Source organism: Prevotella sp. P4-98 (assembly GCF_002251405.1).
Taxonomy (GTDB): domain Bacteria; phylum Bacteroidota; class Bacteroidia; order Bacteroidales; family Bacteroidaceae; genus Prevotella.
This window is the reverse complement of sequence record NZ_NPJC01000062.1, coordinates 1-54,793: the sequence shown is the minus strand read 5'-3', so window position 1 is coordinate 54,793 and position 54,793 is coordinate 1. Positions and strand designations below refer to the sequence as shown.

40 protein-coding genes, 1 tRNA gene, 1 pseudogene and 1 riboswitch are annotated in these 54,793 nt (G+C 47.3%); of the genes and pseudogenes, 25 read left to right on the top strand and 17 right to left on the bottom strand.

Annotated features, from left to right (window positions below; translation table 11 throughout):
• A pseudogene (locus CIK96_RS13635) lies at positions 1–125 on the bottom strand (IS982 family transposase); the annotation flags it as partial.
• A gap of 670 nt (positions 126–795) precedes the next feature.
• On the opposite strand from CIK96_RS13635, the gene CIK96_RS10605 reads away from it, so the two are divergent.
• The 5 genes from CIK96_RS10605 (at position 796) to CIK96_RS10585 (ending at position 10,515) form a co-directional block, all read left to right on the top strand.
• A complete protein-coding gene (locus CIK96_RS10605; RefSeq protein ID WP_094391569.1) occupies positions 796–2,856 on the top strand; it encodes a M13 family metallopeptidase in 2,061 nt (686 codons plus the stop codon).
• 666 nt (positions 2,857–3,522) lie between these two features.
• Positions 3,523–4,848, top strand: a complete 1,326-nt coding sequence (gene miaB / locus CIK96_RS10600; protein ID WP_094391570.1) for a tRNA (N6-isopentenyl adenosine(37)-C2)-methylthiotransferase MiaB — start codon at positions 3,523–3,525, stop codon at positions 4,846–4,848.
• A complete protein-coding gene (locus tag CIK96_RS10595) occupies positions 4,845–6,677 on the top strand; it encodes an ABC transporter ATP-binding protein (protein ID WP_094391571.1) in 1,833 nt (610 codons plus the stop codon). Before miaB ends, CIK96_RS10595 begins: the two co-directional genes overlap by 4 nt.
• A 64-nt stretch (positions 6,678–6,741) precedes the next feature.
• Positions 6,742–8,559 carry an LTA synthase family protein gene (locus CIK96_RS10590; protein WP_094391572.1) on the top strand — a complete coding sequence of 606 codons (1,818 nt, stop codon included), beginning with the start codon at positions 6,742–6,744 and terminating at the stop codon, positions 8,557–8,559.
• Positions 8,560–8,574: 15 nt separating this feature from the next.
• Positions 8,575–10,515, top strand: a complete 1,941-nt coding sequence (locus CIK96_RS10585; protein ID WP_094391573.1) for an LTA synthase family protein — start codon at positions 8,575–8,577, stop codon at positions 10,513–10,515.
• 56 nt (positions 10,516–10,571) lie between these two features.
• On the opposite strand, the gene CIK96_RS10580 is transcribed toward CIK96_RS10585, so the two are convergent.
• The 3 genes from CIK96_RS10580 to CIK96_RS10570 form a co-directional block, all read right to left on the bottom strand.
• Positions 10,572–11,504 carry a lysophospholipid acyltransferase family protein gene (locus CIK96_RS10580; protein ID WP_094391574.1) on the bottom strand — a complete coding sequence of 311 codons (933 nt, stop codon included), beginning with the start codon at positions 11,502–11,504 and terminating at the stop codon, positions 10,572–10,574.
• Entirely contained in the window at positions 11,501–13,270 is a 1,770-nt protein-coding gene (locus CIK96_RS10575; protein WP_094440558.1) for a phosphoethanolamine transferase, read from the bottom strand. The genes CIK96_RS10580 and CIK96_RS10575 overlap by 4 nt, the downstream gene beginning before the upstream one ends.
• 122 nt (positions 13,271–13,392) lie before the next feature.
• A complete protein-coding gene (locus CIK96_RS10570; protein WP_094440557.1) occupies positions 13,393–14,124 on the bottom strand; it encodes a glycosyltransferase family 2 protein in 732 nt (243 codons plus the stop codon).
• Between the two features lie 336 nt (positions 14,125–14,460).
• On the opposite strand from CIK96_RS10570, the gene CIK96_RS10565 reads away from it, so the two are divergent.
• Complete coding sequence (locus tag CIK96_RS10565) at positions 14,461–15,606, top strand: glycosyltransferase family 1 protein (protein WP_094440556.1); 1,146 nt, start codon at positions 14,461–14,463, stop codon at positions 15,604–15,606.
• Between the two features lie 81 nt (positions 15,607–15,687).
• On the opposite strand, the gene CIK96_RS10560 is transcribed toward CIK96_RS10565, so the two are convergent.
• Positions 15,688–16,917, bottom strand: coding sequence for an FtsX-like permease family protein (locus CIK96_RS10560; protein ID WP_094440555.1), 1,230 nt, complete (start codon positions 16,915–16,917; stop codon positions 15,688–15,690).
• A gap of 8 nt (positions 16,918–16,925) precedes the next feature.
• Positions 16,926–17,261, bottom strand: a complete 336-nt coding sequence (rbfA, locus tag CIK96_RS10555; RefSeq protein ID WP_094389873.1) for a 30S ribosome-binding factor RbfA — start codon at positions 17,259–17,261, stop codon at positions 16,926–16,928.
• Positions 17,262–17,613: 352 nt separating this feature from the next.
• Between rbfA and CIK96_RS13270 the strand changes: the two genes are divergently transcribed.
• Entirely contained in the window at positions 17,614–17,856 is a 243-nt protein-coding gene (locus tag CIK96_RS13270) for a hypothetical protein (protein ID WP_094440554.1), read from the top strand.
• A 101-nt stretch (positions 17,857–17,957) separates the two neighbouring features.
• On the opposite strand, the gene murI is transcribed toward CIK96_RS13270, so the two are convergent.
• The 9 genes from murI to pckA all read right to left on the bottom strand — a co-directional run bounded on the left by murI (position 17,958) and on the right by pckA (position 28,174).
• Entirely contained in the window at positions 17,958–18,791 is an 834-nt protein-coding gene (gene murI / locus CIK96_RS10545) for a glutamate racemase (protein WP_094440553.1), read from the bottom strand.
• Positions 18,792–18,803: 12 nt separating this feature from the next.
• Positions 18,804–19,367: an OmpH family outer membrane protein gene (locus CIK96_RS10540; protein WP_254047128.1), complete on the bottom strand. Its 564-nt coding sequence runs from the start codon at positions 19,365–19,367 to the stop codon at positions 18,804–18,806.
• A gap of 55 nt (positions 19,368–19,422) precedes the next feature.
• Positions 19,423–19,920, bottom strand: a complete 498-nt coding sequence (locus CIK96_RS10535; RefSeq protein WP_094389870.1) for an OmpH family outer membrane protein — start codon at positions 19,918–19,920, stop codon at positions 19,423–19,425.
• 51 nt (positions 19,921–19,971) lie between these two features.
• Positions 19,972–20,496, bottom strand: coding sequence for an OmpH family outer membrane protein (locus tag CIK96_RS10530; protein WP_254046600.1), 525 nt, complete (start codon positions 20,494–20,496; stop codon positions 19,972–19,974).
• Between the two features lie 72 nt (positions 20,497–20,568).
• Positions 20,569–23,232 (bottom strand): outer membrane protein assembly factor, encoded by a 2,664-nt coding sequence (locus tag CIK96_RS10525; RefSeq protein WP_371592652.1) that lies wholly within the window; start codon positions 23,230–23,232, stop codon positions 20,569–20,571.
• A 47-nt stretch (positions 23,233–23,279) separates the two neighbouring features.
• Positions 23,280–24,020: an isoprenyl transferase gene (locus CIK96_RS10520; protein WP_094389882.1), complete on the bottom strand. Its 741-nt coding sequence runs from the start codon at positions 24,018–24,020 to the stop codon at positions 23,280–23,282.
• 6 nt (positions 24,021–24,026) lie between these two features.
• Positions 24,027–24,698: a DUF6089 family protein gene (locus CIK96_RS10515; protein WP_094440552.1), complete on the bottom strand. Its 672-nt coding sequence runs from the start codon at positions 24,696–24,698 to the stop codon at positions 24,027–24,029.
• Positions 24,699–24,714: 16 nt separating this feature from the next.
• A complete protein-coding gene (locus tag CIK96_RS10510) occupies positions 24,715–26,073 on the bottom strand; it encodes a DUF6242 domain-containing protein (RefSeq protein WP_094440551.1) in 1,359 nt (452 codons plus the stop codon).
• A 487-nt stretch (positions 26,074–26,560) separates the two neighbouring features.
• On the bottom strand, positions 26,561–28,174 hold the full coding sequence (pckA, locus tag CIK96_RS10505; protein ID WP_094440550.1) for a phosphoenolpyruvate carboxykinase (ATP): 1,614 nt from the start codon (positions 28,172–28,174) through the stop codon (positions 26,561–26,563).
• A gap of 226 nt (positions 28,175–28,400) precedes the next feature.
• On the opposite strand from pckA, the gene upp reads away from it, so the two are divergent.
• The 11 genes from upp to CIK96_RS10450 all read left to right on the top strand — a co-directional run bounded on the left by upp (position 28,401) and on the right by CIK96_RS10450 (position 42,259).
• Entirely contained in the window at positions 28,401–29,057 is a 657-nt protein-coding gene (upp, locus tag CIK96_RS10500) for a uracil phosphoribosyltransferase (RefSeq protein WP_094440549.1), read from the top strand.
• 540 nt (positions 29,058–29,597) lie between these two features.
• A riboswitch (TPP riboswitch) is annotated at positions 29,598–29,704 on the top strand.
• 43 nt (positions 29,705–29,747) lie between these two features.
• The gene (locus tag CIK96_RS10495; RefSeq protein ID WP_094440548.1) at positions 29,748–32,108 is read left to right on the top strand and encodes a TonB-dependent receptor; all 2,361 of its coding nucleotides are present in this window, start codon (positions 29,748–29,750) and stop codon (positions 32,106–32,108) included.
• Positions 32,109–32,110: 2 nt separating this feature from the next.
• A complete protein-coding gene (gene pnuC / locus CIK96_RS10490; protein WP_094440547.1) occupies positions 32,111–32,728 on the top strand; it encodes a nicotinamide riboside transporter PnuC in 618 nt (205 codons plus the stop codon).
• Positions 32,725–33,366, top strand: coding sequence for a thiamine diphosphokinase (locus CIK96_RS10485; RefSeq protein ID WP_094434028.1), 642 nt, complete (start codon positions 32,725–32,727; stop codon positions 33,364–33,366). Before pnuC ends, CIK96_RS10485 begins: the two co-directional genes overlap by 4 nt.
• Before the next feature lie 120 nt (positions 33,367–33,486).
• On the top strand, positions 33,487–35,169 hold the full coding sequence (locus CIK96_RS10480) for a lipopolysaccharide assembly protein LapB (RefSeq protein WP_094440546.1): 1,683 nt from the start codon (positions 33,487–33,489) through the stop codon (positions 35,167–35,169).
• A gap of 3 nt (positions 35,170–35,172) precedes the next feature.
• Positions 35,173–36,174, top strand: a complete 1,002-nt coding sequence (locus CIK96_RS10475) for a TlpA disulfide reductase family protein (RefSeq protein WP_094440545.1) — start codon at positions 35,173–35,175, stop codon at positions 36,172–36,174.
• A 974-nt stretch (positions 36,175–37,148) separates the two neighbouring features.
• A complete protein-coding gene (locus tag CIK96_RS10470) occupies positions 37,149–39,047 on the top strand; it encodes a HAMP domain-containing sensor histidine kinase (protein ID WP_144007518.1) in 1,899 nt (632 codons plus the stop codon).
• 120 nt (positions 39,048–39,167) lie between these two features.
• A complete protein-coding gene (gene aroQ / locus CIK96_RS10465; protein ID WP_094389881.1) occupies positions 39,168–39,584 on the top strand; it encodes a type II 3-dehydroquinate dehydratase in 417 nt (138 codons plus the stop codon).
• Positions 39,581–40,207 carry an O-methyltransferase gene (locus tag CIK96_RS10460; protein WP_094389857.1) on the top strand — a complete coding sequence of 209 codons (627 nt, stop codon included), beginning with the start codon at positions 39,581–39,583 and terminating at the stop codon, positions 40,205–40,207. The genes aroQ and CIK96_RS10460 overlap by 4 nt, the downstream gene beginning before the upstream one ends.
• 403 nt (positions 40,208–40,610) lie before the next feature.
• Complete coding sequence (gene kduI / locus CIK96_RS10455) at positions 40,611–41,453, top strand: 5-dehydro-4-deoxy-D-glucuronate isomerase (RefSeq protein WP_094434024.1); 843 nt, start codon at positions 40,611–40,613, stop codon at positions 41,451–41,453.
• Between the two features lie 11 nt (positions 41,454–41,464).
• The gene (locus tag CIK96_RS10450) at positions 41,465–42,259 is read left to right on the top strand and encodes a gluconate 5-dehydrogenase (protein WP_094440543.1); all 795 of its coding nucleotides are present in this window, start codon (positions 41,465–41,467) and stop codon (positions 42,257–42,259) included.
• Between the two features lie 103 nt (positions 42,260–42,362).
• Here the strand turns inward: CIK96_RS10450 and CIK96_RS10445 are convergent, their stop codons facing one another.
• A complete protein-coding gene (locus CIK96_RS10445) occupies positions 42,363–42,638 on the bottom strand; it encodes an HU family DNA-binding protein (RefSeq protein ID WP_094440542.1) in 276 nt (91 codons plus the stop codon).
• A gap of 235 nt (positions 42,639–42,873) precedes the next feature.
• Between CIK96_RS10445 and CIK96_RS10440 the strand changes: the two genes are divergently transcribed.
• The 3 genes from CIK96_RS10440 to secDF all read left to right on the top strand — a co-directional run bounded on the left by CIK96_RS10440 (position 42,874) and on the right by secDF (position 48,014).
• Positions 42,874–43,788, top strand: a complete 915-nt coding sequence (locus CIK96_RS10440) for a rhomboid family intramembrane serine protease (RefSeq protein WP_094434022.1) — start codon at positions 42,874–42,876, stop codon at positions 43,786–43,788.
• Complete coding sequence (locus CIK96_RS10435; protein ID WP_094434021.1) at positions 43,785–44,879, top strand: endonuclease/exonuclease/phosphatase family protein; 1,095 nt, start codon at positions 43,785–43,787, stop codon at positions 44,877–44,879. Before CIK96_RS10440 ends, CIK96_RS10435 begins: the two co-directional genes overlap by 4 nt.
• Positions 44,880–44,984: 105 nt before the next feature.
• A complete protein-coding gene (gene secDF / locus CIK96_RS10430; RefSeq protein WP_094389851.1) occupies positions 44,985–48,014 on the top strand; it encodes a protein translocase subunit SecDF in 3,030 nt (1,009 codons plus the stop codon).
• Between the two features lie 218 nt (positions 48,015–48,232).
• On the opposite strand, the gene CIK96_RS10425 is transcribed toward secDF, so the two are convergent.
• Positions 48,233–48,697, bottom strand: coding sequence for a MaoC family dehydratase (locus CIK96_RS10425; RefSeq protein WP_094389850.1), 465 nt, complete (start codon positions 48,695–48,697; stop codon positions 48,233–48,235).
• Positions 48,698–48,791: 94 nt separating this feature from the next.
• Here CIK96_RS10425 and CIK96_RS10420 point away from each other — a divergent pair.
• The 4 genes from CIK96_RS10420 (at position 48,792) to nrdG (ending at position 53,060) form a co-directional block, all read left to right on the top strand.
• A tRNA-Arg gene (locus tag CIK96_RS10420) sits at positions 48,792–48,863 on the top strand.
• Positions 48,864–48,892: 29 nt separating this feature from the next.
• A complete protein-coding gene (locus tag CIK96_RS10415; RefSeq protein WP_094389849.1) occupies positions 48,893–50,047 on the top strand; it encodes an N-acetyltransferase in 1,155 nt (384 codons plus the stop codon).
• A 212-nt stretch (positions 50,048–50,259) separates the two neighbouring features.
• Positions 50,260–52,503, top strand: a complete 2,244-nt coding sequence (locus CIK96_RS10410; protein WP_094440541.1) for an anaerobic ribonucleoside triphosphate reductase — start codon at positions 50,260–50,262, stop codon at positions 52,501–52,503.
• Positions 52,504–52,559: 56 nt separating this feature from the next.
• The gene (nrdG, locus tag CIK96_RS10405; protein ID WP_094440540.1) at positions 52,560–53,060 is read left to right on the top strand and encodes an anaerobic ribonucleoside-triphosphate reductase activating protein; all 501 of its coding nucleotides are present in this window, start codon (positions 52,560–52,562) and stop codon (positions 53,058–53,060) included.
• Positions 53,061–54,793: the final 1,733 nt, after the last annotated feature.

Sequence of the window (54,793 nt, the reverse complement as noted above, 5' to 3'; positions counted from 1 at the left end):
TTTAGCCGTCTACGCTTCACTCCGCTATTGTCTTCCAGCAAATTTCCTGCATTTTCTGCATCAAAATGTTTGCAAAACTCGTCTATAATACAAAATAATTCTGTAACTTTGCAATCGGTAGTCATATTAAATATTTTTGTAACTATTTGATTTTCACCTATAAAGGTACAAAATATTTATGAGACTACCAGCTTTTTTATAAACTATTTCTTATCCCGAACTGGGGTAAAACATAAATAGCCATTCACCCATGTGGAGGGATGATGAATCATGTCTTGTCGCATAATTGACTTTATGACATAATCTTATCCCGAATTCAGGTTTAGAGTAATTTGAAATTCCAAAAAGCATTCAAGGATGGTGTAGTGTTGGGCAATGAGACATCGGGGTGGCATGCTAAGTATGGCAGGTGGGGTGTGTATGCTTCTCGCGTACGCACATGTGTATATGCGCACATGCGCAAGTTGCGTATTTTTCGACCACTCGACCACCATTCTTTGTAACATGTTGTGCGATAACGGTTTGCTGGTGCTTGATAGGTATATCTATCGACCACCCATCGACCACCGACCGACCACCGAATGTGGTGGTCACGCATTTGTCACGTCAAATGGTTTGGTAATTCGATAACTTAATTGTACCTTTGCAGCTGCGCTGTCTAAGGTAGGCTGCACCTCGGAAAATCAAAAGAAAAGGTGTTTTCTTTTGTTTTTCTCTCGGTTTGCACTACCTTTGCACCACCAACCGATATAGAATCGGAATATCGACGCTAACAATTCATAAAAACAAAAGTATATGAAGTCAACAACAATTCTTAGTGCCTGTTGCACAGTAATGATGCTGGCAGGCAACATGGGCGCTGAAAAGGCATTTGCTCAACAGCCAACCAAGGTGCATGGCTATGCCAAAGAGAACATGAACACGGCAGTGAAGCCCGGTGACAACTTTGTGGAATATGCCACTGGTGCCTGGCTGAAAAACCATCCGTTGCGCGACGACCAAGTGACCAACGGTGCCTTCATGGACCTCTACGAGCAGAACCAGAAGCAGATTCAGGAGCTCATCTTGCAGTTTTCTACCACACCACAGCAGAAAGGTTCGTTGGGTCAGAAGATAGGAACGCTCTACAATCAGATGATGGATTCGGTGCGCCGCAATAAGGAAGGCTTCCAACCCATCGTGAAAAACCTGGAGAGAATCCGTGCCATCAAGGACCGTAAGGAATATCAGCGCGTGACAGCCGAACTGGATCGTCGTGGCGAATCGACCATGATGTATGGCATCGGTGTGTCAGCCGACCAGCGTCAAGCCGACCGCAATATCGTGGGCATAGGTCAGGGAGGACTCGGTTTGGGCACTCGCGACTACTATCTGAACGATGATGCTCAGACGCAAGCTGTGCGCAAAGCCTATATGGACTATAATACTAAATTGTTCACACTCGTGGGCTATGACGAGGCAACAGCCAAGCAGAAAGCCGATGCGGTATATGCCATAGAGAAGCGTATTGCCGAGAAGAGCTATTCCAGAGTGCAGCTGCGCGACATCAATGCCAACTATCACAAGATGTCGTTTGACGAACTCTGCGAGCAGTTCCCCGGTATCGACTGGACCACCGTATTCTGGGTATCAGGATTCCCAGCCTTCGACAGCGTGGATATGGGTCAGCCCGAACCCCTTCACGAGGTGGAGAAAGTATTGGCAGAGACATCGATCGACGATCTGAAGAGCTATGCCGAACTGCGCATCATCAGCGGTTCAGCCTCTTATATGAGCGATGACTTCCGAAAGGCTGCCTTTGCATTCTCAAGTGTGTTGAGCGGTCAGCAGCAGGACGATCCCCTTTGGAAGCGTGCCACCAATCTGGTGAATGGAGTGATGGGCAACGCCATTGGTAAGATGTACTGCGAGAAATACTTCCCCGAATCCAGCAAGAAGCGCGTGCTCGAACTGGTGCGCAATCTGCAAGTGGCACTCGGTCAGCGCATCAACGAAGCCACATGGATGAGTGCTGAGACCAAGGCCCAGGCTCAGGACAAACTGTCTAACTTCATTGTGAAGATAGGTTATCCCGACAAATGGAAAGACTATAGCAAGTTGGACATCAGCGATTCGCTCTCACTCTGCGAGAACCTTGCCAACATCTCTGAGTTCTTCACGATAGACGAACTGCAGCGTAAAGTGAACAAACCCGTTGACAAGACCGAGTGGCTGATGACCCCACAGACCATCAATGCCTACTACAATCCTACCACCAACGAGATCTGTTTCCCTGCCGGTATCCTTCAGGCTCCCTTCTTTGATCCTACAGCCGACGATGCCATCAACTACGGTGCCATCGGTGTGGTGATCGGTCATGAGATGAGTCACGGTTTCGACGATCAGGGATGCCAGTTTGACAAGACCGGCAACCAGCGCAACTGGTGGACTGCTGCCGATAAGGCTAACTTCGATAAGCGTACCGCAGTGCTCGTAGATCACTTCTCTACCATCGAGGTGGTGAACGGCAAGAAGGTGAACGGCAAGATGACTCTTGGTGAGAACATCGGCGACAACGGTGGTTTGAACATCGCGCTGCGTGCCTACCACAACGCTCAGAAGGAGGGCCATGTGATTTCGTCAGACCAGAAAGACTTCACTGCCGATCAGCTCTTCTTCCTCGGTTATGCTCGCATCTGGGCAAGCAACAACCGTGAGCAGTATATGGATATGCTCCTGACACAGGATGTTCACTCGCCCAATATGGCTCGCGTGAACGGTGCGCTGCCCCATATCGATGCTTGGTATCAGGCTTTCGGTGTGAAGAAGGGCAATCGCCTCTTCCTTCCTAAGAAGAAGCGTGCACAGGTGTGGTAACATCGCTGTTGCCCCTGTGGAGCGTCAGCTATCATGGGTGTAAACCTTGCATAGCGCTGTTGTGCATGCTGGGTTTACACCCTTTCTGTATCGTGTAGCGGTGGTGTGAACGGCAGATGGCTGAGCAAATTCATTGAGATTGGTTTGCAAATTCATTGAATTTGGTTTGCAATTTCAATGAATTTGGTTCGCAATTTCATTGAATTTGGTTTTGTATGGATGGGTTTTGTAATGCTTATGTCATGCGCATTGCATTGGTTTTTATGATCATCGGAATATAAAAGGTCACATGGAAATCAATCATCGGAATTTAGACGGAATTTAGACGGAATTTAAACGGATGTTTTGGGGGTAGCCTACGGCTAGAAATCTTTGGAGGAAATCTTTGATAAGATATGGCCTATGGCCAGAAATAATAATCTTCAACGAAAATCCCAACTGAAAATGCGCTCGAATACCTCGCTTTTGGGGAGAATTTTATTGGGGATTGCCTACGTTCGGAAAATCAAAAGAAAAGGTATTTCCTTTTGCATTCCGCTCACTTAATCGTAACTTTGAAGCTACGCTTCCAAGTTAGGCTGCACCTCGGGAATACAAAAGAAAAACGAGTTTTCCTTTTGTATTCCGCTCGGTTTGCACTAACTTTGTACCCTAAATACGAAAAAGATGAAGAAACTTTATATTGAAACCTACGGATGTCAGATGAATGTAGCTGATTCGGAGGTAGTGGCCAGCGTGATGCAAATGGCCGGATACGAACACACTGAAAACCTCGATGAGGCTGATGCAGTGTTTCTGAACACCTGTTCGATACGCGATAACGCCGAACAGAAAATATATCACCGACTCGATGCACTCGATGCCATCAAGCGCAAACGACCACTGATCATCGGCGTGATAGGGTGTATGGCAGAACGCGTGAAGGACGATCTGATAGAAAACCACCATTGCGATCTCGTGGCAGGACCAGACGCTTACCTCACACTGCCCGACCTCATAGCACAAGCGGAAAACGGACATAAAGCCATCAACATAGAACTATCTACCACAGAGACCTATCGCGACATCGTGCCACAACGACTGCATGGCGCACATATCGGAGGATTTGTCAGCATCATGAGAGGATGCAACAACTTCTGCCACTATTGCATCGTGCCCTATACACGCGGACGCGAACGGTCACGCGACGTGGAAAGCATACTCCGCGAAGTGAGAGACCTGCACGACAGAGGCTTCAAAGAGGTGACTCTGCTGGGACAAAACGTCAATAGCTACGGACTGTCGCCATCGGGAAAACGCGAGCCAGGCAGCACATCGTTCGCACAGTTGCTCCATCTCGTAGCGCAGGAGGTGCCCGATATGCGCGTGCGCTTCACCACATCCAATCCGGAAGATATGACAGAGGATATCCTACATGCCATTGCCGAAGAGCCCAATCTCTGTAAACACATCCACTTCCCGGCACAAAGCGGTAGCAACAAGATACTGAAACTGATGAACCGCAAATACACCCGCGAGCAGTATTTAGAGCGCGTGGAAGCCATACGCCGCATCATTCCCGGTTGCGGACTGACCACAGACATCTTCGTGGGCTACCACGACGAGACTCCCGAAGACCATGAGGAAACGCTCTCGCTCGTGCGTGAATGTCAGTTTGACTCTGCCTTCATGTTCAAATACAGTGAACGCCCAGGCACCTATGCTGCCAAACACCTGCCCGACAATGTGCCGGAAGAGGTGAAAATAGAACGACTGAACGAACTGATTCGCCTGCAAACAGAGGTCAGTGCCGCACAAAACCGCAAAGACGAGGGCAAGGAGTTTGACGTGTTGATAGAGTCGTTCAGTAAGCGTTCGCGCGAACAACTCATGGGACGCACCGAACAAAACAAGGCGGTGGTGATGGATAAGAAAGGACATCACATCGGCGAAACCGTACGCGTGCGTATCACAGGAAGTACCAGTGCAACATTATTCGGCGAGATACTATGAGAGAATTTATCAATGTGTTGAGGCGCTTCGTGCCTCCCTATAAGAAGTATCTGGTGTTGTCGGTGGTGTTCAACATCCTCTCGGCAGTACTCAACATCTTCTCGTTTGCCGCACTCATACCTATCCTGCAAATCATATTCAAAACCGGCGACGGTAAGGCTGCCACCGGTTGGATGGCATGGGACTGGGGCAATGCGCAAGAAGTATTGATGAACAATCTCAACTACTACGTCAACACCCTGTTGGCAGAACATGGACAGACCACCACACTGCTCTTCATCGGACTGTTTCTGGCTTTTACCACCATGCTCAAAACGGGGGCCTACTTCCTCTCATCGGCTACCATCGTGCCCATCCGCACGGGGGTGGTGCGCGATATTCGCAACCAGCTCTATCGGAAAATCACGGCGTTGCCCCTCGGATTCTTCAGCGAGGAACGCAAAGGCGATATCATTGCCCGCATGAGTGGCGACGTGCAAGAGATAGAATCGAGCATCATGTCGAGTCTTGACATGCTTTTCAAAAACCCCGTACTCATTGTGGCATACTTCACCACACTCGTCTTTATATCATGGCAACTCACCGTGTTTACCCTCGTCATCGTGCCCGTTATGGGATGGTTCATGGGATTTGTGGGCCGTAAGCTCAAAGCCAAATCGATCAAGGCACAATCGCTATGGAGCGACACGATGAGCGTGGTAGAGGAAACCCTCGGCGGTCTGCGCATCATCAAAGCATTCTGTGCCGAGGAAAAGATGCGACAGAAGTTTGACCGCATCAATACAGGCTACCGCAATGATATCATGCATGTGAACATTCGCCAACAGCTGGCACACCCCATGAGCGAGTTTCTGGGCACTGTGATGATCGTCATCGTGTTGTGGTTTGGCGGTGTATTGGTGCTCAACTACCATGCCCTGTCGGGTCCGACATTCATCTACTACATGGTTATCCTCTATTCCATCATCAATCCGCTGAAGGAGTTTTCAAAGGCTGGCTATAACATTCCGAAGGGATTGGCATCGATGGAACGTGTGGATAAGATACTCATGGCTGACGACAGCATCAAGGAGTCAGACCATCCGCAGCATATCCAGCAGTTTGAACATCAGATTGAACTGCGCAATGTGTCGTTCCGTTATGGCGACCAGTGGGTGTTGCGACATATCAACCTCACCATTCCAAAGGGAAAAACCATTGCCTTGGTAGGACAGAGCGGTAGCGGCAAATCGACACTGGTCGATCTCATTCCCCGCTATTACGATGTGCAAGAGGGCGAAGTGCTTATCGATGGCATCAATGTGAAAGACCTCGGCATACAGGATTTGCGACAGTTGATCGGTAATGTGAACCAAGAGGCGATACTCTTCAACGACTCGTTCCGCAACAATATCGCCTTCGGTGTGGAGACTGCCACCGATGAACAGGTGGCGGAAGCCGCACGCATAGCCAATGCCTACGACTTCATCATGCAGAGCGAACAACAGTTTGATACCAATATCGGCGACCGCGGCGGACGCCTGTCGGGCGGTCAGCGTCAGCGTGTCAGCATTGCACGTGCGATATTGAAAAATCCTCCAATACTCATACTCGACGAAGCTACATCGGCACTCGATACCGAGAGTGAGCGCTTGGTACAGGATGCACTGGAGCGACTGATGAAGCAGCGCACCACCATAGCCATTGCCCACCGACTCAGCACCATACGCAATGCCGACGAGATATGTGTGCTCCATGAGGGACATATCGTAGAGCGTGGCACCCACGAGTCACTCCTGGCGATGGATGGATTCTATAAACGACTCAACGATATGCAGAACTTAGGATAAGCCACTGTGGTGGCATCCGACAGGAAAACAACATCAACACGATCAACAAACAAGGGTAACAACGATGAAAGGTATCATAGGAAGATTCCAACTCATGCTGGGCGACTATATCAAGATGATAGGCATCTTTATAGCCGCGAAGCTCTGTTTCATGCTCGCACTGCGCAGCAACCATCCGTTTGAAGGGGCTGACGTCTGGCAAGTGGTGAAGCACGGACTGTCGCTCGACCTCTCTACGGCACTCTATCTGACGATTGTGCCCTTCTTGGTGATGGCGGTATCGGTGTGGTGGAAGCGCACGGAGGTGTTGCGCAAAGTTCTCAACGGCTATTATGCCGTAGTGGCTTTCATCCTCGCCTTGGCATTTGTGGCTGATACGAGCCTTTATCCGTTCTGGGGATTCAAGCTCGATGCCTCCTGTTTACAGTTTCTTTCCACTCCAGGTGACGCTTTTGCCAGCGTCAGCATAGGTTATATCGTGTGGAGAGTGGTGATCATAGCAGTGGTGACAACGGTGATTGCCGTGCTGATGATGCGTTGCAGATGGCATTTCAAAGTGACCTGCCGCCGCTGGATAGCCATGCTGCTGATGGTGGCAACGGTGCCGTTGATGGTCATCGGTATTCGTGGCGGATTGGATGAATCGACCACCAATATCGGACAGGTGTATTTCTCGCAGAACCAATTCCTCAATCACGCAGCGGTCAACCCGGTGTTTAGTTTTCTGGCATCGATGGAAAGAACTGCCAGCGACCAGACAGACTACCACTATATGGACGATGAAACATGTGAGAAACTGACTGCACAACTCTTTCCCACAACGAGTACAGACACTGATTCGCTACTCACCACGCAGCGTCCTGACATCATCGTCATCTTGCTGGAAAGTGCGGGAGGCGAGTTTACTGATATCGGTGGACGTACCGACATCATGCCGAATCTATGCCGACTGACGCGCGAAGGCATCTATTTCGACAACTGTTACGCCAATTCGTGGCGCACCGACAGAGGAACGCTATGCACTTGGAGCGGCTATCCATCGTTTCCTACCACCTCTGTGATGAAGATGCCGGCTAAGTCGAGAAGTCTCCCCAACATGGCAGCAACGCTTGCCCGACAGGGTTACAATACCCACTATCTATACGGTGGCGACATCAATTTCACGAATATGAGAAGTTATCTCGTGGGCGGAGGTTTCAGTCAACTGACGTGGAAAGCTGACTATAGCCAGGAAGAACAACAGTCGGCGGAGTGGGGCGTACGCGATGATATCACGTTTGAAACGTTGAGGCAACTGACAGATACCATGGCGAGACCCTATCTCATCGGGTATAGCACCCTCAGCAGTCATGAGCCATGGGATGTGCCTGTGCATCGTTTCGATGACAAAGTGCTCAATGCGTTCTATTATCTCGACCAGTGTATCGGTCAGTTCATTGCCCAGTTGAAGCAATCGCCACAGTGGAAGAACACCTTGGTGGTGATGCTGCCCGACCATGGTATCAACTATAAAGACATTGACGAAACGCATCAGGTGAGAAACCACATACCCATGCTATGGGTGGGAGGCGCAGTCAAAACTCCTAAGCGCATCAGTAAGCTATGCAACCAAACAGACTTGGCTGCCACACTGTTGGCACAGCTGGGCATCGACCATGCTGACTTTGGCTTCAGCCGCGATGTGCTGAGCAACTCCTATAGCTATCCCTTTGCCTATCATACCTATAATAATGGATTCTCACTGGTGGATTCTACGGGATATGTGGTCTATGATCTGAACTCAGAAAAGGTGATTGCCGGCAACTCAACGGATAAGGAACGACTCGTCAGGATGGGTAAGGCGCTGTTGCAAAAAACATCGGCGGACCTGAAAAAACGATAAACGAAAGGACTGAAAATGAAACAACTGAAATACATAGCACCGTTGGTGGCGGTGGCATACAATATGATTTTGGCATACGCTGTCTATATGTTGGCGCGTGTGGCATACTTGCTTGACAACTGGACACACTTTGCTGAGAACATGACATTCAGCCATTTTCTCAGTCTGTGCAGGGGCGGACTGGTGTTCGACACCGCTGCACTCTTGGTGACCAACGGCTTGTGGATGGTGCTCATGCTATTGCCGCTATGGTTGAAGGAACGTTTCTGGTATCACCGCATGTGTCGCATCTTGTTTGTAACCATCAACGGTTTGGCTCTGGTGGCCAATCTGTGCGATGCTGCCTACTTCCCCTTTACCATGCGACGCACTACCACAACGGTGTTTAGCGAGTTTCAGAACGAAGGAAACCTCGGTGGCATCGTCATGAAAGAACTGCTCCACCACTGGTATTTCGTGGTGCTGGCAGTGGTTGTCATCTATGGATTGTGGCGCTTATACCGTTCGCCAAGAATGGAAGCCAAGTGGCTGTCGCCCTGGCGCTACGCTGTGGCAATGGTGTTGTCGCTGGCGGTAGTCACTCCATTGGCTATCGGTGGCATACGTGGAGGATTCACAAAGGCTGTGAGACCCATCACTGTGAGCAATGCCAATCAATATGCTGAGCGGCCCAGCGAGGCAGCACTGGTGCTCAATACGCCGTTCTCACTCTATCGTTCGATAGGTAAATCGGTCTTTGTGGTGCCCACCTATTATCATAACGAGGCAACCATGGCAGCTATCTATACACCGGTGCATGCTGCTGCAGAAGGTCCGATGAAGAAGAAAAACGTGGTGGTACTCATCGTGGAGAGCTTCGGCAGGGAGTATATCGGTGCGCTCAACCGCGATTTGGAACAGGGAACATACAAGGGATATACGCCCTGTGTGGATTCATTGATAGGTCGGAGCGTCACGTTTAAATACAGTTTCTGCAACGGCAGAAAGAGCATTGACGGCATGCCCAGCGTACTTTCCAGTATTCCAATGTTTGTAGAACCATTCTTCCTCACACCATCAGCCATGAACGATGTGGGCGGTTTGGCATCTATGTTGGCAGGGGAAGGCTACCAAACAGCATTCTTCCATGGCGCACAGCGCGGATCTATGGGTTTTCAGGCATTTGCCACGAAGACCGGATTCCAACACTATTACGGCAGAGAAGACTTCAATCAGGACAAACGCTTCGGCGGTGATGAAGATTTCGACGGTACATGGGCTATATGGGATGAACCTTTTATGCAGTATTATGCTACGAAGATGGGAGAAATGAAACAACCGTTCATGACAGCACTGTTTACTGCATCGAGCCATCATCCCTTTGTCATTCCCGAAAAATATAAGCAGCGCTTCCCCGAAGAACAGCTCGTCATCCATAAATGTATTCGCTATACGGATATGGCGATAGGCAAATTCTTCCAAACGGCATCGCGCCAACCATGGTTTAAAAACACTATTTTTGTGTTGACGAGCGATCATACCAACCTCAGTAACCATCCCGAATTTCAGTCAGACCTCGGTGGTTTCTGTTCGCCCATCATCATCTATGCACCCGATGGAAGTTTGACACCGGCGATAGAAGACAAGGTGGCGCAGCAAATAGATATACTGCCAACAGTCATGGGACTGTTGAATTACCCCAAGCCCTACTGTGCCTTTGGCATCGATGTGTTGCAGACAGCAGGCAAAGACACATGGGCAGTGAACTATCTCAACGGCATCTATCAGTATGTCAAATATGGTTATGTGTTGCAGTTTGACGGTCAGAAGACCAAAGCCATCTATCGGTTGGATGACAGACTGATGCAGCGAAATCTGAAAGGTCGTGTTGATGTGGAGCAAAAAATGGTGCGCGAGCTCAAAGCCATCATACAGCAGTACATGGAACGAATGACGCAAAACAGGCTGAAACTCTGAGCAGAAGGAGAAGATGAATAGCGATTGAAAACTATTCAGAAGTGCCTTTGGGGTATCTATTCGCGTCGTCGAATCACCTTGCCATCCACTGTTTCATAAAAACGGTTGAACTTTTCGCGTGTACGCTTCCATCGGTTGTGACTCCAAAGCCATAATTCAGGGCGCTTACGAATAGTATCTTCCAACAGTTGGAAATAACGGTCGGTAATGGCATATTCAGGCATTTTGTCCGGTTCGCGCGTCACGAGTTTGAATTCTACTTCATAATATCCACGCTTGACACGGCTCACTTCCATATAAAACACCGCATGGTTCATGCTGCGGGCAATACGCTCTGTGCCGGTAAGTACGGGTGTGTCGTGGTGAAGGAAATTGCACCAGTGGTGGATATTCTGCCACATCGGCACCTGATCGGATATGTAGCCGATCACAACGGGTTGTCCTTCTTTGCGGTATCTCACCATTTCGCGCAGTGTATTATTCATGGCAATACACTTTGCACCGAATCTTTGGCGCATGCGAAGAAACAGTTTATCGAAGTCTTTATTCTCCAATGGATGGTAAATCTGTCCACAATGTGCCTTGGGCGTAACCCACAAAGGCAGTGAAGTAATCCACTCCCAGTTGCAATAGTGACCCAGATAGATCGCACACGACTGTCCGCTTTCCACCACCTCGTTGATGCGTTCAGCGCTTTTGAACACCATTCGGCGTTTTATTTCTGCCTTGCTCATGGTCAACAGTTTGATACTTTCTACCATATAATCGCAGAAGAAGTGGTAAAAGCCGCGTTCCACATCTTGGTGTTCCTCGGCGGTCATCTCAGGAAAAGCAGTGACAATATTGGTCCAGACGGTGCGACGACGGTAGCCCACGATACGGTAGAGCACCAGATACAATACGTCTGACAGAACATAAAGTACGCGGAGTGGCAACAGCGAAATGATGTACCACAGGGTAAAGACGATGTAATAGAGGATTTTTTTCATATCTGTGAGGATTTGTCGTCTGCAATTCTTGCCTTCCCCTCATAGGTCAGCAGGTCGTCACGGGTGTATTTATATTGTTTGCTGGCTAATGATGACGTCTCGTCGAAATGGTTGGATTCCACATCAAAGATACCGCACATCAGTTCATAGACTAAGTCGTTGGTGAAATATCTGTTGCTATTGGCTTTGAGTGCCTCTACGCGTTCGGGATGACAAGACAGGTATTCGTCGGAGAGATGAATGAAGAGCGGGATGCGCGTGGCGCCGAATCCAGAGAAATTGGGCGATCGATGGCGGTCGGGAACAGTGGCGTGATCGCTGAAATAGACCATGGCCTGGAGGTTCAGGTGTGTCTTGGCATACTCATAGAACTGCTCTAAAACGCTGTCAGTATAGCGAATGGAGTTTTCAAAGTTTGCTATATTGTCCTGTACTCCACGTTCGCCCCATACGGTACGGTCTGCCGGATAGCGGTTGAGGAAATTGAAATGGCTGCCTTTCAGATGCAGTACGAGGAGGTTGTTGACATTGGGATCGAGTTCTTCGAGAAATGCTGTCATGCTTTCATCGTATTGCACCTTTCCCAAATCCTGCTTCGTCCATTTCGCTACATCGGCGGTGTTTGCCACCAAAGTGATAGGTGTATCGTTGGCACCAAGGTGTCCTTGGTTGCTATACCAGTGTACTCTGTATCCTAACCGGTGTGCAATATCGATGATAGAACAGGAGTCGTAGAATTGGCGTCCGTTGTATTGGTTGTACTCGGTAAGGGCTTTTTCCAGCGACTGCACGGTGTGCATGGCGCAACTGTAGGCATTTGGAAACAGAATGGTACGCCTGTTGTCCTCCGCCATGCGGCGCATCCATGGCGTCGTGTCGTGTTCCATGGGTGTAAAGGCACTCATATAGTCACGTGATGCAGACTCTCCAATCACCATCATGATGGTTGACGGACGTTGGAAAGCCTTTCCTAAGGGTTTGACGTGAAGGTCTTTCAACCGTCGTTCCATTTCGCTGACATACCGATGGTCGTTGGCTGCATACTCTCGGATATCTAACCAGAGGCGAACAATGCCGGAGCGGACGAACATGCCGCGGTGGGGTTTGAAGATATACCAAGCGAAAAAGAGGGCAACGGCAACAAGCAGTGCAATCTTCCACGGCGTTTCTGGTACTGTTGTGTTGTGGTTTCCGACGATGAATCCAGCAAGCAGTGCCACGATGGCCATCAGTAGCAGCACCACTTTCCATAAGGGATAGGAACGTGAAAACTCAATGATTTCGTTGGGATGCGAGTCCTGTACGATCTTCATGCCATTGGCATCGATACATGTTCCATAGAGCATATAATAGACCCACAAGGATATACTGATCAATAGGAGTATCCATTCAGCAATGGCGGCAATCACTCCGCCCCCTAAAAGACCGATGGCGGCAAAGAGGCCGAAGAAGTATATGCCACATGAAATCTCACCATAGTTTTCGTAGTCGGGTGATATTTTGCGGTTGGTGAGGTGGAATATCAGCGGATAAGTTATTGCCCATACAGCTCCAGAAAGTGCAGCAAGTGCAAGAGGTATGTTGGGTTGTGCTCCGACGATGGCGATGGGAAGCCATACCAATATGGCGGCAGCAGCAAAGCGGCGGGTCTGTTGCCCGCGTGCGCTATGGCTCATGCCCTTGTTACATCCATAATAGATGGCACAACTGGCGGCAAATGTCAGCAATAGTCCGATGGCTATTGTCCAAAATTGTATAGTTACCATAGTACAAAGGTAGTGCAAACCGAGCGAAATACAAAGAAAAAGCCCGTTTTTCTTTTATTTCCGAGGTGCCGCCTACCTAAGCGACGCGGTCGTAGGGAAGTGATGGCGAGAGAATACAGCCTTTATTTTCCTTTCAAGCGACACATGATGTAGGGCACTGCCAAGCGTGCAACAAACTTGATGCGCTGTGGGAAAGGAATGGTTTCGCATACCACTTTGATGTTGTCGAACAGTCCTGACGATCGCTTACTGTTAGACACACCGGTGGTGTCGAAGATGGCTATCGGTATATTGATATACTGGAAGCGAGCCCCCTGTTGATACTGTTGGATGAAAAACTTATAGTCTGCTGACAGTCTGTGGTGTATGTCGAATGGAATATCGACAAGACATTGTCGTCTGACAAACACACATTGATGGCAAAAGAGCATGCGGTGGTAGAGGCGGTAGTGCGCTGGTGCAGTCTTGACATGGTTGTCTTTAACCACATCACCATAGACAATGTCCGCTGCATCCCATTTGTTGGAGAAAACTTGATGGAGCACATCATCTGTAGCAAAGGTGTCGCCAGCATTCATGAATATCACCCATTGTCCCGAACACCTGCTCACGCCTTTGTTCATGGCATCGTAGATTCCCTTATCGGGTTCGCTACTCCATTGTGTCACCGTTCCCTGGTCAGCATAGTGCTGTATGATGGCTAAGCTATTGTCGGTAGATTTACCGTCAACCACGATAGTTTCTTTGTTGCTGTATTGTTGTTTTTGTATGCTGTCGAGGGTTTTTTCCAGCATAGCTCCAGCATTGTATGTAACGGTGATAATACTTACCTTTGGAATATTAAGTTCTGTCATGCGTGTTATTTTCGTACAAAGGTAGTGCAAACCGAGAGGAATACAAAGAAAAACCAAATAAAGTTGTGCATTTTCTTTGGTTATTCGCTCGCTTAATCGTACTTTTGAGCCAGTGGCTCTTAGGTACTCACGTTCGGAAATGAAAATAAAAGCACGCTTTTATTTTGCATTTCTCTCACTTAATCGTACTTTTGAGGCTTTGCCTCTAAAGTACTCACGTTCGGGAATGCAAAAGAAAAACGAGTTTTCCTTTTGCATTCCGCTCACTTAATCGTACCTTTGCAAAAAGAAGGCGGAAGAGTCATATAAAAACTATTCGACATCAGAAACAGGCACATGAACGACAAACTCATCATAGGATTGGATGCCAAACGCATCGTGAGAAACGGAACAGGACTGGGTAGCTATGGGCGGACGCTCGTCAACGACCTGGCGAAACGTCCATTGCAACTGCGCCTTTATGCTCCTGACGCAGGACGCGACGACCTCCGGCAACAGGTGATGGACCATGACAATGTGCAACTCTGCTTGCCCAAACGACCGTTGCCATTGGTGGGAAAGGCATTATGGCGCAGCCGTGGCATGGTGGCTGACCTACAACGTGACGGAGTGCAGCTGTTTCACGGTCTGTCGGGTGAACTGCCCATCGGTATTCGTCGCCGTGGTATTCCTACTGTCGTCACCATCCACGACCTGATCTTTATGCGCCATCCAGAGTTCTATCACTGGGCTGATGTGCAGATTTACAAGTGGAAATTCCGTCAGACAATCCGTGAAGCCGACCATATTATTGCCATTAGCGAATGTACAAAGCGCGATATTATGGAGCTTGGAGACGTCGATGAGCGGCGCATCTCACTCATATATCAGAGTGCAGCCCATCGTTTTGCAGCCGAAGTCACAGCCGACGAGCGTCAGCGGGTGTGTCAGAAGTACGGACTGCCGAAGCGCATCATACTGAATGTAGGATCGATAGAAGCACGAAAAAACATGTTGTTGGCGGTCAAGGCGCTGCCTTACCTGCCCGAAGACGTGGGACTTGTGATGGTGGGACGCCATACACCATATACCGATACCATCGTCAAGTATGCTGAAACGCACCAACTGACCCACTGCCTGCATATCCTGCATGGTGTTCCCGATGAAGATTTGCCTGCCCTCTATGCTGTTGCTGAGGCTTTTGTATATCCGTCAGTATATGAGGGTTTCGGTATTCCTATCATTGAAGCCATCCGTCAGGGACTGCCTGTGGTGGCCTGTTCCGGTTCGTGTTTGGAGGAAGCCGGTGGTCCAGACTGCCGTTATGTGGCGCCCGGCGATGTGCAGGGCATGGCAGATGCACTCCGAAAGTCGCTTGTGGGCGATGCAGAACGTGATGCGCGGATCATAGGCAGTCAGCAGTATATACGTCGTTTCGAGGGTAATACAGTGGCGAGTCAGGTTTATGACCTCTATCAAGAACTGTTGCGGAAACGCCCCTAAATGTTTCTTCCGACGGTTCTCCCTTGTCTTTTAGTGTTCTGACCGCCCCTTTGTGGCATCCTTATCGTTTATCGGAACATATCAATTGAGTAGCCGTTTGGCAAAATAATGTACGGGATACCACACGCTGATAAAGCCTACAGCGAGGACAGTGAAGAACACTACAACGATATCCCACGGGTGGACGCTGACAGGATAGGCATCGACCACAAACGAACCTTCGGTAGATCCTAAGCCTATCAAGCCGAACTGCTGCTGCAACAGGCATAGCAACAAGCCGATAGCAATGCCTATCACGGCACCGATGGCGGAAATCATGCGACCTTCGAAGAGGAAGATACGGATGATTTGGCGGTCGCTGGCACCCAGATTGCGTAGGGTCACCACGTCGTTGCGCTTGTCGATCATCAGCATAGAGAGGCTGCCGATGATGTTGAAACAGGCTATGACGAGGATAAAGGTGAGGAAGATATATGCCATGAGCTTCTCTACTTTCATGATGCGGAAGGTGTCTTCCTGCTGCTCATAGCGGTCGCGCACCACAAAACGGGTGCCTGCCATCTCTTGTACCTTGGCTTTCACATGCTCGAAATTGCTACCGGGTTTCAGTCGGAGTTCCAACGATGTGAGTTCTCCGTCGCGGTCAAAGAGGTTGCGGGTGAATTGTATAGCGGTGATAATATACCGCTTGTCGTACTTGCCTTGCTTGATGCTGAAGAGTACGCCCGGTGAATACAACTCGTCTTCCACGAATCCGTCTTGCAGATTAGCCATGTTGATCTGACCTTCGCGCCGTGGCGCATAGATCTTCAGCGGTTCGCGGTAGGTATAACCGATGCCGAGCTGATAGGCTACGCCCAGTCCCAAGATGCCATAGTTCATATCGGCAGCATGGAGTGCATAGTCGCCGTCACCTTCCAAAATCTGGCGGATATGGGTCAGCTTGTCGTAGTTGTCATCCACACCTTTTATCGTCACCATCTGCTGGCGGTCGCCATAGACAGCCAATGCCTGGTCTTCAAGCACATCGGTGGCTATAGCCACCTCGTCCAACTGGCGTATGCGCATCAGCGTAGAATCGTTGCTGGCGGCAGTCTTGCCCTTGGCAGGAGTGATTTTCAACTGTGGGTCGAGCTGCGTGAAAAATGATGCCACCATGTCGTGGAAGCCGTTGAACACGCTCAACGTCACCACTAACGCCATAGACGCCACGGCAACACCTACCACCGAAATGCCGCTGATGACATTGATGGCATTGGTAGATTTCTTGGAGAAAAGGTATCTCCGTGCAATGTAGAATGGGAAATTCACAGTGACACTTATTGCTTAAGCAGCTCGTCGATGCGGTCTATGTAATCGAGTGAATCGTCGATGAAGAATCTTAATTCAGGGATGATGCGCAGTTGATGGCGCACACGGGTACCCAATTCATAGCGTATCTGTGCGCTGGTCTTGTTGATGTTCTCCATAATTTCCTCTCCACGCTCACTGGGGAAAATGCTCAAATGGGCGGTGCAGATGCTGAGGTCGGGACTCACGCGCACTTGTGTGACGCTGACCATAACGCCGTGCATGCTGCGTGTCTGTTGTTGGAATATCACGCTAAGTTCCTTTTGAAGCAGTCGTGCAATTTTGTTTTGTCTTGTTTCTTGCATATATATCTATTGATTCCTTTATTTTTGCAAAGTTACACTTTTCCTATCAAAACATCAAGGAAAACGCACACTTTTTCATCCTATCACTGTCTGATAACTGGATTGCAACGTGCTTCTACCCTTCATGGACAACAGCAAGTCAGAGTGTGGCAACTATGGTTGGGTGGGGTAGGCAACCGCTTTGTGAATGATATGGAAGGTCTCTGGGACTGCGTGTAAACGACTGCTTGTCAGCTGGAAACGTTATTTCCGTTTGTAAATTCAATGAATTTGCTTTGCAATTTCAATGAATTTGCTGAGTAAACTCAATGAATTTACTGACCAAACTCATTGAATTTCCTTTTATACGTATATGATTTCAGCATGCTGTGGCTATGTTCTTGATGTGGTACGGATATTCCTTTGGATAGCAAATCAATTTGTTTTCCTCGGCAAATCAATTTGTTTTCCTCAGCAAATCAATTTGAATTCCTCAGCAAATCAATTTACTTTGCTGAGAAAAGTGATGTTAATTGCGGTGCAAAGTATTGAACGCGAGATTGATACATGGCGTTTGTGTGATGTCTGGCAAATAGCTGTTCAGCTGGCAGATTAGTGAGGTATTGCCTTTTGTCGGCAATCAGCATCTGGAAGGATGACTTTTGCGGGATGAGGCATGATAGGAGATTGCAGCGTCTGATCATGCCTCTGGGCTGTTTATCCCAGTGAGATATTCTCCACCTCAACGGGTTCGTGGAGAAACAGTTGAGCCGACTCTTTGAAGCGATCGGGATTCTCGGTAGTGAGATAATGCACATGTCCGCCTTTTGTACAACGCTGTTCCATGTCGGGATGGCGCTCGAAATACTGGCGGAGCGACTCTGCCACATATTCCCCCTGTGATACGATACGCACGCCACGGGGTATGAATTTATTGATTTTAGGCAGCAGCAAAGGGTAGTGGGTGCAACCTAAAATAATGGTGTCAATCTGGGCATCGAGGCGCAACAACTGATCGACACGCTTCTTCACAAAATAGTCGGCACCGGGAGAATCGGCTTCGTTGTATTCTACCAAAGGAACCCAGAAGGGACATGCCACACCCGAAACCTTGATGTCGGGAAAGAATTTGTGGATTTCCAAGTTGTAGCTCTCGCTTTTAATCGTTCCTTCGGTGGCAAAGATACCCACGTGGCGAGTCTTGGTCAGTGTTCCCACCACTTCGGCAGTGGGACGGATGATGCCCAAGACACGGCGGTTGGGATCTATCAGCGGCAGGTCTTTCTGCTGAATGGTGCGCAGGGCTTTGGCTGAAGCGGTGTTGCAACCGAGGATGACCAAATGGCAACCACGCTCGAAAAGACTGATGACAGCCTGGCGGGTAAACTCATATACCACGTCAAACGAACGTGTGCCGTAAGGCGCACGGGCATTGTCGCCCAGATAGAGAAAGTCGTACTGGGGAAGCAACTGGCGGATTCCATGCAGAATGGTTAGACCGCCATAGCCGCTGTCAAAGATGCCTATAGGGCCTGGATTACTGGGCAACATCGGTAATGACGCTTATCGCAATGCAGTTTTCACAGCCTCGGTCACGTCTTCACCCATCATGGGGTGGGTCCATGCCACAGCCTGTTGGTCGGTATTGATGATAAAGGCAAGGCCACGCGCTATGCCAACACGACCCATGGCTTCGGCAATACGCTTGCGAAGAGGTGCCTCTGCCTTGGCTTTTGCCTGTTCCAAGAGTGCCTGACTCTCTTTCTTGAAGGTGATGTTACGGTCGAGCAACTCTTGAAGTTCGCTTTGGCGCTTCTGCAAAATAGTCAGCGGCATATCGCGCTGCGTATCGAGAAACTCCTCGTACTTCCGGTTGAACTCGTCTTCTGCACGTTTCTGTTCGGCTGCATACTTCTCGTTGAGCTGCATCATACTGGTCTCAACGGTGGCATATTCATTCATGCTGTGGAGCACGGCATCATAACTGAGATAGCCATACTTCAGGGTGTTGCCATCTGTTGCTACATCCTGGGCAGAAACAGTTAAAGGTAAAAAAGCAAAAAGGCAAAAAGGTAAAACCCATTTTACCGCATTTTTTACCATGCTGTCAAATATCATCTTTTTCATAAGTTTCTGTTGTTTTTATCTTTTTACGTTTTTACTTTTTTACCTTACACATTGTTTATTTCAGTCCAAGCTTGGCTTTTACCTGGGCTGTTACATCAGTAGAAAGGGTTGTGCTGATATAGGGCACGCCACCCTGAACATCCATGATATAGACATAACCACCAGCCTGTCCGACAGCCTTGATGGCGTCGAGAACCTTCACGTTGATAGCCTGAAGCTTCTCACCCTGTGCCTTGTCGAGGGCCTGACGGTTGTCCTGATAGCTCTGCTGGATCTTCTGATACATCTCCTGAAGCTCCTGCTCACGACGCTGCTTGATGTTCTCTGGAAGGTTGGCCTGCTCCTTTTCGTAAGCCTGTGCCTTCTTCTGAAGCTCATCCTGCATGCTCTTCAGATCAGCCTCGTATTGTTTGGTGAGGGCCTCGATCTCGGTGCGAGCCTTGGTAAACTCAGGCATGGCCTGGATGATTTCCTGTGTGTTGAGGTGACCGAACTTCTGTGCGAATGTTGCCAGAGGGGCAAACACCAACAACATTAAAATAAGTTTTTTCATTGTTTAATTGTTTGTTTAGTTATTATTGTTTCTTTCTGTTTTATTTTGAAGTTAGCGTGTGGAACCCAAACGCGACAGTACATCGTCGGAAATGTCGATGCGGGGAGATCCGTAGATGATGCCCGAATCACTCGCACGGTCCAATACCAACTGATAACCGCGTGATTCTGCTACATCGCTCACAGCGTTATATACCAGTTCCTGAATAGGAGCAATGAGTGCGTTGCGCTTCTTGAAGAGTTCACCGTCGGGTCCGAAATACTTCTTTTTAAGTTCGGCAGCCTCGCGCTCCTTCTTCATGACAGCGTCTTGGCGCTCCTTCTTCTGTTCTTCTGAAAGGAACACGACATCGCGCTGGTAGTTCTTGTACATGCTTTGTGCTTCTGTCTGGATGGCTTCCACCTCTGCCTGCCACTTCTTGGAAATCTGTGTCAGCTGTTCGTTAGCACGCTCGTAGGCTGGAATGTTCTTGAGAATATAGTCCATGTCGAGCAATGCAAACTTCTGTGCACTGGCACTCTGGGGCAGGAAGATCATGATGGCTGCGACCAATAGTGCCTTGGCGGCGAGTGCCATCAGTAGGGTTTTGCCCATTGTCTTGTATTCTTTCTTCATATCAACAGTCTCCTTTCTGTAGGTTTTATAAGGTTAGAACTCTTGTCCGAGAATGAAGTGGAACTGGCTGCCGCCCTTCTGGTAGCTGCCGTTGTTATATACCTTGTCAAAGCCATAAGCCCAGTCGATACCCATCATACCTACCATTGGGAGGAAGATGCGGACACCCAGACCGGCAGAACGCTTCATGTCGAAGGGATTAAACTTCTTGGTATCTACCCATGCGTTACCGCCTTCAAGGAATCCAAGACCGTAGATGGTGGTGTTACCCAACATGAATGGATAGCGAAGCTCCAGGGTGAAGCGGTCGTAGGCATAGGCATTATAGTATGCACTCGTGCCTGCAAGATAGGCTGCGGTGTTTGATATCGAACCGTTCTCATAACCGCGCAGACCGATGGTCTCTTCGGCATAACCAGTAGAGTAGCCACTCATACCGTCACCACCCACATAGAAGGTTTCGAAAGGCGACTTCTTGTCTTTATTGTAGGAGCCCAACAGACCGAGTTCGACACGGGTCATCAGCACGAAACACTTCTGACCGCTGGTCAACGCAGTATAGGTCTTTGACTTAAACTTCCATTTGTGGTATTCTATCCAACGGTATTTCTCCTGCAATTCACGCTCGTATGCTGCTGAATAGCGGTCGGTGGCGAGGGTGGAATAGTCTTTGTGGTCGAACAAAGACCATGGTGGAGTGAGCTGTACGGATGCTGAGAACTCTGATCCCTGACGTGGGAAAAGCTGGTTGTCGATAGATGTACGTGACAGCGTAATACCGAGGTTGATGTTGTTACAGTTACCGTTGCTGATGATAAAGTAACTCCAGTCGCGCAGCATATAACGGGTGTATGCCAACTGCATTGACAATTGGAAATAGTCGTCGGGCCAGCGCAAACGCTTACCCCATCCCAATGCTACACCGAACATCTCAATATACTTATCATCGTCGAGCATAGCGTCGTAGTTGTGACCGAAGTCGTTGTACGAACCAAAACCATACATGTAGTTGAGGTAGTTGTTATAGTAGCTGTTGTTGCGGTAACTGCTTGAAATATCGCTCTGCTTAGAGAAGAAGGCGCTGACGTTTAATGCATTCGGGCGCTTGCCACCAAACCATCCGGTGCTGTAACCTGTAGAGAGCGAGGTATAGTAGCGTCCGTTGGTCTGCAACGACAGTGACAGTTGTTCGCCATCACCGATAGGCATGATACCACGGTGCATCTTGTTCTTACCAAAGAGGTTGCGCATGGAGAAGTTGTTGAGCTTTATGCCGATTCGACCGATTACACCAGTCTGTCCCCAACCCAGTGAGAATTCAAGTTGGTCGTTAGACTTCTGTTCCAATTCCCAGTTGATATCCACGGTGCCGTCCTCATAGTTAGGCTTGATATCTGGGTTGATGGTCTCAGCATTGAAGTATCCCATGTTACCAATCTCACGGGCAGAACGCATCACAGCATCTTTAGAGAAGAGGTCACCGGGCTTGGTGCGCAACTCACGGCGAACAACTTCTTCATAGAGGCGGTCGTTACCATAGATGCGTACAGCATTGATGTGAGCCTGCTGGTTTTCGGTGATACGCATCTCAAGGTCGATAGAGTCGCCCACGATATTGACTTCGGTGGGGTCGAGCTGATAGAAGATGTATCCGTTGTTCCAATAGTAGTTACCCACGGCATCTTCATCTTCTTTCAGACGTTTGTTCATCAGTTTCTGATTATAGACATCGCCCTTCTTCATGCCCAAGGCATTGTTGAGGAAGTCGCTGGTGAGTACTGAGTTACCCACCCATTCTATATTGCGGATGTAGTATTGCTGACCTTCATCCACCTTGATATATACGTTGACGTGCTTCTCGTCTTCGTTCCATACCGAGTCTTCCAAAATGGTGGCATCGCGATAACCGAGTTCGTTGTACTTCTCAATCAGGTTTTTCTTGTCGGTTTCGTAGCGTTCAGGGGTGAACTTCTTGGCTTTGAAGAAGTTTTTGAACTTGCCGGCTTCGTGTATCTTGGCAAAGGCTCCGTTCTTAAAGAATGTACCTGTAATCTTGTTTCTCTTGAGTTTTTCGTTGCCTTCGATGATGATGTGGCGCACCTTCATCTTGTCTTTCTTGTCGATATCAACGTCAAGAATCACCTGATCCTTATTGGATACATCGTCGCGCTGAAGGATGCTGATTTCCGCGTTCTTATATCCTTTATCGTCAAAATAGCGCTTGGCGAGAATCTTCGCGCGGTCTATCATGTTGGGCGTAATCTGGTTTCCCTTCATAATACCCAGCTTGTTTTCCAAATCTTCGCGTTCGCTCTTCTTCACACCATTATAGTTGATGCGGCTTACGCGTGGGCGAGTGCCGAGATGGATGCAGAGATAAATCTTTGAACCTACGATAGAGTCGGCAGTGATAGCCACTTTCGAGAACAGTCCGTGACGCCAGTAACGCTTCACGGCATCGGTGATTTCAGAACCTGGTACACTGATGACTTGACCTACGGAGAGTCCTGACAGACCTGTCAGCACATAGTCTTCGTAACCTTCTACGCCTTTTACAGCTATACCGCCAATCTCACAAACACGCGGTGTGCCTGTATAGGAGATTTCGGGATTGGTAATCACATCCTGTGCTTTAACAGCGGCAGGAAGGAAGAGTATGGTGCAAAGCAGCATCATGCACTTTGCCATGTCTGTCAATTTGTTGGAATAGAATATATTTCTCACTTTACTAATTATTTCCGTTGTTATTTCTCTTCATTTTCCACCTGTGCTTCGGTCTTGCCAAAACGACGTTGGCGCTGTTGGTAATTGGCAATGGCTTCGTGCAACGCTGCTTCATCGAAGTCGGGCCAGAATGTATCACAGAAATACAATTCTGAATAGGCTATCTGCCACAGCAGATAGTTGGAGATGCGCAATTCTCCGCCTGTGCGTATCAGCAGTTCGGGATCTGGCATGAAATTGGTTGCCAGATGCTGGCTGATGGTGGTGTCGTCGATGGCATCAACAGACAGGGTGCCTTGTTTCACTTCTGTTGCGATATCACGCATGGCTTTGGTGATTTCCCATTTCGACGAATAACTCAACGCTACTACCAAGGTCATGGTAGTATTGTTGGCAGTATGCTCTTCGGTCTCGCGTAGTTTCTGAACGACAGACTCTGGCATTCTTGAGACATCGCCAATGACGCGGAAACGTACATTGTTCTTCATGAAGAGTTCGTCTTCGAGTGATGTGAGTATCAGTCCCATCAGTGCTGCAACCTCGTCAGCAGGGCGGCTCCAGTTCTCTGTAGAGAATGTGTATAGTGTCAGATACTTAACTCCCAGTTTGGCAGACTCCGAGGTGATGCGTTTTACAGCCTCTACACCGGCTTGGTGTCCATAGCTACGCTCTTTACCTCGCTGTTGTGCCCAACGCCCGTTGCCATCCATGATAATGGCAATGTGCTCGGGGATGCGTGTCATATCCAGTTGCTTGTTCATAGTCATTTATATATCGTTGTTACACGTTTTGCATTTTCGCCAGATGTCGTATGTCAGTGACAACCGCAGGTGGCTGTAACCATCGGTATTCTTGAAGAGTCCACTGCTCTTGATGCCGTATGGATCTGCCACACCGTCGATTTTATCGCTGGTTGTGAAGTGTATGGTCCATTCCATTGCGACATTGGTACGGTCGCCTATCTTGTATTTCACACCTGCGCCAATTGGCATGTTGACAGCTGCTTCTGTCTTTTCCGGTTTTGCGATGGTGGCTCCGATACCTATATATATATAAGGTGTAAACCGTTGCGCTCCCCGATATTCATGTCCTGTGCCGTAGGGCCAGAAGTTATATTCATACCTCATACCTATGTCTGCCACCGAATGTTTGAAGCTCATGGGCTCCAAATCCGGGTAGTAGGTGTTGGCATGGGTTGACGATCCTTTCAGTTGTCCCCAACTGATATTGGCAGCCAGTGCCATGCGTGGATTGAGGCGATAGCGTCCTACGAGGGTCAGCATGGGTTGCTGGTTGCGTAGCGGATTGCCGTTGAAATCGCCTTCATAGGCCACCAGTCCTATTGCCCCGCCTATCTCGGCTCGATATTCGGGAGCGTCCTGTGCACTGGCATGTATGGTCAGTGTGAGGAGAACCAGTGTTTGCAGTATCTTTCTCAAAGATAGTTTCGTTCTTTTACCACGCCAGTTTGTTGAGTCTGCCGCGCCATACTTCGCCGTTTACTCCGCCGAAGAGCCAGATATTCACACCGTCTGATGTGGCGGCATAGCGTGTGGTGCTGGTGTCGAAATCGTTTGGCAGTTGGTAGTACTTGTTCTTTTTCCAAGTGATACCGTTGTCGCGCGACTGGTAGATATAGGTGAAATTGCCATTCACCGTACCGATGGCGAGTACGCTGTCATCGTAGGGCACCAGTGTGAGGTTGTCGAGTTGTGGCAGTTCGTATCTGTTGCCGTCGGCTTCCATATATACCCATTGTCCTGGCTCGCTATGATAGTTGTATTCTGCAATCTTTCTCCATACCACGGCAGCTTTGGCGTTTGCTGTACTGTTGCCTGCCATAACGACATAGTCGGTAGAGTCTGCCATGTTCATTGGATAGCATGTCGTGGCGACTGGCGCTGTGGGTAGGAGTGATGCGCTTGCGTCGATGGCATCGGCTTGCCACTGGTGTCCACCGTCGCGTGATACCATGAGTTTGTTGTCAGCAGTCATGCCGTAGAGTTCTTTCTTGCTTGCACCGATGAGTTTGGCAATAGCTGTTGTCTCGCCAATCTCGTCCCATTGGCTACCGTCGGCAGTGCGCAACAGCATGTTGCCGTTCATCATGTAGATAGAATCTGCATTTGCCACGGTTTGTTTGTATGCTCCTGCGGTCAGCGGTGTGTTGATGTTGGGAGTGAGTGTAGTCCATTCGTTGCCATCGGTGGTGGTATAGCCAACGGTAGTGCCGCCATCGTTGCCGAATACGAAGATACGCTTGCCCAATACCATGGCCTTCATGCCAGAGAGTGCTGCCAACTGGTTGTTGTCAGCCATTTGTTTCCATCCAAAGGCATCGCCGTCTTCTTGGTGGACATTCACTTTGATGGTGTATTTCTGATACGACATACCATCGGTAGCATAGACACGGGCTTCGCGTGGTTGCGAAAAGTCGATGCTGTCAGATGAGGTGTAGAATTTCAGTGAGTCGTTGTTGAGGTTTTTGATGACTACTATGCCATTGTTCTTTGTACCTATGGTGCATACCACCTTTGACGCATCAATACCCAAAGGCAGTGAGTCGGGGTTGAAGATGACGTGATTGATCTGGTCGATGTTGAATTTGTAGCTTGATGCTGCTACGCTTGTCTTGTAGATAGAGTCCTTTCCTGCTGCTGTTGTTGTGTGCAGATAGCGGTTGAGTGTGCCCAAGGTAAACGACGTGATTGCGGCGTCGTTATAATATACGGCCTCATCATCGTTAGACTTCAGACATGATGTCAAAACAGCAATGACCAACAGCATGCATGCTGCATTTACGAGTTTTTTCATTTGAAATATTTCAATTTTGGATGCAAATTTACTCACAATTCTGCAAATAGCGTCATATTTGGTGCTTTTATTAAGTAAATTATATGATAATGTGACATATTTTAGAATTTCTAAACATAAAAAGAGTGTGACATGAATAGCTCAAGTCGCACTCTTGTTGTTAACGGACATTCGTGTGTGTCAATGTTATTAGGCACATGACAGCCGATATTGCCACAGTCGCCAGAATGGCCATTGTGTGTAAATCAAACATAATTAATTAGAATTCTTGTCTATTAGTTCCTAAATAAATCTTTTACCTTTGTCTCTCAATTGCGGGTGCAAAGTAACTACATTTCTTTCAGATGACCATCGTGTAGAGCTCTTTATTTTGTCGGTTTGCTATGTTTCTTTGACTTCTGTCAATTTCTGAAAGAAGGTGTATAACAAAAAAAGGCCCGTTTCCATGGAGGAAACGAGCCATATTTAGAATGAATAGACGGGTCTATTAGAGTTTTGGACCAGCAGCTACGAGAGCCTTACCAGCCTCGTTGCCCTCATACTTCTTGAAGTTCTTGATGAAGCGGGCTGCCAGATCCTCAGCCTTCTTGTTCCACTCTGCAGCGTCAGCGTAAGTGTCGCGTGGGTCGAGAATGTTGGTGTCAACACCCTCAAGCTGTGTGGGAACTTCGAAGTCGAAGTAAGGAATCTTCTTGGTAGGAGCGTTCAGGATAGCGCCACCGAGGATAGCGTCGATGATACCACGAGTGTCGCGGATAGAGATACGCTTGCCAGTACCATTCCAACCAGTGTTTACGAGATAAGCCTTGGCACCGCTCTTCTCCATCTTCTTCACGAGCTCTTCAGCATACTTGGTAGGATGCAACTCGAGGAATGCCTGACCGAAGCAAGCAGAGAAGGTTGGAGTAGGCTCGGTGATACCGCGCTCTGTACCAGCCAACTTAGCGGTGAATCCGCTGAGGAAGTAGTACTTGGTCTGCTCAGGAGACAGGATAGATACTGGAGGCAGTACGCCGAATGCGTCGGCTGACAGGAAGATAACGTTCTTGGCAGCAGGACCTGCGCTACGACCGTTCACCTTCTTCACGATCTTCTCGATGTGCTCGATAGGATATGATACGCGGGTGTTCTCAGTTACGCTCTTGTCTGCGAAGTCGATCTTGCCGTCGGCAGCAACTGTTACGTTCTCGAGCAGAGCGTTGCGCTTGATAGCACCGTAGATATCGGGTTCGCTTTCTTTGTCGAGGTTGATAACCTTTGCATAGCAACCACCTTCGAGGTTGAATACGCCTTCGTCGTCCCATCCGTGCTCGTCGTCACCGATAAGCAGACGCTTAGGATCGGTAGAAAGAGTGGTCTTACCTGTACCAGAGAGACCGAAGAAGATTGCGGTGTTCTTACCTTCCATATCGGTATTGGCTGAGCAGTGCATAGAAGCAATGCCCTGGAGAGGCAGGAAGTAGTTCTGCATAGAGAACATACCCTTCTTCATCTCACCGCCGTACCATGTGTTGATGATGCACTGTTCGCGTGAAGTGGTGTTGAAGGCTACGCAAGTTTCTGAGTTGAGGCCGAGCTCTTTGAAGTTCTCAACCTTAGCCTTAGAGGCATTGTAGATAACGAAGTTAGGTTCGAAGTTCTCCAGTTCCTCTTTGGTAGGCTGGATGAACATGTTGGTAACAAAGTGTGCCTGCCATGCTACTTCAACGATGAAGCGTACAGCCAGACGTGTTGCCTCGTTGGCACCGCAGAAAGCATCAACTACGTAGAGCTGCTTGTTGCAGAGCTCCTTGATAGCGATATCCTTAACTTTTGCCCAAACCTCCTCGCTCATGGGGTGGTTGTCGTTCTTGTATTCTTCGGTGGTCCACCAAACCTTATTGTGGCTCTGTGCATCGTCAACGATGTACTTGTCCTTAGGAGAACGTCCGGTGTAGATACCAGTCTTTACGTTTACTGCGTTGAGCTCAGTGTTCTGACCTTTATCGAAACCAGTCAGTCCTGCCTTTGTCTCCTCTTCAAAGAGAAACTCATACGAAGGATTGTGAGCGATCACGGTTGAGCCTGTGATGCCATACTGTGTCAAATCTAACTTTGCCATAATAATGAAAAATATTTGAGTTTGAAATTACTATTATCCGTTTTACGGCGCAAAGTTACAAAGAATTCCGAATTTACTGGTCGGCTTTTAGTTTTTTTAGCGTTTAGATGGGCCATTTTTTGGTTAAAGTAGTTAAAAATGGGTGGTCTCGCAAATAATTGTCACGCTGACTTTGCAAAATTCCGCGAACATTTCTTATCTTTGCGGTCAAAAACCGAAGCAATCTATGAAAATTATCAATTTCGATGAAGAGAACAGCGTGATGCACCTCTATATGGCTGAATTGCGCGACAAGAATCATCAGCGCAACCGTCTGTTGTTCCGTAATAACATCAAGCGTGTGGGTGAGTTGATGGCTTATGAGATATCTAAGACGCTCGATTACAAGTTGAAATCTGTTACCACACCGTTGGGCATTTGTGATATTCAAGTGCCTAAAGATGAAATTGTTGTAGGTACAGTATTGCGTGCGGGATTGCCTTTCCATGAAGGATTCCTTCAGGTGTTTGACCGTGCAGAGAATGCTTTTGTGTCTGCCTATCGCATGTACACCAACCGCGAGCATACCGAAGTGGGCGTTCATACCGAGTATATGGCATCGCCCAGCATTAAGGGCAAGACTTTGATACTTGTTGATCCGATGCTGGCTACAGGTGGTTCGATGGCTGCTGCCATTGAAGCGCTTTACAAAACAGGTAAGCCTCGCAAGATACATATCGCCAGTGTGATAGCTACACAAGAGGGAATTGATACCATTCGTCCTGTGTTGCCCGACGATGCCACTGTTTGGTGTGCCGCCATTGATGCCGGAATGAATGAACACAAATATATCATTCCTGGCTTTGGCGACTGTGGCGACCTTTGCTACGGTGAGAAATTATAATCCTTTGGCACCATTGTCTGCATTGGACAATGGTGCTTCTATCTTATAGTTTGGCGTGCTACGCAACCGATAGGTGCGTACTCATGGCATCGGCAGTATTGCCACACGTTGGGAGGTGTGGCAATACTGCTTACACCTATTATATAATTATAAGGATGGGGAGTGGTGTGTGTAGTTTTGACGATTATTGGAATGGTAAGACAGTTTCATGTCAAGTATTGATGACCTCTGTGGACTTTATGTCAATGCAGCCGAACAGTTTGTGAGATTCGCAAAAAGTGAGAAGAGTGTACTCAAGTTTACCCAATCTGCCGATTTGTAATGATAGCTCCCGAAATCGTAGTAGAGCAAATCGTGGTCAATCCTGATAACTCCCGTTATAGTTACTTTGGTAACGGTTTCTCCTTGTAGGCTTTGTCAGGAAGAAGTGGTGGAGGTCGTGTGTTCCTCTTTGTTGCGCACAAGGTGCTCATGCTCAAAAAAATAACAATAATTTTGCAGTTTCAATTATTTATAGTAATTTTGCAATCGGTTAGCAGAGCGCTAACTAAGGGGTGCTACCTACTCGTAGAAGAGACGGAGGCTGAGAACATACCCATAGAACCTGTACAGGTAATGCTGTCGTAGGAATTTTCCTTGGACTACGTTCTTTCCCCCTTTATATAGTTTAAGGTTTATAACAAACATTCAATGAAAAGATTAAACAGGATTGCATTCAGTGTGGTGTGCTGTGTTTTTGCCAGTCAAGCCGTATGGGCACAAGCCACAATCGACACCGTCAAGGTGCACCAGCTGAATGAGGTAGTAGTAAAAGGTGTACGTGCAGCCAAGGAAGCTCCTTATGCCGTAGCCAACATTAAGAAATCAGAACTCCAGCAATTTTCTCGTACAGGAAAGGAACTCCCATTCCTCCTTTCGCGCACACCCGGCATCCTTGCATGGGGTGAGAATGGATTGGGCACTGGTACCAGCTATATGCGTATTCGTGGTGCTGCAGGTAGCCGCATCAATGTCACCCTCGATGGTGTAGCCCTTAACTCTCCTGAGGATCAGACCGTGTTCTGGGCCAATATGAACAGCTATGCCGCTCTTTTGGGTAGTGTGCAGATTCAGCGTGGTGTTGGTTCATCTACCAATGGTGATGGAGCCTTTGGTGGTAGCATCTCTATGGCTACTGCTTTCCCATCGCTTATCCCTACCGCAGAGGTGACAGGTTCGTTTGGTAGCTTCAACACCTATAATACAGGTGTCAGCTTCTCAACAGGTTTGTTGGGCAAACACCTGATCTTCGACGGTGCCTATCATGAGACCGCTACCGATGGCTATATCGATGGAACATCAGGACGATCAGGTTCTTACTATGGTGGACTGACATGGCTTGCTGACAATTTCAAGGTGAGCTACAAGAATATCGGCAACTTTGAAAAGACCGGCCAGGCATGGAATGGTGTGCTCGCCAGCGACTATGACACCAACTTCACGTTGATGAGCGATGGTATCTATACCTATAAGGATATGGATGCTGCTGGTCTCGGGAAGTTCAATATCCTGACAGCAGGATTGGTGCGCAACGGCAAGGGCGACTATACCATCGTGCCTTACACCATGCGTGATGGTAGTCTTTGGAACAAGACCACCGACAATTTCTATCAGAACCACAATATCCTTTCTGCTGTTTGGACTCCCAACGACCATTGGAGTCACAACTTTGCCGTACACTACACCTATGGTTATGGCTACTACAACGAGTTCAAGAGCCAGTCGAAATTTGCTAAGTTTGGTCTCACCTTCTATGATGCAGACGGCAATTTCGTAAAGCGTTCCGACTTTGTGCGCAAGAAGGGGCTGACCCAGCACACCTATGGCATCGTTTATAACACCAACTACAAGGATGAACACTGGGATGTTATTGGCGGATTGAACCTTCAGCAGTTCCGTGGCAACCACTGGGGCTATCTCACCTATATTGCCAATCAGGCAGCAGAAAACCAGTTCTTAGGCAGCAATGGTCAGTATAAATACTATGATTCTGATGCCCATAAGTATGACTATAGCGCCTTTGTTAAGGCCAACTATCGTTTTGCCGACAACTGGAATGTATTTGCCGATTTGCAGTTCCGTCGTGTAGAATACAAGACCGATGGTGTCAACGATAAATTTGTGGAGCAGGCTGACGGTACCTATAAGAACCAAGTATTGGACATCAACGAGAAATACAATTTCTTCAATCCGAAGGCAGGTATCAGCTATACCAACAATGGTCATAAGGCTTATGCTTCTGTAGCTTACAGCAATCGCGAACCTGAGCGCAACAACTATACCGACAACTACAACTATCCATTCCCAGAGCAAGAGAAGTTGCTCGACGTAGAGTTTGGCTATCAGTATCAGGGCAGCAACTGGCATGCCGGTGCCAATTTCTACTATATGGGTTATGACAACCAGTTGGTACAGACCGGTCAGCTGAGCGACATCGGTGAGGCACTCACCACCAATGTGAAAGACTCCTATCGTATGGGCGTAGAGCTCACAGCAGGATGGGCACCCTTGTCATGGATGTCGTTGGAAGGAAATGCCAGTCTGAGCAAGAACAAGATCAAGGATTTCGACGAGTATGTAGATAACTGGGACGGTGATCCATTGAAGATCCACTACGACAATTCAACCTTGTCATTCTCACCTTCTGCCATCCTCAACGGCTTCATCGACCTCCACTATGCAGGATTCTCTGCCACATGGCATACCAATTTCGTCAGCAGTCAGTATCTCGACAACTCCGAGAGCAAAGACCGTTCACTGCCTTGCTATTCACAGAGCGACCTCAGCATCAACTATGGTTCAAAGGTTACCAAGGCATGTGGTATCAAGTATGTGACCATCGGTTTCGATATCAACAATATCTTCGGTCGTTGCTATGCTCCTTCTGGTTTCGTATGGTACAATGCTGTTAGCGAGAGTGCCGGCTATACCAAGGATCATCGTCTGAGTGCCATCAGCTATATTCCTATGGCAGGCACAACCTTCATGACCCATCTGACATTGAAATTCTAATCATGTACGACTATATTGCCCTACATGGGCTTGACATACTGACCACGATACTCGGTTTGATATATATCTGGCTGGAGTATCGGGCCAGTATTTTTCTTTGGATAGTAGGCATCGTGATGCCCGCCCTCGATATCTGGCTCTATTGGCAGCACGGACTCTATGGTGATGCAGGAATGGCTACCTATTATACTTTGGCAGCAGTCTATGGCTATATCGTATGGAAATGGGGACACGGCGAGAAGCGTACGCTTCCCATCAGTCACATGCCCCTACGCCTTTATCTGCCAGTCACGGTGTTCTTCTTTGTAGCGTGGGGAGCTACCTATTATATACTCATCACCTGGACCAATTCTACCGTTCCTGTACTCGATGCCTTCACCAATGCGCTGAGTTTTGTGGGCCTATGGGCATTGGCACGCAAATATATGGAGCAATGGTTCTTTTGGATTGCAGTCGATGTGGTATGCACGTTCCTCTATGTCACCAAAGGCATTCCCTTTAAGGCAGGACTCTATGGACTCTATGTTGTGATTGCCGTAGCAGGATGGTTTAAGTGGCGTCAACTGATGCATCGCCAGAATCATCAAGGCCAGCAGTCACCCTCAACCTCAGAAGCATGATGATGTCGCAATTCCTCTTTCGTCCCGATGCCGTTATCCTTGCCAATGGTGTGTTTCCCACCCATGCCATACCGCTCGGAGTGCTTCGTTCTGCTCCCCATGTGGTTTGTTGCGACGGATCCATTGCCCATTGGCCCGATGCTGATGTTGTAGTGGGCGATGGTGACAGCATTCCTTCGCAGTATCGCTCACGGTTGGCACGGATTACCGAACAGGAAGACAACGACCTCACTAAAGCCACACGCTATTGCTTGGACCACTATCAGCCCTCCATCAGTAATCATTGCCGTTTGCGCTTAGCCTATCTTGGTGCTACTGGAATGCGTGAAGACCATACCCTTGGCAATATCGCCTTGATGATGCGCTATTACCGTCAGATGAATATCGAACCCCTGATGTTGACCGATTATGGATGGTTTGTTGCAGCAGAAGGTCGTCAAACCTTTGATAGTTTCGCAGGCCAGCAGGTCAGTATCTTCAGTTTCAATACCACTCGACTCACGTCAGAAGGCCTTCGTTGGTCTGCCTATTCCTATGAAGAACTGTGGCAAGGCACGCTCAACGAATCCTTAGGAGCCCGTTTTACCCTTGATGCCGATGGTTGCTATTTGGTATATCGCACTTATGATGCCAAATAGATAGAATGACGGCAAATATACCTTAAAAATCACTAAAAATCCAGTCTTATTCGGTCTTTTACAGAATAAGTGACTATCTTTGCAATATCTTAAAAAAACAGGTAAAAAACAGATAGAATAATGAAGAAATTAGTATTTCTGTCAGCAGTGGCAGTTGCCGCACTGACATCGTGTGGTGGAAAGCTTGGAGAATTGTCTGCCGACAACTTCAAGGTAGTACCCAATCCGTTGGTTGCCGAGTCGGGTCAGGTACCTGCAACAATCAATGGTATGTTCCCTGAGAAGTATATGGCCAAGAAAGCTGTGGTTACCGTAACACCAGAACTGCGCTTCACCGACAATGGCGTAGAGACTGCCGTTAAGGGACAGAGTGCAACATTCCAGGGCGAAAAGGTGTTGGGCAACGATCAGTCCATCTCCTATAAGGTAGGCGGCCACTATACCATGAAAGCCAATTTCGCTTATCAGCCTGCCATGCAGAAGAGCGACCTCTATCTCACTTTCAACGCACGCGTTGGTAAGAAAGAGGTGCAAGTACCAGCTGTCAAGGTTGCAACAGGTGTGATTGCCACCAGCGAACTCTATCGTTCTACCATTACCAGTGCTAATCCCTGCACATCGCAGGATGCATTCCAGCGTGTCAACGAACAGAAGTTTGATGCTACTATCAAGTTCCTCATCCAGCAGGCTGAACTTCGCAAGAGCGAGTTGAAGAGCAATTCCGTACAGGAGTTTACCAGTCTGCTCAAGCGCATTGCACAGGATCAGGAAGGTCTCAATATCAATAATGTAGAAATCTCAGCCTATGCTTCGCCCGATGGTGGTGTGTCTCTCAACGAGAAGCTCGCCAACAAGCGTCAGAAGAATACCGAGTCATACGTGAAGAAACAGATGAAGGCTGCCAAGATCGACGCCAACCTCTCTTCACAATATACCGCACAGGACTGGGAAGGTTTCCAGGAGTTGGTTAAAGCCAGCAACATTCAAGACAAGGATGTGATCCTCCGCGTTCTCTCTATGTATCAGGACCCACAGGAGCGTGAGCAGCAGATTAAGAACATGAGTCAGGGCTTCCGCGAATTGGCAGACGGCATTCTGCCCGAACTGCGTCGTGCCCGCATGACCATCAACTATGAGACAATCGGTCGCGATGACGATCAGATTTTCGCTCAGTATAAGGAAGATGCTTCTAAGCTCAGCGTTGAGGAACTGCTCTATGCAGCATCTATCGCCGATACCGATGCACAGCGTGAGGACATTCTCAAAACCACAACCAACCTCTATCGTGAGGACAGCCGCGCTTACAACAACCTCGCCGTACTGGCTATGCAGAAGGGCAACAATGCCGAGGCACAGAAATATCTGAGCATGGCACGTACCCTCGATGCTAAGAATGCTGAGGCCAATGCCAACATGGGTCTGCTGGCTCTGCAGCAGGGTGATGCTAAGACCGCAGAGGATTATATCTCACGTGCAGCCGGTGCCAACAATCTGGCAGAGGCTCTGGGTAACCTGCATCTGGCACAGGGCAACTACGCTCTGGCACAGCAAGACTTCGCAGGTGTAAACTCTAACAGCGCTGCTCTGGCACAGTTGCTCAATAAAGACTACGCCCGTGCCACTCAGACACTGGCTAACGTGAAGAATCCCGACGCTATGACCGACTATCTCAACGCCATTGTCAATGCACGTCAGGGCAACAACGACGCAGCAGCTTCTTATCTGCGCAGCGCCATCCAGAAAAATCCCAAACTGGCTCAGTATGCTGCCAACGACTTGGAGCTGAGCAAGGTTAGCAAATAAAGAATGAGAAAAATTCTTGGATATATTTCGTTCGTCTTGATTCTCGTTTCGTGTGGCATCAGCGGTAACAAATTCCGTCTTGAGGGCCGACTCAGAAACCTGAATCAAGGCGAATTCTATGTGTATAGTCCCGATGGAGGCATGACGGGCACCGATACCATCAAGGTGCGCGACGGACGTTTCTCTTACGAGAAAGCCGTGCAGGGCGATTATACCTTTATCATCATCTTCCCCAACTATAGCGAACTGCCCGTGTTTGCCACTCCAGGCACTTCGCTCAATATTAAAGGCGACGCTACCCATCTGAAGGAGATTACGGTGAAAGGGTCTAAGATCAACGAGCAGTTCACCGATCTGCGTTCACAACTCAACCGCCTCACACCGCCTGAAGAGCGTAAAGAGGTGGCAGACTATATCCGTAAGCATCCCGAATCGCCCATTAGCACTTATCTGATCAATCGCTATTTCGTCTTGACCATAGATGCCGATTTCGACCAAGCCGCCCAATTGGCAGCAGTGATGTTGAAGGCGCAACCCAACAATGCACGGTTGCTCACGCTGCGCCGCCAACTCGATGTACTGAAGAAGAGCCGTCAGGGTGCTGTCCTCCCTTCGTTTACCGCTACCGATCTTAAAGGTCGTCCCGTATCGAAAGCACAGCTCAATGGTAAGGTCAATGTGGTCAATGTCTGGGCAACATGGAGTTATCAGAGTGGCGACATACAGCGCCGTTTGCAGAAGCTCCAGAAGACCTACGGTTCAAAACTCGCCGTGGTGACACTCTGTCTCGATGGCAATATCAAAGACGTGCGCCACCGTGTAGATCGCGACTCCATCCCATGGCCTGTAGTGTGCGATGGTAAGATGTTCCATTCTCCCATGGTAACCCAGTTGGGCATATCCGCAGTCCCCGCCATGATTGTTGCCGACAATAGCGGACGTATAGTGGCACGCGACATAGAGCCCGAAAAGGTGGAACAGGAATTGGAGAGAAGATTGAAGTGAAGACTATGTGATTGTTGGGTGAAAAAATCAATATGGATATTGTTCATCAGTCTATGTAATATTAGTTGTCTTTTTTTAATTTATAGGACTATGAAAAGAATTTTATTTGTATTGCTGACCATGGTTGCCACACTTTCATTTAGAGAATTATTGATGATAGAAGCATAAACTTTATAGAAACCATCGTTTGATAATAAGAGCGTTTGTGTTAAGCCAAATGAGCAGAATTAAGCTTGCTTAAATTTTGCCATGGCGAGAGAAAGTGATATAAAATGGAAGGTTCGTTTGATATGGTCAGACGAACCTCTTTCTCTATATACGCGCGTACGCCTACGCACGCGCGACGTTACAAAAATCGACCACTCGACCACCATGACGGTATAACATCAAGCGAAACAGAATGTTATGCGGTGGTCGAATGCTTTTCTTTCAGGTGTTTTCGACCACACTTCGACCACCGGATTTCCATCTCTCATAACCATGAAACTGCTAAACGACCCACGTATATCAATGTATAAATAGGGTTAGTGAGGTTTATCAGCACTTTTTCAAACCTTGATAATATTTTTATCCAACGATGGATAACACCTTTATCCAATATTGGATAACACCTTTATCAAACGTTGGATAATACTTTTATCAAACGTTGGATAACATCTTTATCAAACGTTGGATAATATTCTTATCAAACATTGAAAAGACCTTTTTCAATCGTTAGACAATACTCTTGCCAATCGTTAGACAATACCCTTGCTAAACGTTGGCCAATACTTTTGCCAAGCATCTAAAACTCCTTGCCAAAACGTTATCAAAAAAAAACCAATCCATTTTATTGCTGAGCGACATTATATTTCTTTTGCAATTTACTCTGTAATTTTATCACCATTGTAGTTCTAAAATTGAAAAATTGTTGTATCTTTGCAGAAAATTAAACCAATGATAGTAAATAGGAAATGATAATACACCACATGAGTATGCTGAAAAGAACGATAGCGTTTATATTTTTTCTGTCAATCATAACCATATCCAGTGTTCAAGCACAGTCACAAGAGGCGCAAAGCAAGAAAGAAGTGCTCGTATTGAGTTCTTATTTCCAGGGATATGCATGGGCGGAAAACCTCGCCAGTGCCGTAGTTTCACGTTATGCAGTCAACAGACGGTTGACGGTAGAAGTGGAATTTCTTGACCTTGTAGCCCAGCGCGACAGCGTATTGATGCGGGAAAAAGCCGAATCTATCATGAACACCAATGATGCCACAGGCAAGGAAATAGTCATTCTGATAGGTGAGGAAGCATGGATTATGTATCGCACATTCATGAAAGGCGCATGGAAAGAGGTGCCTTGCGTTGCTGTTTTCTCTGGCGAATACACCTTCAGTGCCAAGGACTATGACAGTGGTAAGGAGTGTGTGGAAAGTATGAAGATACCACTGGAAGAGTCGCGTCGCGGCTTCAATGCCGCACTCATCACCGATCCCTATTCTATACACGAGACCATTGAATTGGCTTTACAACTCAAACCGAATACCAAGAATCTTGCCCTTGTCACTAATTCATGGCAGATAGGCTATCTTTCAAGATATAAAACGCGAAAAGTGTTGGAGCAATACCATCCCGACATCAATTTCATCGACCTCAACAATAGGCAGATGACTACTGCCGAGTTGCAAAACCGACTGATGACACTGCCCAAAAACACAACAGTAATCTTCGATTCGTGGATCAGTCAGAACCAGAATGCCACCCGTGCATTATATCCCGACAATGCCATGCGACAGATTGTGGGCCAGTTGACTGGCGATGCCGCTTTCGGACTTTACGATTTGGGCATCAGAGATGGCGCATTGGCAGGAGGCGTATATCCCACTTCCGACGAATTCATAGAGAAGTTGCAAGAAGTGCTTTCGAAGATAGAGAACGGCACACAACCCAAGGATATTCCTCTGATACAGCTCGACAATGCCAAACGATACCTCAATTACAACACGCTGAAAGCCTACGGAATACCCGAAGAACTCTATCCCGCTGATGCCGTTTACTACGGCAAACCCGTGAGTTTCTTAGAGCGCAACAAGGTGTATGTCATTATTGGCCTCATCATTATGGCATTCTTCCTGATAGTGTTATTCACCATAGCTGTCGTTGAACGCAAACTCAAGAAGAAAACCAAAGAACTGCTTGTCCTTACCAAAGAGAACGAAGCCGGCAAGACCCGCTTCATAGCCAATATGGGCAAACTCATCCGCAATCCGCTCCATGTCATCCAGATGTCTATCGACATGATTGATACGAACCATCTGAGCGAAGACGAGCGCAGGATGATGAAAATCATAGCCAACAACAAAACGCTGCTCATCAACCTCTTCGACGACATCATCGACCTCGGAAAGGCTGGTCTGAACGACTTCCAGTTGTATAGTTCCAATGTCAATGTGGAGACAACACTGTCAGATATTCACGAAACACAAGAGCAGTGTAACAACCTTGAGTTTACGCTGATACCTGCCGGACGGGAGCATTATGTCTATGCTGATCCCAAGCGTCTTTCGCAAGTACTGACATACGCCATACTCAATGCCGACTGTCGTAAGACCGAAGGGCAGGTGGAAGTGAAATGTGAGGGCGATGGCAAGCAGGTGAAAATCTGGGTGATGGCACATGCCAACTTCCAAGATAAAGACAAAACCGAACTGTTTGATGCCTTCAACGACAGGCAGCCCTGTGCACAGAGCGACCGAAGCAATCTCGAACTGCCCCTGTGCCACAAAATCATGGAAGCCATGGGTGGCACTATCACGCTGCAGAAACTTACCGACGGCAAATGGGCATTCCTCATAGAAATGAGCGAAAGTTCTCCGCTTAAGAGCAAGTAATCGAAGGTTTCTGTTCTATGAGACATGGTGCCGCCAGGTATCGTGCGATTTTATCGCGATAATGGGGCTGGATTTGAAAAAATGTTGTATCTTTGCACCACGCAAAAAAAGATGAAACAGATGAAAATACTTATTGTGAACGGTCCCAACCTTAATCTGCTCGGACAGCGCGAACCAGGCATCTACGGCACCTCGTCGTTTGAAAGTTATCTGCCTACGCTGCGGCAGCGTTATCCCGATGTGGAGATAGACTACTATCAGAGCAATGTAGAGGGAGAACTCATCAACCGCATGCAGCAAGATGGATTTACGGTAGATGGCATCGTGCTCAACGCCGGTGCATACACCCACACTTCTATAGCGCTGCACGACTGCATCAGGTCGCTGAAAAGTCCAGTGATAGAGGTACATATCTCCAATGTGCATCAGCGCGAACCATTCCGCCACCATTCCTATCTCTCGCCAGCCTGTCGCGGAGTGATCTGTGGTTTCGGACTCGACTCCTACCGTCTGGCTATTGAAGCACTCATCGGATGACGCTCGACAACTATATATTGACCCATTCAGACCCAGAGCCCGACTATCTCTATAAGCTTTGGCGTGCTACCAATATCCATCTGCTCCATGGACGCATGGCATCGGGTCACCTCCAGGGCAGACTGCTGAAGATGTTGGTCGGCATGATACGCCCCAAGAATGTGCTTGAGGTGGGTACGTTTAGTGGCTATAGCGCCTTGTCAATGGCTGAAGGACTGGAAGATGGCGGACATCTCTACACTTTCGAAATCAACGACGAGCAAGAGGACTTTACCCGTCCGTGGATAGAACAGTCGCCATGGGCTGACCGCATCACCTTTCTCATTGGCGATGCCATTACCGAAGCGCCCCGACTCGGCGTCAGCTTCGACCTTGCTTTCATAGATGGCGACAAGCGCACATATCGCGAAACCTACGAAATGGCACTCTCGGTGGTGCGCAAGGGTGGCTTTATCCTTGCCGATAACACCCTGTGGGACGGTCATGTGGTGGATCCTTCCTACGGGAAAGACCAGCAAACCCAAGGCATCGTCTCTTTCAACGACTATGTCAGACAGGACTCCCGTGTGGAGCGTGTCATCCTCCCGCTGCGCGACGGACTGACCCTGATTCGCAAACTATAGGCGGCGAACACAGGCTTGCCTGCGGTTTCGCCCTTTCGCCAAAACTCTGTAGAAAGAGGCAGAAACGGCAACCTTTTTGTATTCTGCTCACTTAATCGTACCTTTGACCTTACGGTCTTAGGTACTGCCGTTCGAGAATAAAAAAGAAATTTAATTTTTCTTTTTGTATTCTGCTCACTTAATCGTACCTTTGATGCTTCGCATCTTAGGTACTGTCGTTCGAGAATAAAAAAGAAATTTAATTTTTCTTTTTGTATTCTGCTCACTTAATCGTACCTTTGACCTTACGGTCTTAGGTACTGTCGTTCGAGAATAAAAAAGAAATTTAATTTTTCTTTTTGTATTCTGCTCACTTAATCGTACCTTTGCAGTACGAATTTAACTAGAACAAATCATCACACTTATGAAAACAAATTATGAAATTCGTTATGCAGCGCATCCCGAAGATGCAAAAAGCTATGACACTAAACGAATCCGACGCGATTTCCTAATTGAAAAAGTATTCGCCCAAGACGAGGTGAATATGGTTTATTCTATGTATGATCGCATGGTCGTAGGTGGAGCAATGCCTGTCAACGAGCCACTAAAACTCGAAGCCATCGATCCGCTGAAAGCTCCTTTCTTCACTACACGACGTGAAGTGGGTATCTTTAACGTGGGTGGAGCCGGAACCGTAAAGGTGGGCGACGAAACCTTCGAACTCGACTATAAGGAGGCACTCTACATCGGAAGTGGCGACCGTGACGTGGTGTTTGAATCGAAAGATGCTAAGCAGCCTGCGAAATTCTACTTCAACTCTACTACCGCACACAAGCAATATCCTTGCAAGAAAGTAACTAAAAAGGATGCGGTAGTGGCTCACATGGGTGCACTCGAAACTTCTAACGAGCGTGATATCAATAAGATGCTCGTCAATCAAGTGTTGCCTACTTGTCAACTGCAAATGGGTATGACTGAACTCGCACCCGGTTCTGTATGGAATACCATGCCTGCTCACGTGCACTCAAGACGTATGGAAGCATACTTCTACTTTGAGATTCCCGAAGATCAGGCCGTTTGCCACTTCATGGGCGAAGTGGAAGAGACACGCCACCTCTGGATGAAAGGCGACCAAGCTGTGCTCTCGCCAGAATGGAGCATACACTCAGCTGCTGCCACACACAACTATACTTTCATCTGGGGTATGGGCGGCGAAAACCTCGACTATGGTGACCAAGACTTCTCACTCATTACTGATCTGAAATAAAACATAAGTATATGACAAATCTATTTTCATTGGAGGGCAAAGTAGCCCTCGTTACCGGTGCTGCCTATGGTATCGGATTTTCTATCGCGGAAGCCTATGCTAAGGCTGGTGCAAAAATTGCTTTCAACTGCCGCAAGCAGGAACACCTTGATAAAGCTCTTGCCGACTATAAGGATAAGGGTATTGAGGCTCACGGATACATCTGTGACGTGACCGATGAAGAGCAGGTGAAAGCTATGGTTAGCGACATCGAAAAGAAGTTGGGCGTTATCGATATTCTCGTCAACAACGCTGGAATCATCAAGCGAATCCCCATGACAGAAATGTCGGTAGAAGACTTCCGACAGGTGATTGACATCGACCTCAACGCTCCTTTCATCGTATCAAAAGCAGTATTGCCAGGCATGATTAAGAAGGGACATGGTAAGATTATCAATATCTGTTCTATGATGTCGGAACTCGGAAGAGAAACCGTTTCGGCATACGCAGCGGCTAAGGGCGGACTGAAAATGCTCACACGCAACATCTGCTCGGAGTTTGGTGAATACAATATCCAGTGTAACGGACTCGGTCCAGGATATATCGCAACACCACAAACCGCACCCTTGCGCGAACGTCAGGCAGACGGTAGCCGCCATCCATTCGACAGCTTTATCTGCGCCAAAACACCTGCAGGACGCTGGCTCGAACCTGAAGAACTCATGGGACCTGCTGTCTTCCTCGCTTCAGACGCATCAAATGCTGTCAACGGACATATTCTCTATGTGGATGGAGGTATTCTGGCATATATCGGAAAACAGCCCTGATGTCAGAAACTGATACTTATCAGCCCAAAAAGGAAACGACTGAAAAAAGAATGGGGACTCCAAAACGGAGTCCCCTATTCTTTGTTGGGCCTAAAGACACAGATTACTTGTTGATAGCCTCTGCAAACTCAGCACCAGCCTTGAACTTGGCAACCTTCTTTGCAGCGATGGTGATCTTCTCACCTGAACGGGGGTTGATACCCTCGCGAGCGGGCTTCTCAGCAACGGCGAAAGTACCGAAACCTACGAGCTGAACTTTATCACCTGCGGCGAGAGCGGCCTTAATTACGGATACGGTGGCCTCAAGGGCTTTCTTAGAGTCAGCCTTTGTCAATTCTGCCTCGGCTGCAATCTTGTCAATCAATTCTGTCTTGTTCATAATTCTGATTTTTTTGATAAATTATTAATAGTTTTTGTCGGTTCTTATTTAATTTCTTGGCAAATATAGGGGAAAGTATTCAAAAAACAAACAAAAAATCAAAAAAAGTGAGTTTTTTACTAAAAAAAACCGCTTACAAGGCACTTTTCATGCCGAAACAGCAAGATTTTTAGTAATTTTGCGACCGAAAAGAAATAACAAGAGCTTACATATAATAAAACGAAGGAACAACACGATGAATAATATACCAAGTATTACAAAGAACCTGCTCATCATCAATGTACTGGCATTCTTTGCCACATGGGTGTTTGAAAAACAAGGCCTCGATCTCACAGCAACATTCGGTTTGCATTTCTTCATGGCCAAAGACTTTTCGTTCTACCAACTCGTCACATACTTGTTTATGCACGGTTCGTTCATGCATCTATTCTTCAACATGTTTGCAGTATGGATGTTTGGAACCGTTATGGAACGAGTTTGGGGACCAAAACGATTCCTTATCTACTATCTTGTATGTGGAATAGGAGCAGGTATCATACAGGAAGGTGTGCAATACATCAACTATGCCAACGAAAACCTTGCGGCATACGATTTCGTAATGACATCGTCAGGAAGAATTACAACCGAAGCGTACCTTAATCTGTGGACCACAGTAGGAGCGTCGGGAGCCGTCTATGCCATTCTGTTGGCATTCGGTATGACATTCCCCAACGAGAGAATGTTTATCATTCCATTCCCATTCCCCATCAAAGCGAAATGGCTCATCGGGGGATATATCGTGATAGAAGTGTGGTCGGCATTGAATACTCCGGGCGACGGAATAGCACACATGGCACATCTTGGTGGTATGCTCTTCGGATTTCTGCTCATACGCTACTGGCGGAAACATCCGAACATTGAACAGAGATTTAATGGCCAAAACGGTTTCTTCCAACAGATGAAGAAACAATATGAGAATAAGCGCCGCAACACCTTCCACTATCAGCCTTCTACCGAAACACCACGTTGGGAGGAACATAAAGAAAAGGAAGAAGACAGCGCACGGCAGGCAGAAATAGACGCTATACTCGACAAAATCAGAAAAAGCGGATATGACAGTCTGACTAAAGAGGAAAAGAAGAAACTGTTTGAACAAAGCAATAGAAATTGATTAAGCGACTCAAACAGTTCACTATAAAGATGGTAGCAGGCGCCAATATGGCGCTGGTACTCATCATGCTGGCCGTGGGATTCTCTGATAGACTCAATCCTGCCGACCATCCGGTATTGTCGTGCGTTGGAATGACATTCCCTATCTTGCTACTCATCAACTTGTGTTTCCTCTTCTTCTGGCTCACATTCAAGTGGAGAATGGTGTGGATCCCTATCCTCGGATATGTTGCAACATATATTCCCATCAGCACCTATATGCCACTCAATATGCAATTTACAGATCCTGATGAAGGTGCAATAAAACTCATTTCATATAACGTATGCACCTATGGGGGCAACTATAAATATGAAGATGGATTTGGGACCGTGTGCCAATATCTGCATGATGAACAGCCAGATATCGTCTGTCTGCAAGAAGATGTGGATACGTGGAGAAGATATGCATTTAAAGAATTTCAGAAGACATTTGCCTATAACGATACTGTTCACTTCAATCCAGGACCTGCCATCAATGGAGTTGGCATACATACCAAGTTTCCCATCATACGAAAAGAACGAATCAACTATCGCTCAGAGGCCAATGGCAGTGTGGCTTGGTATCTGCAAGTGGGAAACGATACACTATTGGTAATCAATAACCACTTCGAAGGAACACACCTCTCTACAGAAGACCGACATAACTACCAGAACATCATTAAAGGCAATATCAAGGGACAAGAGGCCAAACATGAATCAAAAAAACTGCTCATCACACTGGCGGAATCATCGGCAAGGCGTGCTCCGCAGATTGATGCAGTATGTCAATACGTGGAAGAACATAAGCAGTATCCTATCATACTCTGCGGAGACTTCAACGACAACCCCATTTCCTACTCGCGCCACAAAGTATCTACAGTACTCAAAGACTGCTTCACCACAACAGGAAAAGGACTCGGATGGTCGTACAATCAAAAAGGATTTTACTTCCGCATAGACCACATTTTCTGTTCCAACGATATACAACCATACAACTGCAAGATAGACAATAAAATAGATGCCAGCGACCATTATCCCATAGTCTGTTGGCTTAAAATCAACGGAAAACCTTGAAAAATACACGTTTTTCAGCGAGAAATTTCGCTAAGTGAAGAAAAATAAGTATATTTGCAAACTATTTGGGAAAAAATATACAAAATAAAATAAAACAATAAAAAAATGCAAAACAAAGGAATCGTAAAATTCATCGCACTGGTTCTGATACTCGTGTGTATCTTCTACCTCTCCTTCTCCTTCGTGACACGCTACCATGAGAATAAGGCAGCGGCCATGACTGAAGAGAAAGGCCAGGAGTATCTCGACTCTATCATGAACGAGAAAGTGTACTGCGGAATCTACTCTTTCAAGCAGTGCCGCGAAATGGAAATCGGCCTCGGACTTGACCTGAAGGGCGGTATGAACGTGATTCTTGAGGTTTCAGTGCCAGACGTTGTTGACGTACTCGCTGACCACAAGACAGACGTTGCCTACAAAAAGGCCATGGAAGAAGCTAAAAAAGAAGAGGAAACAAGTCAGGAAGACTTTATAACACTCTTCGTGAAACATTGGAAAAAAGAAGGAAACGGTCGTCCACTCGCAGCCATCTTTGCTACACAGCAGATGAAAGGCAAAGTGAGCACCAGCAGCAGCGATGCTGAAGTTGAACGCGCACTGCGCACTGAAGTGCAGTCTGCTGTGGACAACTCATTCAATGTGGTACGCAACCGTATCGATAAATTCGGCGTGGTACAGCCTAACATCCAGAAACTGGAAGGACAAAGCGGACGAATCATGGTTGAAATGCCTGGTATCAAAGAGCCAGAGCGCGTGCGCAAATTGTTGCAAGGTAGTGCAAACTTGGAGTTCTGGGAGACCTACAACACCAAGGAAATCGTACCATTGCTGAGCCAGCTCAATCAGAAATATGCCGTAACAGGTGGTGCTGCTGAGGCAGAAGCCGACACAACAGCTACCGATACTACTGCAAATGCAAAGGCCGCAACCAACGATTTGGCAGCAAAGCTCAATGCTGGAAAAGCTAATGCAAGCAAAGAAGAAGCAAAGGCTATTGCTGCTGCAAAGAAGCAGAACCCACTCTTCTCTGTACTCCAGCCCATGCAGGGTGATGGTCTTGCCATCGTAGGTTACGCTAATGCACGCGATACTGCAGAGGTCAACAAGATTATCTATTCTGATATTGCCAACCAAGTGTTGCCTGCTGAGTGCAAACTCCGTTGGGGTGCTAAAGCTGAAGACTTTGGTGGACAGAATACTCGTGGTGATATCTTCGCTCTCTACGCATTGAAAGTGACTGAGCCAAACGGACGCGCTCCACTGGAAGGTGACGTTATCACCGGGGCTAAAGATGAGTTCGACCAGATGGGTCACCCATCGGTTTCTATGCAGATGAACTCTGACGGTGCACGCCGCTGGTCACAGATTACCAAGCAGAATATCGGTCGTGCTGTTGCCATCGTACTTGACGATGCCGTATATAGCGCACCGCGTATCCTTACACAGATTGACGGTGGAAACTCTTCTATCACTGGTAACTTCACAATTGAAGATACTAAAGACCTTGCCAACACCCTCAACTCAGGTAAAATGCCTGCTCCTACACGTATCGTACAGGAAGAGGTCGTAGGTCCTTCACTCGGTGCACAGTCTATTCAGCAGGGCGCTATCTCATTCGTTGTAGCTTTCGTACTGCTGATGATTTATATGGTAATGCTCTATGGATTCATTCCTGGAATGCTCGCAAATATTGCATTGCTCTTCAACCTCTTCTTCACACTTGGTATCTTGACGTCATTCCAAGCTGCCCTGACCATGCCGGGTATTGCCGGTATCGTGCTCACATTGGGTACTGCAGTGGATGCCAACGTGCTTATCTATGAGCGCACGAAGGAAGAACTCCGCAAGGGACATACCGTGAAAGAAGCACTCAACCTCGGTTACTCGAATGCCTTCTCGGCCATCTTCGACTCTAACTTCACTTCGTTGATTACTGGTATCATCCTCTACGTATTCGGAACAGGTCCTATCAGAGGCTTCGCTACTACTTTGATCATCGGTATCTGTGTATCATTCTTCACCGCTGTATTCATGACACGTCTGGTTTATGACGGCAAGATGAAGAAGGATAAGTGGCAGAATCTCACTTTCACCACCGCTTATTCACGCAACATGATGCAGAATACCAAGTTCAACTTCATGGGTGCATATAAGAAGTCATTCACCATCTGGGCTGTTGTGGCAGTTCTGTTCTGCATAAGCTTCGCTGTTCGCGGACTTAGCAAGAGTATCGACTTCACCGGTGGTCGAAACTACGTGGTAACACTCGACAAGTCTGTACCTGTTGAGCAGGTACGCACTACATTGGCTGGCGCATTCGTCAACACCGTTGGTGAGAACGCAGGCAAAGAGGCAAACACCAGCGTTATCGCACTCGGTACTGATGGAAAAACAGTTCGTGTTTCTACCAACTGGGATATCGAATCAAACAATCCTCAGGTGGACGACAAGGCTGAAACTATTCTTTATAACTCATTGAAGAAGGCTGGACTGGTTAGTCAGGAGAGCGTTGAAGACTTTAAGAACCCGGATATCCGCAAGGGTGGTTCTATCATTAGCTCATCAAAGGTTGGTCCTTCTGTTGCTAAGGATATTACTCACGGTGCTATCATCTCCGTATTCATCGCCTTGATTGCCATCTTCCTCTACATCTTGCTGCGTTTCCGCAACCTTGCTTACTCTGTAGGTGCTACTGTAGCATTGGCACTCGATGCCCTTATCGTTATAGGAATGTACTCGGTATGCTGGGGCATTCTCCCCATGTCGTTGGAGATTGACCAAACCTTCATCGGTGCTATCCTGACCGTTATCGGTTACTCTATCAACGATAAGGTGGTGGTATTCGACCGTGTACGTGAGAACCACAGCCTCTATGCAAAGCGCGATTTGCAGTCATTGTTTAATGGTTCGCTCAACCAGACACTGGCCCGTACCATCAACACCTCTGTGACTACATTGATCGTATTGCTGTGTATCTTCGTTCTCGGAGGCGACAGTATCCGTTCATTCTCATTCGCAATGTTGCTGGGTGTAATCTTCGGAACGCTATCGTCTATCTTCATAGCTGCTCCTACTGCATTCCTTGTAATGGGTAAGACCATCCGTGAAGATAATGCCGGAGAAGCAAAAGCATAAGGATAAGGATACACCTTATTAATATATATAGCGAGCCCGCTTCCACATGGAAACGGGCTCGCTTTTTCAATTCATCAATAGGAAAGAAGGTCGAACGAGAACTGATATCGTAGTTTCGAAACCACTACAACCGTCTTTGTCGAGAACGTCACTCGAATAGAGTGAGTACGTCTGATGTATGGGATAGTGCAGTTTCTTTCCGCAGTTGATAGAGAACTTTACTCGAAATAATAAAGGAAGGCGGCAATACCCTCAAGGGCTGGTTTGCGCTGTCCCTCAATTTCAATCTTGAACTTAATTTCAGCCTTACAGATACCGCGAAGGTTTTGAATAGCATGAAGAGTAGTGACAAGGCGCACGCGACTGCCGGTGATAACAGGTTGGCCGAAGCGCATGTCAGTCATGCCGTAGTTGACCAACATCTTGATATTGTTGACTTCAATAATCTGATCCCACATGTATGGCAACAGACTTAACGTCAAGTAACCATGAGCAATGGTGCTCTTGTAAGGACTCTCCTCTTTTGCGCGCTTTACGTCCACGTGTATCCACTGGTGGTCGAGTGTAGCATCAGCAAAGAGATTGATGCGATCTTGATCTACTTGCAACCAATCGGAAGCACCTAATTCCTCGCCCAGATGGGCGGCAAACTCGTCATACGAGTTGATGACTAATTTTCCCATAATATCAATATTTGTATTAGAAATATGCTACAAAGGTACTCAAAAATAATCATATTACAATTATATTTCGTACCTTTGTGGTCGCATTTCGGCTGCCCTGATAGTTAAATGGATATAACAAGGCTCTCCTAAAGCTTAGTTCCGAGTTCGATTCTCGGTCGGGGTACTATCGAATCTACTACTAAGCATAAGGCGATGATGACTAATATAGAAATAAAGAAAGTAACCACACGTCAGGAATTGAAACAGTTTGTGCAGTTTTACTACGAGATGTATCGTGAGTGTAAGCAGGCTGTTCCGTTTCTTTATTCCGAAGAGATGAATACTTTGCGACATGACTGTAATACGGCGTTCGAATGTTGCGAGGCGGAATACTATCTTGCTATGCGAGACGGGAAGGTTGTGGGACGCGTTGCAGCCATCATCAACCATCGGGCTAATGAGCGATGGAACCGCAAGGAGGTGCGTTTCGGATGGTTCGACTTCATCGATGATGCTTGCGTGAGCCGTGCACTGATGGATGCTGTCATGCAGTGGGGACGCCAGAAAGGCATGAATGAAATAGCTGGGCCACTCGGATTTACTGATATGGATCGTGAAGGTATGCTGATTGAAGGATTCGATGAAGATGCCACGATGTATATCAACTACAACTACCCTTATTATATAAAACATATGGAGCAGTTGGAAGGATTTGTCAAAGACAATGACTATATGGAATATCGGGTGAAAGTGCCTGAAGTGGTGCCTGAGAAATTCCATAAAATTGCCCAGATGATACGCAAGCGCTACAATCTTCAAATACATAAATTTACAAGAAAGGAACTTGTTGAAGGAGGTAAAGGACGTGAAGTATTTGATATTATCAATGCCACTTACAAGGACCTTTATGGTTACAGCCAACTCTCAGAGAAGCAGATTGACCAGCTTGTGGAACAGTATATTAAGATTGCGGACTTGAAATTGGTGACCAGTATTGAGGATTGGAACACTCCTGATCATCGAATGATAGGATTCGGAATAGCTTTCCCTTCGTTTACTAAAGCACTTCGCCAAACGCGTGATGGGCGTATGTTACCATTCGGTTGGTGGCATCTTTTGCGTGCATTGAAGTGGCATAAGACGGATACTGCCGACCTTTTGCTTATCGGCGTGCTACCAGAATATCGTGCCAAGGGTGCCAATTCGCTCATTTTTGACGACCTCATTCAGCAGATTCAACGCTATGGCTTCAAGTGGGCAGAGGCTATGCCACAGATGGAAACCAATGAGAATGTGCGCAGCCAATGGCAGTATCTTGATGCCAGACAGCACCGTAGGCATCGTTGCTATCGTAAACAACTTGTATAAGTATAGGGTTTTCTTTTTAGAAAACTTACAAATGGGGAATTTTTCAAAAGTTTCCCATTTGTGTTTTATAACTTATTGTGTTTTAGCGATTTGACATTTATTAACACAACAAAAGTTGTCCAAAACGAAAATCTTATAAAATTTATTTGTATCTTTGCAAACGGAAAATAACAACCCAATAACCAATTCATAATTCCAAAAGTTATAAAAGCATGATACAGACAGTAGTAAAGCGCGACGGACGCATCGTGGGATTTAACGAGCAAAAGATTATGGCCGCTATTCGCAAGGCTATGATCAGTACAGAGAAAGGTGAAGATGATAGCCTTCTACAGACTATTACAGACCGCATTGCCGCACGTGGCAGTGCTCAGATGACGGTAGAGCAGATTCAGGACTCGGTAGAAATGGAGCTTATGAAGAGTTCGAGAAAGGATGTTGCACAGCGCTACATTGCCTATCGCAACCAACGTTCCATTGCCCGTAAGGCTAAGACTCGCGACGTGTTCCTTGATATTGTCAACATCAAGAACAACGACGTGACACGTGAAAATGCCAATATGAATGCCGACACCCCTGCCGGTATGATGATGAAGTTTGCATCTGAAACCACTAAACCCTTTGTCGATGACTATTTGCTCTCACCTGAGAGCCGCGATGCCGTGGAGCACAACTATCTGCACATCCACGACAAGGACTACTATCCCACGAAGTCCCTCACCTGCTGTCAGCATCCTCTCGACAATATTCTCACTAAAGGTTTTGTTGCCGGACATGGCGCCAGCCGTCCTGCTAAGCGCATTGAGACTGCTGCCGTACTGGCTTGTATCTCTCTGGAATGTGCACAAAACGAAATGCATGGCGGACAGGCTATTCCTGCCTTCGATTTCTATTTGGCTCCATACGTACGCCTATCGTATATAGAGGAACTGAAAGCGCTCGAAGATTTGTATGGTGAGAGTTTTGCAGACCTGTATCATGAGCCGCTGATTGACTATCTAAAGCAGGATCTTGATGGTTTGAAGGGTAAAGACCGTGTGCGTCAGCATGCTATCAACAAAACTGTCAGTCGCGTACATCAGGCTATGGAAGCTTTTATTCACAACATGAACACCATTCACTCACGTGGTGGTAATCAGGTTGTGTTCTCAAGTATCAACTATGGAACCGATACTTCGGCTGAAGGTCGTTGCATCATGCGTGAATTGCTCAACTCTACTTATCAGGGTGTGGGTAATGGCGAGACTGCCATCTTCCCAATCCAAATATGGAAAAAGAAGCGTGGTGTCAACTATCTGCCACAAGATCCTAACTACGATTTGTATCAGCTGGCATGTAAAGTGACCGCTCGTCGTTTCTTCCCCAACTTCCTCAACCTCGATGCTACCTTTAACCAAAGTGATGCATGGCGTGCCGATGACCCCAAGCGCTATATGAACGAGGTTGCCACTATGGGTTGCCGCACTCGTGTATTCGAGAACCGTTTCGGTCCAAAGACCTCTGTTGGTCGTGGTAATTTGTCGTTCTCAACCATCAATATCGTGCGTATTGCCATCGAATGTATGGATGTGAAAGATCAGGAGGCTCGTATCGCCAAGTTCTTAGCAAAACTCGATGAAGAGTTGGAAATAGCTGCTAAGCAACTCGATGAGCGTTATCAGTTCCAGAAAACCGCTTTTGTTAAACAGTTCCCACTGTTGATGAAGAGTCTTTGGATTGGTGCAGACAAACTGAATTCTGATGATACTATTGAGAGCGTCATCAACCAAGGCACCCTTGGTATTGGTTTCATCGGCTTGGCAGAATGTCTTGTAGCACTGACAGGAAAGCATCATGGCGAGAGCGAAGAGTCTCAGAAACTGGGTCTGAAGATTGTGGGTTACATGCGTGACCGCGTCAATGATTTCTCTGAGCGCTATCAGCACAACTACTCTGTTCTTGCTACTCCTGCAGAAGGCCTTAGTGGTAAATTCACCAAGAAGGACCGCGCTGAGTTCGGATCAATCCCCGGTGTGACCGATCGTGATTATTATACCAATTCTAACCACGTGCCCGTTTATTATAAATGTTCAGCCCGTCACAAAGCAGAAGTAGAGGCTCCATACCACGAAATGACTCGTGGTGGTCACATCTTCTATGTTGAAATCGACGGTGATGCCACCCACAACCCACAGGTTATCATGAATGTTGTAGATATGATGGACCAGTTGAATATGGGTTACGGTTCGGTGAACCACAATCGTAACCGTTGCATGGACTGCGGATATGAGAATGCCGATTCACACCTGGAAGTATGTCCTAAGTGCGGTAGCAAGCATATTGATAAGTTGCAGCGCATCACCGGTTACCTCGTAGGAACTACCGATCGTTGGAATCACGGCAAACTATGCGAGTTGAATGATCGTGTGACCCATATCGAAGGTTCGCAACAGCAGAATCTTTTCGACGAGAAATAATCCATCAGCAACATAATTGTTGGATTGATTTCTACGAAACAAACAGTCAATCACTCATGATACAAGTACTTGATATCATAGAAGACACAATGGTAGATGGTCCGGGTTTCCGGACCTCTATCTATTGTGCCGGTTGTTATCACGAATGTCCTGGTTGTCACAATCCTCAGTCCTGGAATCCAGAAGGTGGACATCCGATGACCACTGACGAGGTGATGAAAATCATTGTAGCCGACCCTTATGCCAACGTAACATTCTCAGGAGGTGACCCCCTGTATCAGGCAGAAGGCTTTACCGAGTTGGCTCGTGCCATTCGTAGCCAGACTCAAAAGACCATTTGGTGTTATACCGGTTTTACCTTTGAGGCCATCGTGAAGATACCGCGTTATCGGCAGTTACTCGATGAAATAGACGTTTTGGTTGATGGTCCCTTTGTGAAATCCTTGCGCGACGAAGACCTCCTTTTTCGTGGAAGCAGCAACCAGCGCCTTGTTGATGTACCAGCATCACTTGCCAAAGGAGAGGTGGTGGAATTTCATCCCGACGTCGAAGTATAATGTCCTTAGACACAAATTAAAACCTTGGCGACTTTGCTGAGTTTCTGTTGTTACTATAATACTTAGTTGACGATATATCGAAAGAAACTTGTTTCTCTGCAAGACGATGTCAGAAACCACCATCTTTAATAAACTGGCTCAAATATCGTTGGGGCGTGATTATTAAGTGCGCCAAGCAGAAACGCTTGCTTACGTACTTTGTTTTCCTTAATCTATCAGTCATGGCTATAGGTTGTCTTTGCCTCTATCAACATAGAGGCATGCAAATGGACGAAACCAACCAAATCTAGTATAAAATTGTAATCAAGACCAGAAAGGACAAAAGCATTGGCGTGAAGTTGACTCCAAACTGCCTTGGAAATACCAACGTTTTCGTTAAGCCAAATGAGCAGAAGCGAACTCGTTCGAGTTCTGCCATGGCGAGAAAATGTGCCATGAAATGGAACGTTTTCGTTAAGCCAGATGAGCAGAATTAAACTTTCCGATTAAGTGAGCGAAAAATCAAGCTCGCTTGAAGTTTTCCGAACGTGAGGAAAGTCAACGAAGTTAAGCTCGCTTTAGTTCTGCCATGGCGAGAAAAGGTGCCATGTAATGGAACGCTATCATCAAGAAATGGAAATCAGCGGAATCAGTAATCCCTATGATTGTTCGCCATAATGTAAAGTTATAGGATGTGCAACGTGATATCATTGTAAAGTAATATTCTTGTGTTTGGCAAAATGATGGGGATGAGGGTCTTTGTGTGGTTTTGGGTGATGGTTTCATTTTATGGCACATTTTCTTGCCAAATCAGAGCTCAAGTGCACTTAATTCTGCTCTCTGACTTTACGAAAACAGGGTGTTAGGCCTACTATTGAGGCCGTGAAGGTTTGTGTTTAGGTGCTGGTGAGGGGTTGTTTAGGACGGGTAGGGTGTGTCTTTGGTGGTTGTTGGACAGTATGGTGGCGAGATGTTTTTAAAGCCTGTGAGGGGCTTTCGTGGTGGGTGGAATGTGCAGAATGGGTGGAAAAGGCTTGATTCGCCATGAGAATGCCCTAAGTGGGGCTGAAAGTGCTGCTTTCTGCCTCGGAAGAAGTAGGGTAAGGGGCAGTATGCTGTTTTGGGGTTGCAGAAGGGTATTCTACCAGCCATGACGGTGGCAAATCGTCGAGTTGCCGATAGTTTCTCGTCGGCATCTCGATCGACATTCGTTGCTCTTTCGTTCGTTTTTTGCTTGTTCCTCGTTCGGTTCTCGATAGGTCTTCGATAGACTAACGAATAACGAACGAGAGACGAACGAGAGACGAACGAGGACCTAACGAGAAGTCAACGGGAACCGAACGAGAAGCGAACGGGAAACCCTTGTCTCTCTGTCGGGACCAGATAGTGTGTTGAATTACTTGTTTTGTAAACATAAACAGCATTTTGGTTGTAAATTATTTATTTGACTTTTTGGTTTGAAGGTTTCTTTCTTGTTTTTTGAAATCATCCTCGGCTTGAAATACAAATATACAACATGGCACCCCCGGAATGCAAGAGTTTTGGCACATTATGCATAGAGATTTAATTATATTTAACGCTAATATAGATAATTTCACTTAAAATTATTAAACACGCACACGGATTGCACTCTAAGTTTGCAGAAGAATGCGACGCAGTCGCATAAATGTTAAATAATCAAGGTAAAACTATGATTGCTAAAGACAGTTTCGTACCTTTGTTGTAAAAAGGTAGAATCGGTCTGTCGAAGAGGT

Excerpts from the sequence above, each read along its gene's own strand:
- CIK96_RS10605 (WP_094391569.1), top strand. The coding sequence starts at position 796 with ATGAAGTCAACAACAATTCTTAGTGCCTGTTGCACAGTAATGATGCTG.
- miaB (WP_094391570.1), top strand. The coding sequence starts at position 3,523 with ATGAAGAAACTTTATATTGAAACCTACGGATGTCAGATGAATGTAGCT.
- CIK96_RS10595 (WP_094391571.1), top strand. The coding sequence starts at position 4,845 with ATGAGAGAATTTATCAATGTGTTGAGGCGCTTCGTGCCTCCCTATAAG.
- CIK96_RS10590 (WP_094391572.1), top strand. The coding sequence starts at position 6,742 with ATGAAAGGTATCATAGGAAGATTCCAACTCATGCTGGGCGACTATATC.
- CIK96_RS10585 (WP_094391573.1), top strand. The coding sequence starts at position 8,575 with ATGAAACAACTGAAATACATAGCACCGTTGGTGGCGGTGGCATACAAT.
- CIK96_RS10580 (WP_094391574.1), bottom strand. The coding sequence starts at position 11,504 with ATGAAAAAAATCCTCTATTACATCGTCTTTACCCTGTGGTACATCATT.
- CIK96_RS10575 (WP_094440558.1), bottom strand. The coding sequence starts at position 13,270 with ATGGTAACTATACAATTTTGGACAATAGCCATCGGACTATTGCTGACA.
- CIK96_RS10570 (WP_094440557.1), bottom strand. The coding sequence starts at position 14,124 with ATGACAGAACTTAATATTCCAAAGGTAAGTATTATCACCGTTACATAC.
- CIK96_RS10565 (WP_094440556.1), top strand. The coding sequence starts at position 14,461 with ATGAACGACAAACTCATCATAGGATTGGATGCCAAACGCATCGTGAGA.
- rbfA (WP_094389873.1), bottom strand. The coding sequence starts at position 17,261 with ATGCAAGAAACAAGACAAAACAAAATTGCACGACTGCTTCAAAAGGAA.
- CIK96_RS13270 (WP_094440554.1), top strand. The coding sequence starts at position 17,614 with ATGATTTCAGCATGCTGTGGCTATGTTCTTGATGTGGTACGGATATTC.
- murI (WP_094440553.1), bottom strand. The coding sequence starts at position 18,791 with ATGTTGCCCAGTAATCCAGGCCCTATAGGCATCTTTGACAGCGGCTAT.
- CIK96_RS10540 (WP_254047128.1), bottom strand. The coding sequence starts at position 19,367 with ATGAAAAAGATGATATTTGACAGCATGGTAAAAAATGCGGTAAAATGG.
- CIK96_RS10535 (WP_094389870.1), bottom strand. The coding sequence starts at position 19,920 with ATGAAAAAACTTATTTTAATGTTGTTGGTGTTTGCCCCTCTGGCAACA.
- CIK96_RS10530 (WP_254046600.1), bottom strand. The coding sequence starts at position 20,496 with ATGGCACTCGCCGCCAAGGCACTATTGGTCGCAGCCATCATGATCTTC.
- CIK96_RS10520 (WP_094389882.1), bottom strand. The coding sequence starts at position 24,020 with ATGAACAAGCAACTGGATATGACACGCATCCCCGAGCACATTGCCATT.
- CIK96_RS10510 (WP_094440551.1), bottom strand. The coding sequence starts at position 26,073 with ATGAAAAAACTCGTAAATGCAGCATGCATGCTGTTGGTCATTGCTGTT.
- pckA (WP_094440550.1), bottom strand. The coding sequence starts at position 28,174 with ATGGCAAAGTTAGATTTGACACAGTATGGCATCACAGGCTCAACCGTG.
- upp (WP_094440549.1), top strand. The coding sequence starts at position 28,401 with ATGAAAATTATCAATTTCGATGAAGAGAACAGCGTGATGCACCTCTAT.
- CIK96_RS10495 (WP_094440548.1), top strand. The coding sequence starts at position 29,748 with ATGAAAAGATTAAACAGGATTGCATTCAGTGTGGTGTGCTGTGTTTTT.
- pnuC (WP_094440547.1), top strand. The coding sequence starts at position 32,111 with ATGTACGACTATATTGCCCTACATGGGCTTGACATACTGACCACGATA.
- CIK96_RS10485 (WP_094434028.1), top strand. The coding sequence starts at position 32,725 with ATGATGATGTCGCAATTCCTCTTTCGTCCCGATGCCGTTATCCTTGCC.
- CIK96_RS10480 (WP_094440546.1), top strand. The coding sequence starts at position 33,487 with ATGAAGAAATTAGTATTTCTGTCAGCAGTGGCAGTTGCCGCACTGACA.
- CIK96_RS10475 (WP_094440545.1), top strand. The coding sequence starts at position 35,173 with ATGAGAAAAATTCTTGGATATATTTCGTTCGTCTTGATTCTCGTTTCG.
- CIK96_RS10470 (WP_144007518.1), top strand. The coding sequence starts at position 37,149 with ATGCTGAAAAGAACGATAGCGTTTATATTTTTTCTGTCAATCATAACC.
- aroQ (WP_094389881.1), top strand. The coding sequence starts at position 39,168 with ATGAAAATACTTATTGTGAACGGTCCCAACCTTAATCTGCTCGGACAG.
- CIK96_RS10460 (WP_094389857.1), top strand. The coding sequence starts at position 39,581 with ATGACGCTCGACAACTATATATTGACCCATTCAGACCCAGAGCCCGAC.
- kduI (WP_094434024.1), top strand. The coding sequence starts at position 40,611 with ATGAAAACAAATTATGAAATTCGTTATGCAGCGCATCCCGAAGATGCA.
- CIK96_RS10450 (WP_094440543.1), top strand. The coding sequence starts at position 41,465 with ATGACAAATCTATTTTCATTGGAGGGCAAAGTAGCCCTCGTTACCGGT.
- CIK96_RS10445 (WP_094440542.1), bottom strand. The coding sequence starts at position 42,638 with ATGAACAAGACAGAATTGATTGACAAGATTGCAGCCGAGGCAGAATTG.
- CIK96_RS10440 (WP_094434022.1), top strand. The coding sequence starts at position 42,874 with ATGAATAATATACCAAGTATTACAAAGAACCTGCTCATCATCAATGTA.
- secDF (WP_094389851.1), top strand. The coding sequence starts at position 44,985 with ATGCAAAACAAAGGAATCGTAAAATTCATCGCACTGGTTCTGATACTC.
- CIK96_RS10425 (WP_094389850.1), bottom strand. The coding sequence starts at position 48,697 with ATGGGAAAATTAGTCATCAACTCGTATGACGAGTTTGCCGCCCATCTG.
- CIK96_RS10415 (WP_094389849.1), top strand. The coding sequence starts at position 48,893 with ATGATGACTAATATAGAAATAAAGAAAGTAACCACACGTCAGGAATTG.
- CIK96_RS10410 (WP_094440541.1), top strand. The coding sequence starts at position 50,260 with ATGATACAGACAGTAGTAAAGCGCGACGGACGCATCGTGGGATTTAAC.
- nrdG (WP_094440540.1), top strand. The coding sequence starts at position 52,560 with ATGATACAAGTACTTGATATCATAGAAGACACAATGGTAGATGGTCCG.